Source organism: Chryseobacterium sp. VAUSW3, from assembly GCF_002205795.1.
Lineage (GTDB): Bacteria > Bacteroidota > Bacteroidia > Flavobacteriales > Weeksellaceae > Kaistella > Kaistella yananensis.
The window spans coordinates 807,402-865,072 of the sequence record NZ_NIUY01000002.1 but is presented as its reverse complement, the minus strand read 5'-3'; the positions used below and the strand labels follow the sequence as shown (position 1 = coordinate 865,072).

Here is a 57,671-nt window from a genome sequence, read left to right as displayed (position 1 = left end):
CTTCGTAGTGAAGATGAGGTCCTGTAGAACGTCCGGAATTACCAGACTTCGCGATTACCTGATTTACTTCTACCGTTTCGTTGGCTTTCACGCTGATGGTTGAAAGGTGTCCGTATAGCGTGGCAAGACCGTTGCCGTGGGAAAGGATCACGCAGTTTCCGTATCCGCCTTTCTGGCCTGCGAAAATCACGGTGCCTCTTGCCGCAGCACGTACATCGGTGCCGTACGCCACCGCAAAATCCATCCCTTTGTGGAACTGAATCTGCTCCGGTTCAGCAGGTGGGTTATTCTTTTCGTTCTTCGCTTCCGGTGCTTTTACCAGTGTTTTTCTAATGATGTTTCCGGCGCTGTCTTTTTCCTCAGTGTACTGCGGTTCAGCGGTGGTTTCTTTTTTCGCGGGCGGTAACGATGCGAGCAGAATATTTCTTACCGGGATCGGGTTGATTCTTTTCCCGAAATTCGAGGAAATATAACCTTCGGTTGGGTTACCCAGCGGCACCTGCTGCAGTTTGTTCTGCAGATCCATCAGGTATTGGCTATAGCGGTTGGTCTGCTTGGCAAGATATACGGCATTCGAGATGCTGTCCTGCGCCAGGGTGGCAATTTTACCGTCGGTAATGTCTTTGGCAGCAAGAAATGAGTTCAGTTCTCTTACCGTATAATCTACCAGGGCGAGGTTGTTCTTCATTTCCAGGTAATCCACACTGTCTTTCTGGGTATTGATCTTTACCAGATTCACTTCATAGGATTTATCATCTTTCTCTGAGTAGAGTTTGCCAATAAACAGTGCCTGTCCAAAAATAATGAGTAAAAATGCGCCTAAAAGCACGTTTACTTTCTTTTTGTTGCTTAAAAAATTCTTCATTCTTTAGAGTTGGGGTACTTTAATTCTTAATTTTTCGGATGCAAAAATAAATAAAAATATTTAATCGCATATAAAGCTTTAGATGTCAATCTATTATTAAAGATTCTGAAGAAAATGTTAATGATTTAATAAAAAATGACCGGTTTTATTTTCGTTGCAAATCTTTTGTTTAGTTCCGCACTTTCGTATCTTTGTAAATCAACTGATCATTATGGCTAAAAAAGAAGAAACGCCTGAACAGGTGGTAGGCGTGGTAGGGAGCGGCAGTTTTGCGACTGCTATTGTGAAGATGCTTACAGAAAACTGCAAAGTGGTGCACTGGTGTGTACGTAACGAATTTGTAAAAGGAGCGATAGAGCTGCGGCACCACAACCCCAATTATCTTACCGCGGTAAGGTTTGATATTAAATCCCTGAAACTTACCACCGATATCAACGAACTGGTCTCAGCCTGTGATATTATAGTGTTGGCAACACCCTCCATTTACCTGTCGGATACCTTAGAGAAAATGACCTGCGATTACAGCGACAAAATCTTCGTTTCCGCCATCAAGGGTATCGTACCGAAAGTAAATGATGTAGTGGCCCATTATCTGCGCGATGAATTCAAGATTGGGTTCCGCAACCAGGCTGTAATTGCAGGGCCGTGTCATGCAGAAGAGGTGGCCATGGAAAGGCTTTCTTACCTTACCATTGCTACGGTAGAGGATCATAAAAAGATGCTTCACAATAAGTTCGCCTCCCATTTTATCAAAGTGAACTGCAGTTGCGATATCCTGGGGAATGAGTACAGCGCGATTCTTAAAAATATTTATGCCATCGGTGCCGGTATCGCGAGCGGACTGGGATATGGCGACAACTTCACCGCGGTTTTTGTATCCAATGCCATCCGCGAAATGGAAGTGTTTCTGGAAGGAATCCATGAGATGCCGCGTGATGTGAATGAAAGTGCCTATCTGGGCGACTTACTGGTAACTGCTTACTCGCTGTTTTCAAGAAACCGAAGTTTGGGGAACCTGATCGGGAAAGGCTATACCGTAAAATCGGCCATCCAGTCGATGAACATGATTGCTGAAGGGTATTACGCAGCAGATTCCATTTACAAAACGGCAAAAGAGAAGAAGATGAAGACGCCGATTATCGATACGATTTACGCCATCCTTTACGAAGGGAAAAACGCCGAGAAACAGTTCCGCAAACTCACGACGAAACTGAACTGACACTGATCACCAATAAACCCCGATTTTTTTATATTTCAACACTTTTTAAAAATTAATCCTTTGCTTTTAAAATAAAAGAATACCGTTATGCCAGATTCTCTTACCAAAAAAACACCCAAGCCCAAATACGATGTAATCCTTATTGGAGGTGGAATTATGAGTGCAACGCTGGCAACCCTGCTTCACGAATTCGAACCGGGGCTTAAAATTGCTATTTTCGAAAGGCTGGGGCGTTTTGCTCAGGAAAGTTCAGCTGCGTGGAACAACGCCGGTACAGGACATTCCGCCTTCTGTGAACTTAATTATACCCCCATAAAAGAAGACGGCAGTATCGATATTTCCAAAGCTGAAGAGATTGCAGAACAGTTTGAAATCTCCAAACAGTTCTGGGCTTATCTGGTAAAGAAAGAATATATCCAGAGTCCGAAACAGTTTATCACATCGTGCCCGCACATGAGTCTCGTATTTGGGCCTTCGGATGTAGAATTCCTGAAGAAACGCCATGAAGCCATAACTAAGTCGCACCTCTTTCAGGGGATGGAGTTTACTGCCAATCACGACCAGCTCCGCGAATGGATTCCTCTGGTGATGCAGAAAAGAAACAGCCACGAAATACTGGCTGCTACCAAAATGGATATGGGCACCGATGTGAATTTCGGCACGCTTACCAGAAAGCTGGGACGTTTTCTGGCAGATGATTCCAATGTGGATGTGTTTCTTTATCATGAAGCCAAAGAACTCGAACTGCGTGATGACGGAAAATGGGCCGTAGAAGTGCGCGACAGGCTTCACCAGCACAGCCAGGAAGTAGTGGCCGATTTTGTATTTATCGGCGCCGGCGGTTATGCATTGCCGCTGCTGGAAAGTTCTGATATTCCTGAAAGTGAAGGCTACGGTGGTTTTCCGGTTTCCGGAGAATGGCTGGTGTCCCATAATCCGGAACTTGTAGAAAAACATCACGCAAAAGTGTACACCCTGGCTTCCGTAGATGCACCGCCAATGAGCGTTCCGCATCTGGACTTACGGGTAATCGACGGCAAGAAAGCCTTGCTCTTCGGGCCTTTCGCTGGCTTTTCAACGAAATTCCTAAAAGAAGGCAGTTACCTAGATCTACCGGAAAGTATTAACTTCAAAAATATCCGCTCGCTGTTTGGCGCGTGGTGGCATAACCTGCCTTTAACCCAGTACCTCGTGAGACAGGTCGCCATGACCAAAGCCCAGCGGGTACAGCATCTGAGGGAATTCATTAAGGATGCCAATGAAAAAGACTGGGAGCTGAAAGTAGCCGGACAACGCGTGCAGATCATCAAGAAAGACGAAGAACTTGGTGGAAAACTCGAGTTCGGTACTGAAGTGGTGGTGAATCATAACGGGACCATTGCATCACTTTTGGGCGCATCACCCGGTGCATCCACTGCAGCACATGCTATGATTCAGGTGCTGGAGAAATGTTTTCCCGACAAGCTGCAGAATGAATGGAGAGAGAAGCTGCTCGAAATCATTCCCACTTACGGACAGAAACTGACCGACAATCCGGAACTTACCGCGCAGGTACGCAGTTACACCAAAGAAAAACTGGAGCTTGATTATTAAGTTTAACCACTAATTTAACTGTCGTCTGCTCATCACTCATCAATTTCACCAATGCCCACCATCACCAAACCCGAAATCTGCCAGGAAATACTGGAAGCCCTTCAGACCGAAGTGCAGGAAGAGAAGCAGGTGATTGTGCACTGCTGTTATCCCGCAACTTTTTATGTTGGCAATTTAATCCGCATCTGGCAGTCGACTTTTCTGGTTGATGAGCGCTTACATCACAAGAGCCACCTTATTCATCAGGAAAACATCAGCCTCTTCCCGTACTGGACTCCCGTGCCACCTTTGAAAGATTTCTGGTTCACCCTTATCTTTTCCGGACTTCCGAAAGAATGCAGAAGCTTCGATTTAAGAGAAGAGATTCCTGAAGAAGGCGGTTTCCTGGTGAAAAACATCAAGAGAAACGCGACCGATGTGTACCGTGTAAAGATTTCGTGAAGACTAAAATTTAAAAAACCTAACGCCATATTCCATCTCCTGTGCTGAATGCCAAACCCTCGCTTATTATGAAAAAACTTACGGTAATCCTGCTGCTGATATCCACCTTCGCCTTTTCCCAATCCGAAAAGAAACAGATTGCGGAGATCAGAAAATTCCAGAAAGAACTCAACGATGGGTATACGAATAAAAAAGAGACTCCTTTGCGGGGCGATAATTACACCAAATTCACTAAACATCCGTTCTTTCCGATCGATTTAAAATACAGGATTAACGCGCAGTTTGCGAAAACAGAAAATGCTGTTCCTTTCGATCTGCCGACGTCTTCCGGAAAAACAATGCCGTACAAAGAATATGGGAAAGCAACTTTTGCACTGAACGGCGCTACTTACATTTTGAGTATTTACCAAAGTCTGGATCTGGTGAAGACGCCCGGCTATGAGGATTATCTCTTCCTGCCGTTCCGCGATGAAACCAACGGGACCGATACCTATGGCGGCGGAAAATATCTTGATTTAAGAATCCCGAAAGGGAAGGAGATCGTTATTGATTTTAACCAGTCGTACCAACCTTACTGTGCTTACAATGCCTACGATTACAGTTGCCCGATTGTTCCTGAAGAGAATTTTTTACCTGTGAAAATTGAGGCTGGGGTGAAATATGAAGATGTTTACCATCACTAAGGATTTTTCATGGCATAGAAATGGCTTTTCCATCCCATAATTAAAAAGAAAATAAACGATGGAACCTAACAAACGAAACAGACCGGCAACACTTATCATCATTGCTGTTGCCGTAATCGCACTGCTGATTATCTTCTATTTTGTACTGCTTGCCATATTCCCGGATCTTTTTCAGGCCCTGCCGACCGGCGAAGTACAGCCGGTTACGAACTAAATTTTAGCGAGAAACTCTTCAAAAACGGGTATTGCAGATACTGTACCGTCGCTCTCAATTTTGTTGAGCTTTAAGGTTTCTATGGTGTTGATAGAATTTTCATCGAAAGGTTTCTGAACCCGGACATAATTTTCTGTAAAGCCATACATCACCCCATTTTTGTTTTCGTGTTCCCAAAGAACGGGTAAGGTTTTGCCTATTTGGGTGCGGTAGAAGGCCATTTTCTTTTTCTCGGAAAGGATTCTGAGCATCTTGCTGCGCTGTTTTCTTTCAGGAATTGGTACCACGCCCTGCATTTCAGCAGCTTCCGTGTTTTCTCTCTCAGAGTAGGTGAAGACGTGCAGATAAGAGATCGGAAGTTCATTCAGGAAATTATAGGTTTCCAAAAACTTCTCTTCGGTTTCCCCCGGAAATCCTACAATTACATCGACGCCAATACACGAGTCCGGCATTACTTCTCGGATTTTTGCAATTCTGTCGGTATACAATTTGGTAAGATAACGTCGTTTCATGAGCTTCAGCAGGTCATCGCTTCCGCTCTGTAACGGAATGTGGAAGTGGGGTACAAAGCTTTTGCTTTTTGCAACCAGTTCAATGCTTTCGTCCTTTAGAAGGTTCGGCTCAATGGAAGAAATCCTTATTCTTTCAATCCCTTCCACCTTATCCAGTTCTGAAATAAGGTCAAGAAACGTATGTTCGTGTTTTTTATTCCCGAATTCACCTTTACCGTAATCGCCGATATTTACACCGGTTAAAACGATTTCCTTAATTCCTTTGCTGGCGATTTCCATAGCATTTTTCACGACATTTTCAATGGTATCGGAACGGGAGATTCCACGCGCCAAAGGAATGGTGCAGTAGGTGCATTTGTAATCGCAGCCATCCTGAACTTTAAGGAAGGCACGGGTACGGTCGCCAATCGAGTAGCTTCCGATGAAGAAATCAGCTTCATCGATTTCGCAGGAGTGAATGAGGCCGTGGCTTTCGGTTTTCTGCAAGTCATCAAGATAACTCAGGATGTTGAATTTCTCTTTGGCTCCCAAGACCAGGTCTACGCCTTCAATCGCAGAAATCTCCTCAGGTTTCAGCTGGGCGTAGCAGCCCAAAATCACCACCAATCCGTCGGGATTAGCTTTCATGGCCCGCTTTACGTGAAATTTACATTCGCGGTCTGCGTTTTCGGTCACCGAACAGGTGTTGATGACATATACACTGGCTTTCTCATCAAAGCTTACCTTTTCATAGCCTGCGCCGGTTAGCTGGCGGGCAATGGTTGAGGTTTCTGCGAAATTTAATTTGCAGCCAAGGGTGTGAAAAGCAGCGGTTTTGGGGGTTGAATGTTCCATAATATGAGGGTGCAAATTTACGATTTTTTTTTAACCCACTTCAGAAGTCGGGATACAGAAAAAACCACAAAGGCTTTGTGGTTTTAACTGAATGAAAAAATTATGAAAAATTATGAAAAAGTTACTTTAAAGTCTATTATACCTGAATGATTTTGGTATACGCCTCGGCTTCTAAACCCCATGCACACGATTTTGCTTCGTGGGACAGATAAGCGATTTTGCGGTGTTCTGTATCGAAAATCCTTACGCCTTCCAGATTAAGTTGGTCGCTTCTGTAGAGGTGAAGGCTTACCGAAGTATCGTCTTCATTGTTAATAATGGAGTGGATGCCCGCGAGTTCCTCCGTAAAAATGTCGCCTTCGCCGCCTACCGACAGGGAATTGAATTCGATGAAATTTGAGTTTTCCCGGTAGTTAACAACCCCGAGGCTGCCCTTGAGGATTTTTATTCTGCCGTCGTAGTTTCCGTGATCGTGAATCGCAGTACAGCTGTCGCTTCCCCAAACGGTAAGTACAGCAAACGGGTCATCTTCGAAAACAGGGATTCTGATAAAAATTTCTTCGCTAACTTTTCTTTCGGAAAGGTGAAAAACTGAATCAAAATCGCTGTAGGAAAACGTAAAGAGCAGATCACAGATTTCGTTAAAATTCAGCCGCTTCTTGATCCTTAGATCATCGAGAACATGGCTTAAACCGGGATCATCGAATGGAGTTTTCATCACTTAAAATTTGATACCGTAAAGTTACGTACCCAAAATCTTAAGCGCTGAAAATCAGATGTGATTTATATCAACGCTGACTTTTATCACTCGTTTAATTTTTATATTCATCGCGCACTTCCGGATCCTTTGCGTAACACACCGGAGATGAATTCTGAGGGATTTCTTCAGGTTCTTGTTTCTTCAGCATTTCACTATGATGTTTACCTGATTTGGATTTCGGGATAAAGCGGTTTTTCCAGTCGTCGTTTTTAAGGATTTTAGCCGCGTAAATAATCTGCCCGATATGATACGTATAATGTGCCAGCTGCTGGAGAACCGCATCCAACACGGTATGTTTCTCTCCGCGGATTGAAATGCTGTTGTGAATATTCCCTTCGGTGATTTGATTTAAAGCTTCCAAAAGTACCGCCCAGCCATTTTCCCAACATTTGAGCATTTCTTCTCTGGACTGTAGTTCAATGAGGAATTCCGCATCGCGGTTGCGCCAGGATTTATCGCCGTCTTCGGTAAGAAAATCTGTCCAGCGCGAAATTATGTTTTCCGAAATATGCTTTACGATTACCGCAATGGAATTGCTCTCCTGATTCGGCTGCCAAAACAGCTGTTCATCACTCAGCTGTGCAAAGGTTTCATCGCCCAGAGCTTTGTAGTAAAGAAAACGTTTGATAAATAATTCTTTCATGGGGTGTCTTTTTGAACGGCCCTGAATCAAAATTACGGAATATTTCCAAACCAAAAGCATGATGAGCTTAATCCGTACGGGAAATCTGTTTCCGTTCCCGTAATATTCAAAGAAATATGATAAGAATTATGATTAAGAAAATTTAAACCTGAATAATTTTCAGCAGCAATTTAAATATTTACCTTTGTAGCTTAATTTTTATGAAAAGAGATATTATGGATTTTAAAAATTTTACAATGCCCTTCAGCATTAACCCTGAATATTCTAAAAAAGTAGCTTATTTCTCCATGGAATTTGCGATTGATCAGGCGCTGAAAATATACTCCGGCGGACTTGGGTTTTTAGCAGGCTCGCACATGAGAAGTGCCTATAATCTGAAACAGAATCTTGTGGGGATCGGAATTTTATGGAAGTTCGGTTATTATGATCAGGCCAGAAACCACGACCAAACTTTACAGCCTACATGGACTAAAAAAATGTATTCGTTTCTTCAGGATACCGGAATCAAATTCCAGATTGAGATTCACTCTGCGCCGGTTTGGGTAAAAGTTTGGTATCTGGATCCCGAAACTTTCCATACGGCACCCATGTTTTTACTTTCCACAGATGTTCCGGAAAACGATCACGTTTCAAAAACTATTTGCCACAGACTTTACGATGCCAACGAATCTACAAAATTGGCGCAGTATATTCTTTTGGGTAAAGGCGGCGCGAAGTTGCTCGATATGATGAATTTTGAAAGAGATGTTTACCATCTGAATGAAGCACACGGGCTTCCGGCAGCATTCTATCTGCTGAAAAAATTTGGCGGCGATTTAGAGAAAGTAAGAGAAAAACTGGTATTCACCACCCACACCCCGGAAGAAGCCGGAAACGAAAAACACAACCTTCATTTATGCCACGATATGTCGTATTTCTCTGGTCTTACGACGGAAGAAGTGAAATCTATTGAAGGAGTGGAAGATGACCGTTTTAACCATTCACTTTGCGCTTTAAGAATGGCAAGAGTGGCCAACGGTGTTTCGCAGCTGCACGGTGTTGTTTCGAGAGAAATGTGGAGCAAGTATTCTAAAATTTGTGAAATCAAAGCCATTACCAACGCACAGGAATTTAAATACTGGGCAGATAAACCGCTTTACGACGCCAAAGACGAGAATGATGATATGCTTTTCGATTTCAGAAAAAAACATCTGAAGAAAAGAATGTTCAGAATTGTAGCCGACCAAACCGGAAATCTCTTCGATCCCAATGTTTTCACCATCGTGTGGGCCAGAAGATTTGCAGGTTATAAAAGAGCCGATTTGCTTCTTCACGACAAAGAACGTTTCGAAAGGCTTCTGAACAACCCGAAATATCCGGTTCAGATTATCTGGGCAGGGAAACCATATCCAATGGATTACAGTGCGATTTCAACCTTCAATACCCTGGTTGAAGAAAGCAAATACTATAAAAATATGGCGGTACTTACCGGCTACGAACTGGCTTTGAGTAAATCACTGAAGCAGGGTTCTGATCTGTGGCTGAATAATCCAAGAGTTCCGCGGGAAGCTTCGGGAACTTCGGGAATGACGGCTTCGATGAACGGATCAGTGAACCTTTCTACCGATGACGGCTGGATTCCGGAGTTTGCTAAAAACGGCGTAAACGGGTTCGTAGTTCCGCAGGCAGATTACAAAAATGCCAGCGTGTACGATCAGGATAACTTCGATCTGGAAAACCTGTATAATGTTCTGGAAAATGAAATCCTGCCGATGTATTACGACCGACCTGATGAATGGAGAAAAATTCAGCACAACGCGATGGAAGATGTTAAAAGAGATTTCAACAGCGACCGTATGGCAGACGAATATTACAAACAGATTTACGCATAACCGCTGAGGTTATCCAAAAATTCAATATTAAAATCCGGGAAAAACTTCCCGGATTTTGTTTGTTGGGTAGCTAAATAAAATCTGAATGTCCGCCATCCAGCGGAATGGTGGCTCCGGTAAGATAGCCTGCAAGGTCTGAAGCCAGAAAAGCAGCAAGATAACCATATTCTTCGGGTTTTCCCGCGCGTTTCATCGGAGTCTGGCCCAGCATTCTTTTTTTGGTTTCCTCGGTAGTAATATTTAGTGTTTCGGCATTTCCGCTGTATAGGCTTTTCATTCTTTCGGTATCAAAAAGTCCGGTAAGCACTGTATTGACGGTAATATTTTCTTCAGCAACCATTTTCGAAAGCGTTTTCATCCAGCTTACTACCGCAATCCGCATCGTGTTGCTCAAAACCAAATGATCTGAAGGTTGTTTCACATATTTTGAGGCCACATTGATGATTCTTCCAAACTTATTTTTCTGCATTTCCGGAAGGGCTGCCTGTGTTAGATAAACCGTGTTCTGAAAGAGCAAATCGAACGCCTGCTGAAAATCTTCAGTGGAATTTTGGAGTGAATTTCCGGTTTTGGGCCCGTTGGTATTGTTAACCAGAATGTCGATGGAGTTTAGTTTGAAATAATCATCATAAACCTTTTTTGTTCCTTCAAAATCCATGTAATCTGTCACGAGATACTGATGTTTCTGGCCGTTAGAGGAATCCAGTTCTTCAAGAACGTTTTTAAGTTTATTTTCATTTCGGGAAACAATGGTCACTTCAGCACCCAGTTGTGCGAACTGCAGTGCAACTGCTTTTCCTATTCCGTCTGAAGCTGCGCCGACCAAAGCTTTTTTTCCGGCCAAATCAATAATCATATCAAAAATTTTCTGTCATAAAAGTAGTCATTCCGAACAGTTTTAAAAAAGTTTTTAAGATTTTTAACAATCAATTTTGCGCATCAAAATCTTATATTTGCATCATGATTAACAGCGACCAGGTTAAAGACATCAAATCCAGAATCGAGGATTTGTATAAATATCTTCAGATCGAAAAAAAGAAGATCGAAATCTTCAATGATGAAGAAAAAACTGTTTCACCGGAATTTTGGGACAACCCGAAAGAAGCCGAAGCGTTTATGAAACAGCTTCGCTCCAAGAAAAAATGGGTGAGTGATTATGAAGAAATCTTCACACGGTATGAAGATTTGCAGGTTCTGATGGATTTTGCGAAAGAAGACCCCGATTCCGAAAAGGAACTGGAGGAAGCTTTCCCGCTTTTGGTTCAAAAAGTTGAAGACCTGGAATTCAGAAATATGCTTTCCAATGAAGGTGACGAGCTTTCGGCGGTGCTGCAGATTACCGCCGGCGCAGGCGGAACAGAATCCTGCGACTGGGCATCGATGTTGATGAGAATGTACACGATGTGGGCTGAAAAGCAGGGTTACAAGATCCGGGAGCTGAATTATCAGGAAGGTGATGTTGCCGGTGTGAAAACGGTAACGCTGGAAATCGACGGTGAATTTGCTTTCGGTTATCTGCGCGGTGAAAATGGGGTTCACCGTTTGGTAAGGATTTCACCTTTCGATTCCAACGCAAAAAGACACACCAGTTTTGTCTCTGTGTATGTTTATCCTTTGGTTGACGATACGATAGAAATCAACATCAATCCGGCGGATATTTCCTTTGAAACCATGCGTTCGAGTGGGGCAGGAGGGCAGAACGTAAACAAGGTGGAAACAGCAGTACGTCTGCGTCACGCGCCTACAGGCATTATCATCGAAAACTCCGAAAGTCGCTCCCAGCTTCAGAATAAAGAAAAGGCGATGCAGCTTTTACGCTCAAGACTTTATGAGATGGAACTTGAAGAACGGATGAAAGCGCGAAACGAAATTGAAGCCGGGAAAATGAAAATCGAGTGGGGCAGCCAAATCCGAAATTACGTGATGCACCCTTACAAACTCGTGAAAGATGTGCGCTCCGGTTACGAAACTTCGGATGTAGACGGTGTGATGAACGGAGACCTGACTCCATTCCTTAAAGCCTTCCTGATGGCCGACGGAACCGCTGCGGGAGCCGATGATTTCGACCTGTAAGTTTTGGGAAACTTTAACAAATTATTAATCTTATAAAAACCCCTCTTTTATTATCTTTGCGAATATGGAACATTTTGAGAGTTGGAAGGATTTACTTAATCCTGAATTTTATATAAAAATGGGCGGTTTCTGGCTCATTTTGTTTATTATTTTCGCGGAGACAGGGTTGTTTGTGGGTTTTTTTCTTCCAGGTGACAGTTTGCTCTTTGTATCAGGAATTTATGCAGTAGAGATTGTAGATCAGGCGATCGGCTCCACCGGAAGTGATTTTTTAGATACTACGATACTGGCTACGGCCATTGCGATTGCTGCGGTGATAGGAAATGAAGTGGGCTACTGGTTTGGCAGAAAAACGGGGCCTGCGCTTTATAAAAAAGAGGATACATTCCTCTTCAAGAAAAAATATCTGTTTCAGGCTCACGATTTCTTCGAAGAACATGGCGCTCTTGCTGTAATTATGGCGAGATTTCTGCCTGTGGTGAGAACATTTACCCCGATTGTTGCAGGGATTGTAAAGATGGACAAAACCCGCTTTTTGATCGATAATATCATCGGGGCGTTCCTTTGGTCTTTTTCGCTGATTTTTGCAGGACATTATCTCGACCGGCTTTTCATGGACCAGTTCGGGATTGATCTGAAATCGCATCTGGAGATGATCATCATAATTATCGTACTGATCACTACAGTTCCCATTATCATGAAATTTTTCTTCGGAAAGAAAAAAGAAGAAGAGCAAATCGAAGAGTAAAATCTAAATCATCAATATAAAAAGCAATCTGAAAACAGGTTGCTTTTTTTTCTTATTCAGATAGAATTATTGCTTTATAAAGTCCAGTATGTTTGGATAAATGAGACTGTCTCTCTTTTTCTTCGAAAATCTTGGGGCGTGACCAGTTTTTTTCATCAGAACAAATCTGTGCTCAATATTTTTACTGGTCAATGCCGAATCGAGTGCTAGGCCCTGGTTAACATCGACTAAAAAATCCCTGTTGCCCTGAAAGTGCAGCGTAGGGACATTTGAAGCCTGATACATCGGGCTGGCTTGTTTAAATGCTTCTGCGGTTGCTGAATTATATTTCTCGCCCACTACCTTTTGAAAAATACGGTGTGATCTTTTGAAATATTTTGAATTCCTGTAACGCTGAGAATAAAAGTCGGCAGGACCGCTCAAAGAGATTATTTTCTGAACCTGGTCTTCATTTTTGTATCCATAGAGTAGGGCCAAATGCCCACCCGCACTTTCGCCCAGAAGGATTATTTTGTCAGAAGCTAGATTCCAGTCTTTACCAGAATTGCCGGTGTACTGAACAGCTTTAGAAATGTCTTCTAAAGCAGCCTTGTAGGTTGTCGTTTTGTTTACCAGCCGGTAATTGATGTTTACGGTGGGAAAATTATTCCGGTAAAGGAATTTCTGCACTTTTCGAAGATGTAGTTTGCTGCCAAAAATCCAGGCTCCGCCATGAACCATCATGATTAATGGCGTATCGGGTCTGTATTCTGCAGGCAGAAAAACATCCATCACATTCCTTTTGTTTTCGCCGTATTTTACATTGTAAATTTTCTTTCCAAAATTTCCGTCGTTTTTTATCCTGTAGCGTGTGGAACAGGAATTCAACAAAGCAAAAAGCAAAGCGGTAAAGATAAGCTGAAGAATTACAGATTTTCTCATTGCCGGTGAGTGTGAAAATTTCGAGCCATCATGAATATTTGAATGTCTTTCCGTTATGTATCAAATAAAAAAAAGAGATTTAAAAAAATCTCTTATGTATTCAATTGAACAAGTCCCGCACTTTATCAAAAAAAGTTTTTTCTTTTCCTGAAGGTTCTGCGATCATGTCCCCGTTTTTAATTTGCTTTTCGAAAAATTCCCGCTGTTCTGCTGACAAATGTTGCGGTGTCCAAACATTGATATGAACAAACATATCCCCTTTGCCATAACTGTCGATGCTTGGTAATCCTTTGCCGCTTAATCTGAGGATTTTTCCTGACTGTGTGCCTGCATCAACTTTTATTTTTACTTTTCCGCCCACGGTTGGGATTTCTTTCTGTGTTCCCAAGGCAGCTTCAGCGAAAGAAATGTAGAGTTCCTGGTGCAGATTATCGCCTTCACGCTTAATCGCAGCATCCACTTCTTCTTCCACCACAACCAACAGATCACCAGGATTTCCTCCAAACGGTGCATCGTTACCTTTGCCCCGTACATTCAGCTGAATTCCTTCTCTTGCGCCTGCCGGAATGTTGATGGTGACTTCTTCATCTTCTTTGATCAATCCCTGGGCATTTGCGCCTGCAGGAATTTTATCTGCAATTCTGCCAATTCCCTGACAGGTAGAACAGTGCGTCTGCGTCTGCATCTGGCCGAACATGGTGTTCATTACTTTTACCTGAACACCGCTTCCATTACATGTTGGGCAGGTTTTGGAAGTAGCGCCCGGCGCCATTTTCATTTTCTTGACCTTAATGGTTTTCTGGGTTCCGTTCACCATTTCCTCAAGATTGAGTTTTATTCTTACGCGAAGGTTGCTGCCACGCTGCTGCTGTCTCTGCGCGCCGCCGCCGCCGAAATGTCCGCCGAAAATATCACCAAACTGGCTGAAGATATCTTCCATATTCATTCCGCCACCGAAACCGCCGCCAAAACCTCCACCTCCATTCATTCCGGCATGTCCGAACTGGTCGTAACGTGCTTTTTTATTATCGTCGCTTAAAACTTCGTACGCTTCTGCCGCTTCCTTAAATTTTTCTTCAGCACTTTTATCCCCCGGATTTTTGTCGGGATGATATTTCAGCGCCATTTTTCGGTACGCTTTTTTTATTTCGTCGGCCGAAGCATTTTTAGCAACTCCCAGTACTTCGTAGTAATCTCTTTTTGACATTTTATAGTATGATTAATAAAGATAAAAAGATAACTGAGTGTTTTCAATTACCTTTTTTTTATGAATGTTTTAGTTTCCAGTAACCACTTTTGCGAAACGGATTACCTTGTCGTGCAGTGTGTATCCGGTTTCGATGACATCTACAATTTTGCCTTTCAGGTCTTCTGAAGGTGCAGGAATCTGTGTAATGGCTTCATGAAAATCTACATCGAAACTGTCACCTGGCTTTACCTCCATGGCTTTCAAACCTTTTTCGGTGAGCTTTCCTTTGAATTTCTGATAAATAAGTTCTACCCCCTGTAAATCTGCTTCGTTGCCGGTTTTCGCGATTTCTTTCAAAGCTCTTTCGAAATCATCCAGGATAGCCAGCATGGAAATCATCATGTCCTGATTGGCATACTGGAAGAACTCCATCTTCTCTTTGGTGGTTCTTTTTTTATAGTTTTCGAATTCTGCGAAAAGACGTACGTAACGGTCTCTTTCTTCTGCCAAAAGTTCCTCTGCAGAGGGAGCGGCTGTCACATTCTCGTTAGATTCAGTTTCAGGGTTTTGAATGTTTTCTTCCTGAAGATTTGCATTTTCTTCGTGTATATCTTGATTTTCCGACATAATACTACATTTTAGTACTCATCAATTCACAAAGATTTTGCCAAATAGGGTTTTAGGACAATTAGTCAGTTTCTTACTTTGTACTGAAGCGGTATGAGACACCTGCAGATACAAAATAGTCTGGTGAGATTTCAGAAATTCCTACCCCGGCAGAGGTATCTACCTGAAAATTGTTGCTGATGAGATAAGTGAAGCCCGCATCGAAACGGTGGTCAGCTTTTTCAAATTTATTCAGGTATCCATAAAATTCAGCAAACATGCCCATCTTTTCATCAAATGAATATGAAGTTGAAGCTGTGTAAACTCCTTTAACATCTGGTGTAACACCATTCCATTCCGCACCTAAGTTGTAGCCAAGATTCACTTTATCCGATAGTGTGTGATTAAAAAGTAACCTGAAAGATGGTGCAGTATATGGAGTTTTAAAATTTCTAGAAGCCAGTCTGTTCAATGTCAGTTGCCCCAGAAAAGCGATTGCCGGCATAAATTTTTTTTCCTCCATGATTTTCGCTTTAAATCCTAACGTAACGGGTGAAATTCCGGAATTTCTCTCATGGTATACTGTTTCTGAATTATAATCGGTGCCTACCCTAAGTTCTAAATTTTTATTCACCCCATATTTTATCAATAAAGTGGGTTGAGAAATATTTCTTGATTCAGTATCAGTTTTTTCATAAAAAAATCCTGATTCCAGCTGAAGATTGCTTTTAGGTGTGATTGATGTTGATTCTGTTTGATCGGGTCTGTCGGTCTGGATGGTTTCCTGAGCATATAGAACCTGAGTAACGATTAGAAGCAGTGATGAATATCGTTTTTTCATGATCCAAAAAATGTTTCTACGAGTAAATACAAATTCAATGCAATAATGATGGCGGCAATGATCCAAACTGAGATTTGCAGCCAGGGTTTGTTTACAAATTCGCCCATTTTTAATTTAGATCCTGTAAACATTACCAAAGGAACAACCGCAAAACTCAGCTGCATTGACAGAATTACCTGACTGAGAACCAAGAGATCTGTGGTGCCCTGTTCGCCGTAAATTATTGTAACAATAAGGGCAGGAATAACAGCAATCAACCTCGTAATCAGTCTTCGTAACCAAGGGTTGAGGCGGATATTCAGGAATCCTTCCATCACAATCTGACCAGCCAGCGTTCCTGTTAAAGTTGAATTCTGTCCAGATGCCAGCAGCGCAACTGCAAAGAAAATACTCGCAAATGTGGTTCCTAAAATTGGCGCGAGCATTTTATGGGCATCATGAATATCTGCTACATCCTGGTTTCCGGTGGTATGAAAAGTCGCCGCCGCTACGATTAAAATTGCTGCATTGATGAAAAATGCCAGGAATAGCGACGCTGTACTGTCGATGGTGGCGAATTTTATTGCTTCTTTTTTTCCGAAAGACGTGCGTTCGTAATTCCGGGTCTGGATGATGCTGCTGTGCAAATACAAGTTATGAGGCATAACCGTTGCACCCAAAATTCCAATGGCAATATAAAGCATCGAGGGATTGGTAACGATCTCTTTTTGCGGAACAAGGCTGCTCAGAATCGGGAAAATATCCGGTTTACTTAAAATGATTTCATAAATAAAACAGCCGAGAATAACGAATATTAATCCTGCCACAATGCTTTCCAGATACCGGAATCCTTTTGCCTGGAGAAATAATATCAGAAATACATCAATTACTGTAATTACAACACCCCAGGTGAGCGGAATGCCGAAAAGCAGATTCAGTGCGATTGCGGAGCCAATGACTTCTGCAAGATCACACGCAGCGATGGCTATTTCACAAAACACCCACAGTATAAAATTGGTAGTAGGATTAAAATGATCCCGGCACGCTTGTGCGAGGTCCCGCTCCGCAACAATTCCCAACTTCAAAGAAAGATGCTGAAGAACGATGGCAAATAAATTGGAAATAAGGATCACTGATAATAAAGTGTAACCAAACTGAGCACCTCCGGCGATATCGGTCGCCCAGTTTCCCGGATCCATATAGCCTACTGCGACCATAAGTCCCGGCCCTGCAAAGGCGAAAAGCTTACGCCAAAAACCGGCATCTTTTGGAATATTTATACTTGAAAATACTTCTGGGAGCGAGTTTGAGTATTTTTCTCTTTGCCAGCCTTTATTGATGTTTTTCACAAATGTTAGATTAGGCTAACAAAATTACATAAATATATCTAATTTCCAAACCTGGAATAAAAAAGATCCCGACAAGTTGCCGGGATTTGGTATAATTTGAGGAAGATTATTTCGCAAATCTCACCGCCATTTTTCTGTCGATTGCTCTTTCAGCGTCAGATGCAGTAGCTGCAACGGTAGCGAATTTACTTCCGTAACCTTCAGCACCAATCACCTGAGCGCCAACACCAGCTTTCTCCAGAGCAGATTTTATATAATTTGCTCTTGCAGTAGAAAGTTTTACATTATTTGCTTCGTCGCCAACTTTATCTGTATACCCGCCCACTTTAATTTTTGCATCGGGATACGCTTTCAAAATTGCTACAAGGTTATCCAGCTGAACCTGCGAGCCCGCTTCAAGTTCTGTAGAAGAGCCCATTTTGAAATTTACTTTGTCGAAAGTATACCACGTGTCTTTCAGTACAGCATCATCTGCGGCATTGGTGTATCCGCCGGATTTAAGGAAAGAAATCATTGAATCTTCCATCCCGCCTCTGTATCCTTTCAGTGCAACACCATTCAGATCAATATCTTCATCAACTTTGTTTGTGCTAACCATTGCGGAATCTGTAGGCATCATCGTGGAAACAGAATCTGTTACAACAGCTGTTGAATCTGTCGTTGCGGTTGTCTGTTCTGCAGGTTTGTTGCACTGTTTCCAAAGGAACCACGCGGCAAGTGCCAGCAGCAATAAAGGCAGAAGCCATTTCCAGATAGATCCCGCTTCGTTATCATCTTTACGGTCAACATTTACGTGGGTGTTGCCTCCTCTGTTTACCTCCACTTTCGGTTCATCATAAGAAGTTACCTTCACTTTTTCAGTGGCAACATCGGGAGTACCTCCCCAGTTTCCTAAACCAAGTGAAGCTAACGACAGTCCAGCCGGAAGTAAAGAAGACACTATTCCTTTCTGATCCGAAAGCAGGCCTGACAAGCTGTTTCTGTCGAGATTATGATCTGCAGCATATTTGCCCAATGAGCCTAAGGCAGCACCAGCAACCATATTCAATAATGAACTGGAAGTTGAATTGCTTACCCCTGAATAGCCTGATACCGCATTAATCAGTCCATTGATTTTATCTCCAAAAATTGCAGACAGTACACTGCTAACCAATGAATTATTAGAAGAGCCTCCTAAAAGGTTTCCCAACAAGCCTGTGGATTGCGACCCAGTAATTGCATCCAGCAAGGCTGGCTGATTAGCATTATTGGCCATTCCGCCTACAACCGCCGGCAACAAACCGCTTATTGCTTTGGAAATACCAGATTCGCTTTCTCCGTACTGCGTGGCAGCCTGAGAAACTAATGCCGGACCCAATTGTCCCTTAATAAGATCGATAACGTTTAGTGACATAATAGTTTATTTTTAAATTTAACTTTAACAACAGAAGCAAATATCAATCCAAAGGAGTTGTATTTTATTTTGTTTATATTAAAATTAACATTCTATTACATCATTATTAAAAATAAACCGAAGAACTAGTATGATTTTGCAAATATTACCCGCTGATTTGATGGTTTTCCCGAAATCATTGAAATACCTTCTTCCATTTGATTGTCTAAAGGAATACATCTGATGGTCGCTTTGGTTTCATTTTTAATCTGCTCTTCTTCTTCCGCAGTACCGTCCCAATGAGCAGAAATAAATCCACCTTTTTTCTCCAGAACCTGCTTGAACTCTTCGTAAGAATCTACTTTTGTAATATGTTCGTCGCGGTAGGTTGCTGCCTTTGTATAGATATCTTCCTGAATGATTTTCAGCAGATTTTCGATATAGATATCAAGATTTTCAAGCGGTTTAGTTTCCTTAGTTAAATTATCTCGTCGGGCAATCTCCACCGTTTTGTTTTCCAGATCACGGGCGCCTAACGCGATGCGAACGGGTACACCTTTCAGTTCGTACTCGGCAAATTTCCAGCCTGGTTTGTTCTCTGTACGGTTATCATATTTTACTGAGATTCCTTTAGCTTTCAGTTTAGCCTGAATTTCATAAGCAACTTCGTCAATTTGCTGTAGCTGTTCTTCTCCTTTGAAAATCGGTACAATTACTACCTGAATCGGTGCTAGAGTTGGTGGTAAAACCAAACCTAAATCATCGGAATGCGTCATGATCAATGCCCCCATTAATCTGGTAGAAGTTCCCCAGGAAGTTCCCCAGGCGTGTTCGATTTTCCCTTCTCTGTTGGTGAATTTCACATCGAAAGCTTTCCCGAAATTCTGGCCAAGGAAGTGAGATGTTCCTGCCTGAAGGGCTTTCCCATCCTGCATTAGGGCTTCGATACAGTAGGTTTCATCGGCACCGGCAAATCTTTCTGATTCAGTTTTTATTCCCTTGATTACTGGGATTGCCATGAAATTTTCAGCAAAGTCCGCATATACATGGAGCATTTTTTCGGTCTCTTCAATTGCCTCATCTTTGGTGGCGTGCGCAGTATGGCCTTCCTGCCAGAGGAATTCTGCAGTTCTTAAAAACAGACGCGTTCTCATTTCCCAACGCACAACATTCGCCCACTGATTGATGAGAATAGGCAGATCACGGTAGGACTGGATCCAATTTTTATAAGTATTCCAGATGATGGCTTCGGAAGTTGGCCGTACGATAAGCTCTTCCTCGAGTTTAGCTTCGGGATCAACGATGAGTTTTTTAGGATCTTCAGGATCGGTTTTCAGTCTGTAGTGGGTAACTACAGCGCATTCTTTTGCGAAACCTTCGGCATTTTTTTCTTCAGCTTCAAATAAACTTTTCGGGATAAAGATAGGGAAGTAAGCATTTTCGTGACCTGTTTCCTTGAATTTACGGTCCATCTCGTCGCGCATTTTTTCCCAGATTGCATAGCCATAAGGTTTAATTACCATGCAGCCGCGAACTCCGGAATTTTCTGCCAGATCAGCTTTCACGACCAATTCATTATACCATTTACTGTAATCTTCGGCTCTTGAAGTTAATTTTGCCATTATATTATATCTTTGATTTAACTTTTGTGTAGTACTTGTATCTAATTCTAAAAAGTGTATTTTTACTCAAAAATTTACCACTGTTAATGGTATAATTTTGGTATAAAGTGCAAATATAATTCAAATTAAAACTTTTCACCTTATCATGGAAAAAATTACTTATAAAAATTTACCTCAGATCCTGAAATCTAAAGTGGTTTTAGCGCTTGCCGGAGGTTTAATTTTAATGTCCTGCGGTTCGCAGATGGGTGGTTACAGCGAAACCGACGGAGTATATTACGACCCAAACAGAGATACACTGCCTGAAGGTACTGTGATGAACAGTGGCAACAGGGTAGGTGAATATTATGATTATCAGTCAACAGATGATCAGAATAAATACCTCAATTCTGAAAACAGAAATGAAAGCTGGAAAGACCAGAATTCCGATTGGGGCAATTATGCAGGTACCGATGTTTTTTATAATGATACATGGGGCTATCCGTACGGAATGTATTCAGGTTGGGGACTGAATTTCGGTTTCGGACCTTACTGGGGTTACGGAGGTTATTACAGTCCATGGGGCATGGGATATAATCCGTGGTACGGTTATTACAGCCCATGGTATGGATACTACAGTCCTTATTACGGGTATTATAATCCTTATTACGGTTACAGTCCTTACGGATATTATTCCCCTTACGGATATGGTTACGGAATGGGATATAACAGCTATAATGGAGGATTTACCTATAAGAGAAGCGGTGCAGACGGTGGTTTCAGGAATTCTTTGAGAAACTCCACGCCAAATTCTACCATCAGAAATAATAATTATAATTCCGGCTTCAGAAACGATACGCCAAGAATGAATTCTACACAACCCAACAATCCGAGATACAACCAGCCTGAAAATAGTACTCAGCCACGATTGAGAGCAACTCCAAGGCCTGATTCAACTCCAAGACAGACTACTCCGAGACAAAGCTCTCCGAGCTATAGTGAGCCGAGAATTAGAAGCAATTCAAATGACGGGGGCTTCCGTTCAGGAAGCAGCGGTGGCGGATTCAACAGCGGTTCATCCAATACAAGTTCAGGATCAACCCGGTCAGGCGGCGGTTTCAGAAGATAACTTAAAAAAAACTCATATTTTAAAATGATTAAAAATTCTTTAATAGTTTTAAGCCTTTCTGCTGCATATTTTGCAAAAGCGCAGGATGTTTCAACCCTTAGAAACACAGTTGAAGTGTATTCAAACAGCTCACTGAACGGTTCATCAAAATACAATGCTATGGCAGGTTCTATGGGAGCATTGGGAGGAGATTTTTCGACACTTGCTTCTAACCCTGCGGGTATTGGTGTGAGTATCGCCAGTGAATTTTCGGGAACATTAGGGATAGAAGCCAATAAAAATACCACTACATATGCAGGCAAATCTGCAGATTACAAGGTCAATAATACTGATTTAGGAAATGTTGGAGGTGTGGCCGTTTTTCCTGTGAGCGGCTCTACGCCATGGAAATTTGTGAATGTAGGTGTAAGCTATTCGAATCAGTCGATTGAGAATTACTCCGAAACTCCCGGAAACAGCAATCTCATATATGAAATCAGAGATGCGGACAATGTGCTCGTTGATGAGCTTGCATTTGCCGGTCATGCGTATAACCGATATGGCAACCTCTCCAAAACAAGCATTGGTGTAGGTGGGAATTACGACAACAGAATTTATGTAGGTGCCGGATTGAATTTCCACAACTCGGTTCTCGATCAGTATGATTCTGCAGCTTTTACAGGTAATGACAATGTTACTGATGTTTACGACAAACAGTATACGCCTTTTTCAGAGTCTGCCAACGGTTTCTCGGCTTCTGTCGGAGTAATCGGTAAGATTAATCCACAGTTCAGATTAGGGGCGTCACTGGAAACGCCAACCTGGTGGAGCATTGCAAGAATTTACAGCGAATATGAAAATCCAGTAGACGGAACGTATACCGAAGACCGCAGACTTTCTTCACCTATGAAAGCAACTTTGAGTGCAGCGTACGTACCCAACAAAAATTTTGCTATCAACTTAGATTACTCTTTGGGACTTACAAAACCTAAATATAAAGTGTATGGCGATGCTGAAACGGAATTAAACAGCTTTTTTGATCAAAACTCTAAAAATCTGTCAGAGGTAAAAGTTGGTGCAGAATACCGAATTGCTGCTTTCAGACTTAGAGGAGGTTACGGATTTGCGTCAAGTCCGTTTGATTCGATGTCGATCAGTACATTATCGGATACCGGAACATCAGCAAATACATCTTACGACAATTTGATTTTAGGAAAAAGAAATACTGTGGGTGCTGGGATTGGTTATGATTTCAAATCATTCTTTATCGATGCGGCTTACCAGAATGTAAATTCAGAATACAGCAGCCCGTTTTTGCGGGGTTCTGGAGCAACTAATACGGGATATTTTTCAAACAATTATATTGTTGAATCTGATGCATCAGTAGTTTCAAACGTAAAAAATACTAAAGATAATTTCTTTATAACACTAGGCTGGAAATTCTAAATTTCCGGAATTAAGTGAAATAATGATGGGAGGCTTCGGAGAAATCCGGAGCCTTTTTATTTATTAATGATCATGGAACAAATGTCCCACCAGCGCTAAAATTACACCGCAAATCACCATGAGGATTTTCCACCAGTCAATATTGTGATTTTTGTTGCTTTCGAAGATTATAACCGAGGAAATGTGAAGAAAGATTCCACCTACCAGGGCCAGAAAATAGACTTTAAAATCGGGGTTAAAATAATTTCCGGTAATTAATCCCAGAGGTGACGCAATTGCAAAAAAGGCAATGATCAGCCAGGAAGTCGTAAATTTCTGTTTCTGAATCAGAAATGCGCCCAAAACAAAGGAAATCGGAAGGTTGTGAAAAAGAATTCCCATTAAATAAGGATTGAAAACATCGGTTTCGTTTGCCAGAGGAATTCCTTCCAAAAAGGCATGAATAAACATCCCGATCATAAGTGCTACCGGTAAAATGTTTTTCTCTTCGTGATGATGGTGAAAATGGCCGTGCTCGAATCCTTTTGTGAGATTTTCAAGCAGCATTTGCAAAAGCACTCCGGCGATTACAAAAATACCGATGTTGGAATTTCCTTCGGCATACACTTCCGGGAAAACATCATTAAGACAGATGGTAATTAGAAAACCGGCACTTAAAATCAGGAGATTTTTTGCAAATTTCTGTTTCCCACCAAAATATTTTCCGAGAAATACTCCGGCCAGAACACTTAATATTAAAAGAAAAATAATCATGAATCTTTCTGATTGTGGTTTGTGATAAAATTACCGCTAAAAATTTTTAGTCCGAAATCTTTTTAAAGTTTTCTGAAAACGTTAATACAACGCGGAGAAGTATCCCGATCGAAAGTTCCGAGATTATAATCTCCGTAAGTTTTTACCCTTTCAAATCCAAATTCCGCGGCATAAGAACCAATCTCTTCCAAGGTGTGAAGTTTCACCTTTTCGTAGAAGTGGAAATCCTCGCCCTGATCTTTAAAAACAATATCTTTAATAACATGTTGGTCTTCGATTCTTTTGGAAATATGAAAATCGATGTTGCCTTTTGTGGTTACCGCTTCCGCGACCAAAGTATTTTTCACCCACTTCTCGTTCAGGAAATCAAGAACGAAAAATCCGTTATCTTCCAGCACATCAGCAACAGATCTAAAGACTTTTTTGTCATCATCTTCACTTTCGAAATATCCGAAGCTTGTAAAAAGATTACAAACTGCGTCAACTTTCATCTTCGAGATTTCCGGATATATGGGGTGCCGCATATCATGAACCTTAAACTTTAAAGTTTCGTTTTCGAAAATTTTGTTCTGTGAAATACTTTCTTCAGAAAGATCGAGTCCTAAAACTTCAAAACCCATTTTATTCAGAAAAACAGAATGCCGGCCTTTTCCACAGGCTAAATCAATAATTTTTGAATGTTTCGGGATCTGCAAATCGTTGATTAGCAGCGATATGAAATTTTCTGCTTCTTCGAAATTTCTGTCCTTGTAAAGAATATGATAATAAGGGGTATTAAACCACGTTTCAAACCATGCCATTGTGCAAAAATAACTAAATTTGCATTTCTTAAACTACAAATCACAAAAGATTTCTTATTAAATGACAAAGGCGAATAGAGTTTTGCATGAGAATCACACCAATAAATTATTAAGGTTGAATACCTAAACTCATATGAATACAGAGAACTTACAGATACAGATTAAAACTTTTTTCGGACTCGAAGAAGTATTGGCAGAAGAAATTAAAAAACTGGGCGGTAAGAAGGTTGAGATCAAAAACCGCGCGGTAAACTGCGAAGGCGATCTAGGTTTTCTTTACAAGATTAATTATTCCTCCAGAACTGCGCTCAAAATAATGATTCCGGTGCTCACTTTCAAAGCCTGGGACGAAAGCCGCTTCTACGATAAGCTTTTTGCGTTCCCGTGGGACGAATATATGGATGTTGACCAAACCTTTGCCATCGATGCCACGGTATATTCGGACCGGTTCCGCCATTCGCAGTTCATGTCCCAGAAAATGAAGGACGCGATTGTAGATTATTTCAAATTTCATCACCGCAAAAGACCGAATGTAGATGTTCAGGATCCGGATATTAAATTCCACCTGCATATCGACAGGGAATTGGTAACGATTTCATTGGATTCCTGTGGAGATCCGCTTTTTAAAAGAGGTTACCGTAAAGAACAAGGCGAAGCGCCGATTAATGAAGTGTTGGCCAGTGGAATGCTACAGCTTGCAGGCTGGGACGGAAAAGGTAATTTTCTGGACCCCATGTGCGGATCGGGAACGATTCTTATTGAAGCTGCCATGATTGCCATGGATTTGCCGGCACAGATTTTCCGTAAAAAATTCGCTTTTCAAAACTGGAAAAATTATGATGCAGAACTTTTCCAGAAAATAAAAGAAGTAAGAATCAACCGAATCAAAGAATTCACAGGAAAAATTGTAGGTTACGATTTAGATAATCAAATGTTGAACGCGGCTCATCTCAACATAGAAGCAGCAGAAATGGAAGATGTAATTGAAGTGAGAAGGCAGGATTTCTTCGAATCGAAAAAAGATATGTTCCCGCTGATGATGGTTTTCAATCCGCCTTATGACGAGAGAATTGAAATTCAGGATGATGAATTTTACAAAAAAATCGGCGACACTTTCAAGAAAAATTATCCAAATACTTTGGCGTGGTTTATTTCTTCAGACCTCGATGCAGCGAAGAAAGTTGGATTAAGACCTTCCCGAAGAATCAAACTTTTCAACGGAAAATTAGAATGCCGTTTCCTACAGTTTGAAATGTATGAAGGCACAAAGAAAATTCATAAACTCGAAAATCAGTAAAAGTTTCTCGCTAAATCATTCAGAAATCGGTCCATTGAATTCCATCTCGCTCATCATCGCTATTTATAACCGGAAAGACGAACTTTTCGAGTTGCTCAATTCATTGTCTCATCAAACCGATAAAGATTTTGAAATCATCATTGTTGATGATGGTTCCAAGATTGATCTGCGACCGACGACAGCACTTTTTAAGGAAAGTTTAGATATTCAGTTTTACCGAAAAGACAATTCCGGACCAGGTTTGAGCAGGAATTATGGTGCCAGAAGAGCCAAGAACGACTGGCTTGTCTTTGTAGATTCCGATGTGATTGTCGAAAAAGATTACATCGAAAACATCAAAAAAAATATTACGGAAATTCCCTGCGACGCTTTTGGCGGGGCCGATAAAGCCCACAAAGGTTTCAACCTGATGCAGAAGGCGATTTCCTATTCGATGACCTCAGTTTTCACTACAGGCGGAATTCGCGGAAACAAGAAAGCGGTCACCAAATTTCAGCCCCGCAGTTTTAACATGGGCGTGAGAAAATCAGCGTTCCAGGCCGTTGGCGGATTTTCAGAAATGCGGATTGGCGAAGATCCGGATCTCTCGATGACGCTTTGGGAAAACGGTTTTACAACGGCCTTTTTTGATGATATTGGGGTTTACCATAAGCGGCGCGTCGATTTCGGGAAATTCTCAAAACAGGTCTACCAATTCGGTTGCGCGAGACCTATTCTTAACCAGCGTCACCCGAAATATGTGAAGATTTCGTTTGCATTTCCCTCAGTTTTTCTCATCGGTTACATTTTGGGTTTTATTGAATACTTTCTCTTTCAGAAAGGACTTTTCCTTACGATGTACGGGTTGTATACTGTGCTTGTGTTTTTTCATGCGCTGTATAAGACCAAAAATATCAGCATCGCTTCATTTGCGGTAATTTCCACCTATATCCAGATGTTTTCTTACGGTTATGGCTTTCTGAAATCGTGGATTCTGCTCAATATTTTCCGTCAGAAACCGGAGGACGCATTTCCTTCTCATTTTCACAGGAATTAATTTGGGCGCACATTTCCGGCTTTCACTACTCGCTTTTTTCCGGCGGCGGCGAAGCCGCCGCTGGAAAAAGAGCTCAAACATGCCGTTCAATCCGGGGCGCAGTTCCCTTATCAATAGAAAAATAGTTATTTTTACAAAAAATTCATCATGAACAATTATTTAGAATTCAACTTCACGATATCGCCGCTTCAGCCTTGGAACGAAATCCTGATGGCAGAACTCATCGAAATCGGTTTCGACAGTTTTACGGAGGAACACGAGGGAATTCTGGCCTATATTCAGAAAAACCTTTTTGATGAAAAGCAACTTCAGGAAATCAGTATGTTTTCAAATGAAGCTGTAGAAATTTTCTACACTTACCGCGAAATGCCCAATATCAACTGGAATGAAGAGTGGGAGAAGAATTTCGAGCCGATTAATGTAGAAAATCAGGTGTCGATCCGGGCAGAATTTCACGAAAACCAAAATCTTCCGCACGAAATCATCATTCAGCCGAAAATGTCCTTTGGAACTGGTCATCACGCAACGACCTATCTCATGATTCAGCAGATGCTCGACATGGATTTTGAAAACAAAACCGTGCTCGATATGGGCTGCGGAACTTCGGTTCTTGCCATTTTCGCGAAACAAAAAGGAGCCGGAAAAACCGTTGCCATCGATATCGACGAATGGTCGGTAGAAAATTCAAAAGAAAATGCAGCAAGAAACAATGTAGAACTTGAGATTTCGCAGGGAACCGCCGATAACTTAGGCAACGAAAATTTCGATATTATTCTGGCGAATATCAACCGGAATATTCTAATTTCAGACATTCCGACTTATGTTTCCGTTTTAAATAACGGCGGACAGCTCGTGCTTTCCGGATTATGTTTCTTTGATTTTGATGATATCCTGGAGGTTTGTAATGAGCAGAAACTCACGTTAAAAAGAAAACTGCAGCGCGAAGAATGGGTTTCCCTGCTTCTGGAAAAATAAAAAACCCTGCGCAATGCAGGGTTTCTGTGACCTCGACAGGATTCAAACCTGTAACCTTCTGAGCCGTAATCAGATGCGCTATTCAGTTGCGCCACGAGGCCTTTTTTTAGGTCTGCAAATATAACACTTTTTTATTCCTTTCAAAAAATGAAACGTACTTTTTTTGCATTTTTATTTGTATTTCTGCTTTTTTCGTGTAAAAAGGAGGAAAAATATACGCTTAACGACTGGCAAAAAATTTCGGAAAATGTCGCATTCAAAAGTGTCGGCGATTTTGTAAAGTTAAAATCGGGTAAATTTAATTACAATATTCCTGTTTCGAAACTGCCTTTTAAAAAAGTAATGTTGCTTAATGCAAGTCTGGTAGGGTACTTTACAGAATTGAGTTTAGAAGATAAAATCATCGGAATCTCCAGTCCGGAATATGTTTATTCGGAGAAAATTCATAGTCTCATTTCAGAGGGAAAAATTCAGAACATCGGAAACGAGCAGAAATATGATATCGAAAAAATTATCGCATTAAAACCCGACGCGGTCTTTACGAATTATATTGCAAGTTTCGATAATACCTACGATCTCATTAGAAAAAACGGAATCGAAATTATTTTTCTAGATGAATATTTGGAGCAGAATCCTTTGGAAAAATCCAAATATCTTATGGTTTTCGGAAGACTTTTAGGGCCCGAAGAAGCTTCAGTTGTGCGTTTTAACGAGATTCAGAGTTCCTATGATTCACTGAAAGCTTTGGCACAAAAAGGACAGTACAAACCTGTTGTTCTTGCCAATGAAATGTACGGAAACCAATGGTTCTTACCCGGCGGAAAAACAAATTTAGCAACTTTGATTGCAGATGCAAATGCAAAATATATTAACGCTGCAAACTCCGATTCCAAAGCAGTTCCTTTAAGTTTTGAAGAAGTTTTTGCAAAATCTCAGAATGCTGAATTTTGGGTGAATGTGGGAAACCATAAGACAAAGAAAGAACTATTGCAGATCAACCCGAATTACACGAAAATGAATGTATACCATCACGGAAAACTCTACACCGTGAGCGGGAGAGAGAAGGGAAGTGCGAATGATTTTTTCGAAAGCGGAGTAGTCCGTTCTGATTTAATTCTGAAAGATTACATCAAAATTTTTCATCCCGAATTGCTGCCCAATTATAATTTAACATACCTGAAGCCCCTTAAATAATTAATATTTCTATTTTTGCAGCCTATTATCTCTAATAAAATATGTGGAAGAAAATCAAAAAACTCATCTTTATACTCATTCTCGCGAATATACTTTTCATCGTATGGGGAAAATTCTTTAATCCGCCCGTAACGATTACACAGATTGGCGGTTTGATGCAGTACGGCAAGCTCAAAAGAAATTATGTGTCGTATGAGGAAATGGGTAGCAATGTGAAAAAGGCGGTGATAGCATCTGAAGACCAGGCATTTTTCAGTCATAACGGTTTCGATTATAAGGCGATTGAAAAAGCCATGAAACATAACGAACAGGGCAAAAAACTGCGAGGCGGAAGCACCATTTCCCAACAAACCGCTAAAAATGTGTTTCTCTGGCAGGGCCGAAGCTGGATCCGTAAAGGGCTGGAAGCTGTTTACACTTTCATCATCGAACTTGTTTGGGGTAAAGATGTAATCCTGGAAAGATACCTGAATTCCATTGAAATGGGCCGCGGCGTTTTCGGAGTAGAGGCTGCTTCTGAGTATTATTTCAATAAAAATGCAAAAAACTTAACCAAAAGTGAAGCCGCGTGGATTGCCGCCATTCTACCTAATCCAAAAAAATATGATCCTAAAAATCCATCTTCTTACCTCAAGCGGAAACACAGCTGGATCATGCGGCAGATGAACAATGTCAATTTAAAATAAATTATCTTTGCAGGGAATATGCCTTTGTACAAAAGAAATAAGACAGGTTTTAACACCGTACTTTCCAAATATTTCAGTTTCCGGAACGAAACGAAATCTTTGGAACCTCTTTCTGAGCTGCTGATGAATCTTCGGGAATCAGATTTTGAGGAAATTCTTGATTTTTTGCGTACTAATCCTGATGTGACAGAAAATTTCGGGTACTATATCAACCATCTTTTCGAAGGTAAACCCTTTAATCTTTCGCTTACAGAAGCTAATATTTTATCTGAAAACGCTTTTTTTCCGGAATTCAAAAAAAGACTCCTGAACAAAATTCTGCCTGCAGTAGAACACGAAAATACGGTATGGTTTCTGGTCGATGCGATTTCAGTAAGAACGGGCAAAGACCTACAGTACTTCCAAAGTATCCCGGAGGAACAGCTCACCGAATTTTTCCAGCTGCTAAGGATCGATGATATAATCATCCGTCCTAAGGTGAAAAATGAGCTGCTTTTTTCCATGAATATTCTTGCCTGGCGCGTCATCGGAAATGCAATGGACGTGGAAGTGGTAAATATGGCGCCGGAATACCGCAAATTCGATAATCCTTTTCTGGCCCTACAGAATGAACTCGACCGCCTGAATGAAAATTTCGCTGAAAATCCTGATTTTATCCTGAATTCCAAAGACGTACATTATAAGCAGATTAAAGTGTATCTCGAGCAATGTCTTGATTTTGTGACTTTAGCCTTTAAAAACTCAGCGAAATACGGAATATCGAGTAAAATTAACCAGTCGCTGCTCAAGATCAGGCAGCAGCTGAACCGGATGAGCGATATTCATCAGGTGATGGTGATTGATGAGGAAGATGATGTGGTGCGTAAATCTAAACAGCTGTTTTTCAATATCCTGAATTATAAATCTCACAAGAATAACCTGCTGGATTTGGTTTCTGACAGCACCCGGCTGATGTCGCACCTAATTACCAACCATACGGCAGAAACAGGAACGCATTATATCACCAATTCCCGTCGGGATTATATGAGCATGTTCCTGAAAGCCAGTGGCGGCGGAATTATCGTGGGCTGTCTGGTGGTATTAAAGCTTTTTTACGGATCACTTCCGGGCAGCGATTTTTCTCACGGAATCTTATACGCCTTTAATTACGCGATGGGATTCATTATGATTTATCTGATGAGTTTTACTTTAGCCACAAAACAGCCGGCAATGACGGCCGCAACCATGGCCAAAGTACTTTCTGAAGGCGAAAATACCCAGAAAAATTATGTGGATTTTGCGCATCTGGTTTCTAAAGTTTTCCGCTCTCAGTTTATCGCATTTATGGGAAATGTAGCGCTGGCTTTTCCTGTAGCGCTTGCCATTATTTACGGTCTTGATGTGCTTTTTCAGCAAAATTTTGCGGCAGAAAAAGCCTCCAACATACTTCAGGATCACGATCCTTTCAAATCAAAAGCCATCTTCCATGCGTGTATTGCAGGCTTTTTCCTTTTCATTTCGGGAATTATTTCGGGAAATATCGGAAACAGTTCGGTGTTTTACCATATTCCGAAAAGAATTGCCAAAAATCCTTTTCTGAATTATTTTCTTGGCAAAAAATCAGCGCAAAATATTTCAGACTATTACGCAAAAAACGCCGCCGGAATTATTTCGAACTTCTGGTTTGGGGTGTTCCTTGGAATTACCGGTCCTGTTGGCCTTTTTCTGGGTCTGGATCTGGACATCCGACACATTACATTTGCCGCCGGGAATATCGCACTGGGCTTTTATGGAAAAGGATTTGAGGTGGATACCTACACCGTAGTGATTTCTGTAATCACCGTATTTTTGATTGGATTCTTTAATTTTGCGGTGAGTTTCGGACTTTCTATGGTTCTGGCTTTCCGGTCCCGAAAAGTAAATTTTGGGGAAGTGACTGAAATTTACAAAGAAATTTTCAGGTATTTTATGAAAAATCCTTTACAGTTTTTCCTGCCCATCCGTTCAGAACTCGACAGCAGCGCAAAGGAAATGGTAGAAAATACGGTAGCTACGAAATCTGAAGATCGCTGATATTTTCTTCGCCGAATTTCTCTTTAAATTTATTCAGGAAGAAGGTTTTACGCATCCGGAAATCATTTTTAAGCAGTGGCGATTTAATGCGGATTTCTAAAATTTTCCTATTCAGATTTACCGATTCAATTTCGCTGAACAAGGCGTCATTAAGATATTCATGCAGAAAATCCTTGATCTCAAAAGCCAGCAGCTTATCCTCAAAACCATAAATTCGGGCAAATGATTTCACCAGTTCTGATGACTGAAATTCGCGTTTTTTCTTTCTCATGGTTCAATTTCAAAAATTCTGCTTTCTTCATTAATTTTTTTCACCACTTTTTCCGTACGTTCCCTGTTCGTGTCGGTGATAAAAATCTGGCCGAAATGCTCCTGGTTAACAAGTTCTATTAATTGTGAAACCCGCGTGTCATCGAGTTTATCAAAAATATCATCCAGCAGAAGAACCGGTGTTTTTCCCGTAAGTTCTTTAATTCTGTTCATCTGTGATAGTTTCAGTGCGATTAAAAAAGATTTCTGCTGTCCTTGGCTTCCGGTTTTTTTTAGCGAATTACCATTCATTTCAAAAATAAGATCATCTTTATGAATGCCTTTCGACGTATATGTAAGCATCCGGTCTTTTTCGCTATTGTGGTGCAGAAGATTATCGAAACTGTCTTCCTGTAAATCTGAGTGGTAATGTACCGATACTTTTTCATTCCCGTTCGAAATTATTTCGTAATAATTCTGAATCAGCGGCACGATGGAGTCTGTAAACTGTTGTCTTTTTTCAAAAATCCGCGTTCCGAATTTAATTAAAGGTTCATTGTAAATCTCCAGATTTTCGGCATCAAAATACCTGTTTTTAGCAAAGTTTTTCAATAAGGCATTTCGCTGCTGCACGGTTTTTTGGTACTGAATCAGATTAAAAAGATAATCGGCATCCGTCTGAGAAATCATGGCATCCAGAAATCTTCTCCTGCTTTCACCCGAATCGGAAATTAAATTGGAATCGTAAGGAGAAATAATGACACTCGGCAAAAAACCGATGTGATCCGCCAGCCTGTCGTAAGACTTGTCATTCTTTTTGATGATTTTCTTCGCCTCTTTCGGCATCTGGATTTTAATGATATTTTGCTTTTCACCATCAGAAATTTCACCTTCGATTGTGAAAAAATCTTCCCCGGTTTTTATGTTATTGAGATCAGTATTTCCCAGAAAACTTTTGGCCACCGAAAGATAATGCAGCGCATCTACCACATTTGTTTTCCCCACGCCGTTGTTGCCTACAAAACAGTTGATTTGTGGTGAAAATTCAAAGGTTTTTTCCGGATGGTTTTTGAAATTGATTAAATGAAGTTTCTGGATAATCATTTGTCAAAAATACTTCATTAAAATCAGAAATAAAAGCGGAAGCCCAGAACAGCTTTCTACCCATAAAGAAAAGTATGTGTCTCTGTTGCTTTTCTCAGAAGAATAAATGAAAATAAAAGTTACCAATGAAGTCAGGAAAAAGGAAACCGAAAAATCTGTTTTTAAAACAAATGTTGCAATTACAACACTTGCAAACACCATGAGATAGGCGAGGTATTTAGTTTTCTGAACGCCAATTAATTTGGGAAATGTCACGATTTTATCATTTTTCATATCGCGGATATCGAAAGGGAGAACCAAAGCGGTAACAAATAAAAGACTGATGGTAAAAATCTCCGGATGAAATTCAGGTACAATCAGCCACGAATTGATCAGTGCCCAGGTGAAACCCACGTAAAAAGCTTTTAAAAGCGGAATTTTCCGGATTTGATTTTCTAAAAATGATGAATTATAGAGCAATCCCAAAAATACGATGACTGCCCATTTTACAAGCCGGATTTCGTTATGATTCGCCAAAATCAGCAAGGCAGAAAAAATTCCGCAAAGTACATTGAAGACAAAAATTTTCCAGAAAAACCTATGCTGTTGGTATTTGGTGTAAAGATAGCCGCTGAAATAAGTGATGAAAATTAAAATCACCGTAGGCAAGCGGAACAAGTTTTGCTCGAGCATAAAAAACACTGCCAAAAGCGTTCCCATCAATGAAACAAAAGTTTGGCTGTCGATGATATATTTTTTCAGTAAATTTAGAATCTGCATCTGCGCAAATTTAACCAATAAATTGTTTCGCCATCCTAAAGCTAATTTAGCACCAATTTTTTATGAAAAATCTCACCAAAATCTTCAGTTTTTTTCTTTTGATAATGTTCTTTGCGCCGCTTCTTGGTCAAAAATATTATGATGACCAGTGGAAAAAAGTCAGCGATAATTACAAAACCGGAAAGTACAAATCCAATCTTCCCATTATTTTAGAAATCCAAAAACAAGCTATGAAAGATGAAAATATTAACCAATTGATTCGCTCGCTGAAGGCGGAATTCAGTATTTCCAACCAAACGTATGATGATGGTGACAATGATGCTACGAGCCGTTTTTTCAAGAAACTTTCAGCATTCGGCGAAACACTGAAAGGTGATCAGAAATTGGTTTTTCAGGTTTTATTGGGAGAGTTTTTTTGGGATTATTACCAGAATAATTCTTGGGAAATCAACCAACGAACGAATTTTGATAACCAAGATTTTGCACAAATCGAAACCTGGAGCAAATTGGATTTTAAAAATTTTTTAACTAAAAATTTTTCGATTTTAAATGCAGAAAAAGATCATTTAAAAAAAATAAAAACTTCGGATATTAAAGGAATTTTCGAAAATAAAAATGATTTGGAATATTTTCCGACAGTATTGGATTGGAGTTTTTCTAATGAAATTGAATTTTTAAAAAGCAATGATCTTTTCACACCGAACGAATTAAAGCAAAATCAAGCCAGAATTTTATCAACTTATGAGGAATTGATTTCTAAAAATTCCGGGAATTCAAAACTCTATTTTCAGCATAAAAAACTGAATGATCAATGCGGATTTACGAATTGCAAAAACCAACTTTTGCAGCTGCAAAACCTTGCGAAATCCAATATTGAAGGGGATTACAAGTTAATGATTATTGCGGATATTGTGGATCTTTTAACGGCAGATAAAAAATTCGCAGAAGCGCTGCAATGGATTGAAGATGGGAAAAAACAATATTCAAAATCGCAGTTTTATAACAATTTGGAAAACAGAAAGAATCAGATTCTCAATCCAACTTTAACCATAAAATATGAGAAACATACGCAGGCAAATTTGCCGATTCATTTGCTTGCTGCAGGGAAAAATGTAAATCAGTTTTCGTTGAATATTTATGAAGTGAAAGATGATGTAACCAACTTCCTGAAATACGTTTCAAACTCTTATGATAAAAATAATTTTTCAGCAATTAAAAAATCGTTGGCTAGAAAGGAGATTTTCAAACTTCCGAACTTGAATGATTTTCAAAATCACCAAACTTCATTAGAAATAAAGCCACTTCCGTCGGGAATTTATTTGGTGGAATATGTTGTAGAGAACGGAATTCAAGACCATTTTTATTTTATTGCAACTTCTTCTAGATTGATTTATGACCAAAAAGATGAGAGAAAATCCATTGAAGATCGCCTAAAATTAGTCCAACGAGAAAACGGAAAACCGATTTCTAATGAAGGTTTGAAAATCTTCGAATATTCTCGTGGAAAAACCGTCAATACCTATGACATCACTTCCGATAATGCTGCGAATTTCAAATTTCCTCTTTCTAAAGATAAAGAGTATTACCGCTATTTTTTGGTACAACAACCGAAGACCAATGATTTCAATTTGATTCAAGCTTATGGAAATCAATACTACGGAGAAAATAAAATTGAAGACAGAGAACAGGCACAAATTTTCCTAGATAGAGCGATTTACAGACCTGGACAAACCGTTTATTTTAAAGTAGTTGCCACTGCTTTCAACGGAGAATCCAAAAAAGAAAATGTGGTTTCCCAATCTAAACTCAATATTATTTTAAATGATGCTAACGGTGAAGAATTGAGTAAACAGCAATTGGTTACCAATGAATTTGGCTCTGTTAATGGAAGTTTCACCTTGCCTCAAGGTAAACTGAATGGTGAATTCAGCATTGAGGTGGATAATGATGATGAAGATTCGGACTACATAATCGATGGAATGAAATATTTCAGAGTTGAAGAATACAAAAGGCCGAAATTTGAAGTTACTTTCGAGCCAGTTAAAGATGAATATAAGTACGGGCAAACCATTGAGCTGAAAGGAAAAGCAATGATGTTTTCCGGAGTTGCATTGATTAATGCAACCGTAAATTATGAAATTAAAAAACAAAATATTCGTTGGAGATATTTCTGGTGGTATCCTCGTGGAAATGACAATGAAAACTCAATTCTCGGCGAAGTAAAAACGAATGAAAAAGGTGAATTCACCATAAAAATTGACTTTAAAAAAGATGAAACTTTAGAAGGAATTCAGATTGATAATTATCAAATTAATGCTTCGGTTACCGATATTAACGGAGAAACACAATCCGATCAAACCAATTTGAAAGTGGCTTCGGTTTCTCATTATATTAAGACCGACGATATCAAAGATACTTTTACCGATGAAAATCTTAAAATTAAAGTCGAAACCAAAAATTACAACGACCAGAATTTAAAGAAGCCTTACACCGTAAAACTTTTCAAATTGACCCCTGATGAAAGGATTTTCAGGGATAATTTTAAAGGTGAAATTCAGGACTTACCTAAGTTTACGAAGGCGGAATTCATTCAGAAATTCCCGCATGATTATTTTTCAAAGGAAGAGAAAGAGAATAGAGTTGAAAAAGTAATTTTTGAAAAAAATCAAGAACCGAAAACCGATGCTTCGGAATCAAAAAATCTTGATTCTAGTGTCTTGAATCTTGGCTCTTTATCAGCAGGAAAGTATAAACTTGAACTCTTTAATATCGAAGGAAAAGACACTATAAAAACCGAAAAAACTTTCGAGGTTTTCGATAAAAGATTCCTCACCGATTTTCAAAAACCTTTCCTGAAAATCATTCAACCAAAATTGGAATTTCACCGAAATGAAAAGGCGACCATCTATGCTTATTCGGCAATTCCGAATGCGTTGGTCAACATTTATGTGCAGAATGGAAATGGAAAGACGGTAACCGAACAGAAAACTTTCAAAAATGGAGTTTTACAGTACGAAGTATCGTTCCCGAAAGACGAAAACATCGACCAGATCAATGTTCAGTTTCAGTTGGTAGCTTTCAACGATGTGCAAACCGAATCGGTGAATCTAAAAATTATCTCTGATAAAAAACCTTTGAGAATTGAAACGGTGACTTTCCGCGATAAACTGCAACCTGGTTCAAAAGAAAAATGGACGGTAAAAATTCTCGGGGAAGATAAAGAGAAAATCAATGCTGAAGTTTTGGCCAATATGTACGACAAATCTTTGGATCAGTTTGCGGCCAATTCTTATTCGTGGCAACAGTTGTATCAGCGATATTTTCTTATGAATTCTTACGGAATCAATGAAAATCTCGCTCAGGAATTTTACAACAGGCGAGTTCCGTATTTAGAGCAGAAAAGTGTGAATTTCCCAAATTTTAATTGGTTTGACGGTGGAATTTATGGAAGAATTGTTCGTGAGCAAATGGTTACGGCTTATGCTGAAGAAGCGAAAATGGAAAAAAGTAATGTAGTTATCAGAGGAGTGAGATCACTTTCGGATTCTGCAATGAAAGTTGTTCAAAATATAGTTCCTGAACCTGTTAAAGCGCCAAAAGTTGAAACACCTCCGCCTCCAAATAGTAAGGAAAATTTAGACGATATTCAGGTTCGTCAAAATCTCAATGAAACCGCGTTTTTCTATCCAAATTTAATGACAGATAAAGAAGGAAATGTCACATTTGAATTTACTTCTCCGGAAGCTTTAACCCAATGGAAATTGATGTTTCTAGCGCATACCAAAGATGCGAGAGCGGCGCTTTTGGAGAAAGAAGTGGTTACTCAGAAAGAATTTTCGGTAACACCTAATTATCCTAGATTTTTGCGTGAAGGCGATGAACTGGTTTTCAAATCTAAATTGAGCAATTTAACAAATCAACAACTCAACGGTTTTGCGAATTTGCAAATATTAGATGCTTTTACCAACGAAGATATTTCTTCTCAATTTGATTTAAAAGAGATTCAAAAATCATTTACATTAAAAGAAAACGGAAGCACAACTGTACAATGGAAGGTAAAAGTTCCGAATGGAGTTTCTTCTATCATCATTAAAAACGTAGCTAAAGCTGGTCAATTTTCAGATGGCGAACAAAAAGCAATTGCGGTTCTTCCAAACAGAATGTTGGTGACTGATGCCGTTCCGGTTTTTGTGAAGGAAGGTCAAACCAAAACTTTTGTTTTAGAAAATCTGAAAAATAATTCTTCTAAAACAGCGACCAATGTTTCCAATAAATTAGAACTCACTACCAATCCAATTTGGGAAGTGATTTTTGCGTTGCCAAGTCTTAAGAATGATAACAATCTTTCTGCGGATGTGGTTTTCAATAAGTGGTTTGCCGATGTTTTGGCGTCTGAAATTTTCAAAGCCAATCCGAAAATGAAAACCGTTTTTGATGAATATCAATCTAAAGGTTTACTCAATTCAAATTTGGAAAAAAACCAGGAATTGAAACAGTTGTTGTTGGAAGAAACACCTTGGGTTTTGGATTCTAAAAACGAAACAGAACAAATGGCAAAATTGGCAAGATTGTTCGATGCGAATACCATGCGAAATTCAATCAACGATGATTGGAGCGAACTGAAAAAACTGCAAAATCCTGATGGTGGTTTCTCTTGGTACGCTGGTTACCCAAGTTCTTACTACAACTCGCTTTATATTTTGAAAAATTTAGGTAGAATTAATGAATGGTTGAAAGGAAATTTAGCAGATTATCAATCTACCGAACAAAAAGAAATGGTTTCTCAGTTGGTGAGATATGTGGACAAGGAAGTGAGCAGATATTTTGAAGTGAAAAAAGAAAATGTCTGGAGCAATTATGTGTTAGATTATTTGGATACCCGTCATTATTGGGAAAAAGAATATCCATTGAAAGGTGATGGAAAGAAAATGAAAGATTTAGTGATTTCAAAAGCTAAAACTGCAAAAATTACTGATTTTACTTTCTTTGGTTTGCATAGAGCAGCGTTGCTTTTTGATGCTTACAATTTGAAAGATATTTCTAAAAAATTGATGACTTATTTGAAAGAAACTTCCGTCCAAAGCGAAACGCAAGGGGTGTATTGGAAACAAAATCTCAATGATTGGGGTTGGTATTCTTCTAAAACCGTAAATCATGCTGGTGCTTTGGAAGCCTTCAATAAATTGACAACTGATCAAAATTTTGTAGAAGAAATGAAAATTTGGCTCATCACCCAAAAAGAAGTATCTAATTGGGATACTTCCAGAAGTACAGCCGAAGTGATTTACACGATTCTCAATTCTGGAAAATCCTGGACTTCAGCGGAAAGCGATAAAGCCACAATAATATGGGGCGGAAAAGATTTGGTAAATCCTGATACAAAAGCAACGGGTTATGTGAAGTCAGCGGTGAATTCAGATAAAATAGATAAAAATTTAGCCACAGTAACCATTACAAAACCAGGAGCTGGAATTGTACAAGGTGGTTTATTCTGGCAATATTATGAGGATCTAGACAAAATTAAATCTTCTGAAAGTTATATTTCCATCACCAAAGAATTGTACAAAAAAGTAAAAACCGTAAATGGTGAAGAATTGCAGAAAATTACAGAAAATTCACCTTTAAAAATCGGCGATAAAGTAACGGTAAGAATGATTCTGAACACCGACAGAAATATGGAATTTATTCACCTTAAAGATATGAGAGCAGCAGGTTTTGAACCGGTTGATGTGCTTTCTGGTTATCAATGGAAAAATAGTTTGGGCTATTATCAAGTCACCAAAGATGCTTCTACCAATTTCTACATCGAATACATGCCGAAAGGAAAATACGTTTTTGAGTATGATTATATTTGTAATGCTGCGGGAACTTTCAGCAACGGAATTACCACTTTGCAGAATTATTACGCGCCGCAAATGAACGCTCATACACAGGGAACAAAAGTTTCCATAAATGAATAATTTATAATTCTAAAATATCAATAGAGTCGGGCTTTAGCCCGACTTTTTTAGTCGGAAATGTCAAGGCTTTAGCCAAAACATAAATATATAGCTCGTCCAGAAAAATTTGTGGGCGATTTTATTTTTTGACAAATGTCAAAGGAATAGTTTTTCAATCGTAGCAACTTTGCATCTGTAAACAAACATCAAAAATGAAAAACTATAAAACATTAATTTTTACAGCAATGATGGGCTTTCCTTTGTCCTTCTCAGCGCAAACTGCTCCTTCCTTCCAGGAATTAGTAGACGCTGCGATGACTAAAGATGCGGCCATAGAACAACAAAATTTAGAGTCTAAAGCAAATGAATTAGATCAAGAAAAACTTAAAGATATTTTCTTGCCAACTGTGGAGATTTCTGGTAAAGCTGGATACTTAAACGCTACGGCAAAGGTAGTCTCACCAGAAATTGCCATACCTGCAATTACCCCTCTTTTTCCCGGTGCAGTTTTCCCGGAAGGAACTTTTAACAATAATTTTAATTTGTCAGGTTTTGATGCCGCGGCAAAAATCGAAGCAACCGCGGTTCTGTATTCTGGCGGAAAAGTAAAGTATCTGAAGCAAGCTTTGATTGAAAAAGACAATGCCAACAAAGCTTTGCAGGTTAAAAATGAAGACGAAGTGATTACGCAGATCTCTAAAGCGTATGATCAGTTTGCACTGGTAGCAGAATCAAAAAAGGTGTTGGATGAAAGCAAAAAACGTCTGGATGCCAATAAAAAAACAGCTGAAAAAGCTCTTGGTTATGGATTAATCACCCCTTACGACTACAAAAAAATAGAGTTGGCACAAGCTACTTTGGATTCTAAAATGGTAGAATACGAAGGCAAAAAAGAGTTGCTGATAACGCAATTGCATCTTTTAACAGGAATTGATAAAGAGCGAATAGCCTTAATCAACCCGAATCTAGAAAAAATTGAGTATTTGGTAACCGATGAAACCATCGACAACAGAGCGGAACTGAAAGCTTTGGATTTTGGTATGAAAGCGATTGATGCGAAAATTAAAGCAGAAAAAACGTGGTGGATTCCGAAAGTTCAAGCGATGACGTCGCTTTCCTACATGGGATTTTATAACACCAATATTTCTTCCTCTAAAGTATTAATGCCGGGAACTGGTGCAAAGTTAGATAATGACTTGACAAATCTTAATTTACTGCCCATTTTTCAAGCGGGAATTGGTTTTAAATGGGATGTTTTTGATGGAAATGAAGGAAAACATGAAGTAGAAAAAGCAAAAATTGACAGAGAAATTTTAGAAAGTAAAAAATCTGATGCCGAAAGAAAATTGCAACTCAATTTAGCGAATAACCAAACCAATTATAACATCGCAAATGCCCAGGTTGATCTAAAAGCGACTGCGAAAAAAATTGCTAAAAATGCATTGACACAAGCCGAAAAAGAATTCAGATATGGTTTGATTAAAGCAACCCAATTAATTGAAGCTGAAAACGATTTGGAAGTTGCAGAATTAGACTATCAAACCGCTATTTTCAACCAAAGAAGGGCAGCGATTGAACTGATGAAGTCTACACAAAAATTAAACGCAGAAAAACTATAAAACGATAAACATTAAACAAATAAATATATTAATCCGATGAAAAACTATATTGCAATATCTTTATTTTTAGTAACCCTACTTTCTCTGGGAGCTTGTAAAAATGAAACTCCGCAAAAGTTAACCGAAGGTAAAACCAAAAAGGAAATTGTTTCTTTCGCACCTAAAGTTACCGGTAGAATTTTAAAAATTTATGTAGAAGAAGGACAAACCGTAAAAGCAGGAGATACCCTCGCAATGTTAGACGTTCCCGAAGTTACAGCGAAAATTGCTCAAGCAAGGGGAGCAACTGCTGCTGCCGCCGCACAAGCCCAAATGGCGAAAAATGGTGCAACTGCAGACCAACTTCGTCAGTTACGAGCCAAACAAAAGGGTTTAGCAGAACAATATCAGTACGCCCAAAAATCCTTTAGAAGAGCCCAAAATATGTATAAAGACAGTTTGCTTTCTCCACAAAATTACGATGAGGCGTTCGCAAAATTACAAGGTGCAAAAGCCCAATACGACGCTGTGAATGCAGAACTCCACGATGTAGAGGTTGGTACAAGATTAGAAAAAATAGAAATGGCAATTGGCCAGGAAAATCAAGCGAGAGGAGTTCTCCAGGAAGCTAATGTTGCCTATTCTGAAAGATATATCATCGCAACCAATGATATGGAAATTGAAACCATCTCTCTAAATGTAGGTGAATTGGCAACTGCCGGTTATGCTCTTTTCAACGGTTATATTCCGAATACTACTTATTTTAGATTTACCATTCCGGAAAGTAAAATATCTAAATACCAAAAGGGAATGACCGTCGATATGAAATCTATTTACGGTAATCAGGAGTTTGCGGGGAAGGTAGTTTCCATCAAACAATTGACAAAATATGCAGATATTACCACGGCATTCCCAGATTATCAACCTGAAGATGCAGTGTATGAAATTAAAGTAATTCCTACAGATCGAGCAAAAGTGAATAATATTTTGGTGAATTCCAGCGTAACTTTAAAATAGTCTTGACTTAAAAATTTATAAAAATGAAACAGTTAAGATACCTTTTAAAAAGAGAGTTTCACTTGTTCTTCACGAACAGAACCATGCTTTCTGTATTTTTTATGGCGCCCATCTTCTACGCGCTGCTCTTGGGTTTTACTTACGAAAAGGGAAAAGTAACGGATATTCCTGTGATTGTAATTAATCATGACCAAACTCCTTTGTCTAACCAAATTGTAGACATGTTAGGAGATAATAATACCCTGAAGGTGCTGAATTATGTAGAAGAACCAGCGATATTGAAAGATGAGGTCATCAAAACAGAAGCAGGAGCAGTAGTGATTATTCCAGAGCGTTTCGAAGCCAATATGTTGCAAAAGAAATATCCCGAAATCAACGTCTATGTCAATACGTCGAATGTGTTGACGGCTAATTTCGCGTCAAAAGCAATTCAGCTTACCTTAGGAACTTTTTCTGCAGGTGCCGAAATGAAAGCTTTGCAAAAAAAAGGAATGAATGCCGACCAAGCCAAAGCCAATATCGAGCCCTTTAAAGCGAATTATATAACGCTTTTTAATACCACCAGTAATTACCTGATTTTTATGTGGCCGGCAATGATGGCGGTGGTTTTACAGCAAGTGATTCTGTTGGCAATGGCGGTTACGTTTTCGGAAGAATTTAAGCGGGATTCTTTCATTAAAGATTTCGCAGGGAAACACAAATATGCAATTTTGGTAATGGCGATTAAATGTTTACCTGTTTGGATTTTATCCAATTTACACATTTTATTCTTTTACTTGTGCAGCTTGTATTTTAAAATTCCAGCTCCCGAAAATGTACTGAATTTCTTTTTGGTAACTTCAATTTTTGTAGTAGCAGCAACCAATTTAGGCGTTTTGGTAAGTATTTTAGTTCCAGATGCATTGAAGGCCACTCAGATTTTAATGGTAATTGCTTCGCCTGCGTTCATCATCAGTGGATTTACATGGCCTAGTTATGCCATGCCGGATTTCATTACCTACTTTACCAAAATTATTCCTTTAACTCCATATTTGGAAGCGCTGAAAATAATGGTGGTAGAAAAAGGTTCCGATTATTTAACTCAAAAATATTTCTGGCACTTATTTATTCTCGGTTGGGTTTATTTTCTTTTAGGTTGGATAGCTTTGAAAATCAAAATTAAAATGCTGTTCAAAGAATATAATCTGCCCGAAGATTATGAAGAGGAAAATTTCGATAAATCAATATAGTTTTTTTTTTAATGTTTAGGAGAAGGCGTTTCAGTTTACTGAGGCGCCTTTTTTTGTTTACTTTTGTAGGAAATCCAGTCTTCATGAAACTAATTCAAGAACTTAATAAGCACATTAAGGTAGATGCCGAAATAGAGCGTTTTCTAAATGAAGAATGTGAAACAAAAGTCTTTGAAAAAGGAGAAATATTGAGCAAGCAAAATCAATACAACCATACTGTTTTCTTTGTAGATGATGGTTTGCTGAGAATGTTTTACTACGAAAACGGAAAAGATATCACCACCAATTTTTATTCGGAAGGCAAGATTACGGCCAATATTGATACGCTTTTTAAAAACCAACCTACTCGAAATAACATTGAAACATTAGAAAAATCGGTCATTACCACTTGTAATTTTAAAAAATTAGAAGAATTATGTTCGCTTTCGCTTACTGCGGCAAATTTCAGCAGATATATTTTAGGAAATTTAATGATCGAGATGTCACGCAGAATTTCGTCGCTGCAATTTATGACGGCAAAAGAAAAGTACATCCAACTTTTAGAAGAAAACCCTAATATTATTCTCAGAGCTCCACTCGGAATGATTGCTTCATATTTGGGTATTTCCCAAGAAACTTTAAGCCGAATTAGAAGTGATATTTAAATTTAAACGATGTTCACATCTTCCCAATTTTATTATATTTTTTTATCCTGTTTTGGCTGAGGTTTTAGAAATTTCATTTAATTTTATATTCCTCTTAAAATAAAATCAATGCAAAATATATTTGATGCAAAAGTTGCGCAAGAATACATCAACAGAATCAATAATTTAACACCAGAAACCCAAAGAAAATGGGGCAAAATGAGCGTTGATCAGGTTTTGGCGCACCTTAATGTGGCCTACGAAACGATTTACGAACCCGAAAAACATCCGAAACCGGGGTTCATCGCAGGATTTTTACTGAAAAATTTCGTGAAAGCAAAAACCGTGAACGAGCTACCGTATAAACAGAATCTACCGACCGGTCCAATGTTCATCATTAAGGGAAATAAAAACTTTGATGAAGAAAAAAAACGATTGATTGGTTTCATACAGAAAACCCAGCAGCTTGGTAAAGAAGCTTTCGACGGTAAAATGTCGCATTCTTTCGGTAAACTTACGGCTCAGGAATGGAACAATATGTTGGCGAAACACCTCAATCATCACCTTGATCAGTTTGGCGTTTAACCTTAAAAATACACATGATGAAAAAATTTCTTCTCTTATTTCTTTTTATGTCGGGTTTCGCATTTCCCCAAATGCCGAATATCGAACAGGTGTGGATGAATAAATCGCAGCCTTACACAGGAGTGATTGGCAACGGGAAACAGGAAATAAAAGTGAAAGTTAATATTTCCGAGCAGAACAAAAAGAATGATCAGGAATATTTTCTTTCCGGCTATTCTGTGGTGGAAAATACAAATTCAAAATTTGAAGGTAAACTTAAAATAAACCAATACCGGGACGGTAAAAAGCGCAGCACCGTTTTCGGTGAATATGAATTGGCAGAAGAACCGAAAGGACAGCATTCTGGCATCTTCACCGGTAAATTTATTTACACTTTTATGTGGAATAAAAAGACCCAGAAAATCGAAAACCAGTTCATCGAATTCATAGGGAACTGGAAAAGCTACGATGGAACTTTAACTTATAAAACCAACTGGAAAAATTGATTTTTAACTTCGAAAATTAAACAAATGGCACAGGTAAATGCGTACTTAACCTTCAATGGAAACTGCGAAGAAGCTTTCAATTTTTACAAATCCGTATTCGGCGGAGAATTTCCTTATATGGGGCGTTTCGGAGATATGCCGCCCGCGGATGGTAAAGACGTTCCGGAAGCCGACAAAAATAAAATCATGCACGTAACGCTTCCTATTTCTCAGGAAACCGTGCTTATGGGCAGCGATACCGCCGGCGAATGGGCTTCCCAATTCAATGCGGGCAACAACATTTCCCTCTCCATCAACACCGATTCCAGGGAAGAAGCCGACCGGCTTTTCAGCGGACTTTCCGAAGGTGGAGTAGTCACCATGCCTCTTGCTGAAACCTTTTGGGGCGCTTATTTCGGGATGTGGACCGACAAATTTGGCATCAATTGGATGGTGAATTACGACGACCCGGCAAAGCAACAGCACTAATTTTTTTCGGAGCAAGAAAACTCGTAGCTCTTCCGAAAACCCGTCCCGCTTTCCGCACTCGCTTTTTCGGCGGCGGCGAAGCCGCCGCCGAAAAGAGCTCAAACAATCGCTCCAATCGGGGCTAAAATAGCATTCCAGGTGTTTATCATAGATTTCAAAAATCAGCAGCGATTATAAAAAAATAAAAACCTTTTCAACTGAAAGGGTTTTTATTTTTAGGCCTCTAATTATTCGCAAATCATTAAATATTTACATTTTCCAAAATCACCGCATAGCCTTGTCCGACGCCAACACACATCGTTGCCAATGCATATTTTTTGCCGGTTTTATGCAGTTCCAACGCTGCGGAATAGGTTATTCGTGATCCACTCATTCCCAGTGGATGCCCCAATGCGATAGCGCCACCGTTTACATTCACTCTTGTATCGTCGTTCGCAATTCCGAGTTCTTTCAAGCACGCTATACTTTGTGCGGCAAAGGCTTCATTAAGTTCAATGATATCAATTTGATCCAATGTTAAGCCCGCTCTTTTTAAAGCTAATTTTGTTGCATCAACCGGACCAATTCCCATAATTCTCGGTTCTACACCGACTACAGCAGAACAAACAATTTTCGCCAAGGGTTTTAAACCATAATTTTTCACTGCATCCCCCGAAGCGATGATCATTGCAGCAGCTCCGTCGTTCAGTCCGGAAGCATTTCCTGCCGTTACCGTTCCATTTTCTTTCACGAATGCAGGTTTAAGTTTCCCTAAAATTTCTAAGCTACTGTTCGGTTTGATGAATTCATCTTTGTTTACCAGAATCGGGTCGCCTTTTCTTTGTGGAATTTGGATGTCGGAAATTTCCTCCGCCAATCTCCCGGATTCCTGTGCTTTTGTGGCTTTCATTTGAGAATTCAAGGCAAATTCATCCTGTTCCTTTCTCGTGATTTTATACATTTCAGCGAGGTTTTCAGCGGTTTTTCCCATCGCTTCTACGCCGTATGTTTTTTCCATTTCCGGATTTACAAAACGCCATCCGAAGCTGGAATCGTACATTTTCTGATCGGTCGCGAACCCGCTCTCCGCCTTAGAAATCACAAACGGACCTCTGGACATTCCTTCCACGCCTCCCGCGATGAAGAGATCGCCTTCACCGGATTTTATCGCCCGCATTGCCTGTGCCACCGCACTCATCCCCGAGGCGCAAAGTCGGTTTACCGTTTCTCCCGGGACATTTTGCGGCAGTCCGGCCAAAAGCAAAGCCATTCTTGCGATATTTCGGTTGTCTTCCCCGGCTTGGTTGGCGCATCCTATGATCACATCATCTATTCTGTCCAAAGGCAATTCCGGATTTTTTGCGGTAAGATTTTTGATGACGGAAGCTATTAAATCGTCAGTTCTCACGGCGGCGAGGCTACCTTTAAAGTTTCCGATTGCACTGCGAGTTCCATCTATAATGTATGCTTCTTTACTCATTTTAAGTTCATTTTTTTATGGGTAAAAAGATACGCTTTTTATTTATTTTTGATAAACGTCCTCCTGTTTTTGTGGAATTTCAGTATTACCATTTTAAGATTTGCTTTTTGAAAAACTTAATGAAGGACAAAGAAATGATGGTAACCAATATCGCAATGAAGCGTCCGTCCGCTGAAACAGTAACAAAGCATTCTATAGGTTCAATATTACCATCTTCGGACTTTTCAATCAAGATCAATCGCTAAAAACTGAAAATTTAGGAATAGGGAAATTATTTTCTTTCAAAAGATATTAGAATTTTAATGAACAAATTCGAGCAAAGGAACAATGAACCGATCAAAAACCTCGATATGGGGCGAATGTCCCACGTTTTCAAGTTCCACCAATTTTGAATTTTTGATTTTCTTTTGGGTTTCTTTACCTAAATTTTGGTAAAGTCCCATCAAAGGTTGTAATTCTGTCGGTGCATTTGGCTTTCCAATTGCTGTTCTGTCGCGCGTTCCTATGATAAGTAGAGTGGGAGCAATGATGTTTTCAAAGTCGTAAACTACGGGTTGTGTATATACCATATCGGTCGTAAGTGCTGCATTCCAAGCGGTTTTCGCGAAATCCGGATGAATCGTCCACCCTGCGAGCAAATTCAGCCATTTGTCATATTCAGGTTTCCATTTTCCGTCGTAGTAAAATTTTAACTGATATTCTTTGTAGGACTGATAGGTGTTTTTCAGTTCGGAAGCGTAGAGTTTATCGATGTTTTGATAAGGTGAAAATTTCCGGTAATCTTCCAGACCTATTGGGTTTTCCAAAATCAGCTTTTCGATGCTGTTGGGATACATAACGGCCATTTTCGTGGCGAGCATTCCACCCATCGAATGTCCTAAAAGAATGAATTTTTCTATTTTTAAATCATCCACAATAGCCTTAGTATTCTCTGCCAATTGCTGAAAACTGAACTGATACTGCTGAGGTTTTGATGATTTTCCGAAACCGATCTGATCCGGCATAATCACCCTGAAACCTTCTTTTAAAAGGACTTTTGCAGTTTGCTCGAAATAGTATCCGTTAAAATTTTTGCCATGAAGCAAAACGATGGTCTTACCGTTCGGTTTCGCAGGTTTGGCATCCATGAAAGCCATTTTCAAATCCTGTCCTTGTGTTTTCAATTTTTTAAAAGCAACCGGAAAAGGATATTGCACTGTAGATAGTTCTGAATCCAAAGCCTCAATTTTTGGCTGAATTTGTGCGTTGAAAAATGTACTGAAAATCAAGAAAATGGAAGAAAAAATGGATGCTAATTTCATTTCGAAAACGTTTTTTACAAAAATACATAATTAAAAAGAGTCGCGAACGACCCTTTTTTTATCAGTCTGTTAATAGGATTTCCACCATTGTTCATAGTTTTCATCATCATTCAGATAATCTGTTTTTTCGCCAATTTTCGGAATGAGGATTCTCTTATTTTCGGTATTAAGTTCCATTATTTTTTCAAGTGGTTCCTTCCATGGATGTGTTGCCAGAGCGAATTTCGAGTTGTGGACCGGAATCATTCTTTTGGCATTGAGATCTTCCATCGCCTTGATGTGGTCTCCGGGCATCATGTGGATGTACCGCCAATCTTTGTTGTATTGTCCGTTTTCAAGAATTGCCAAATCAAAACTTCCGTATTTCTCACCAATCTTTTTAAAATGATTATCGTAACCGCTGTCGCCACCGATGTACACTCTTTGGTTTGGTGTTTCAAATACAAAACTTGCCCAAATCGCCTGATCACGCTTTAAACCACGCCCGGAAAAATGCCTTGCCGGTTCTGCAGTAACTTTAAATCCTTCACCTAAATTTGAACTTTCAAACCAGTCGAGTTCAACGATGTTTTTCGGATTGTATCCCCAATACTCTAGGTGTTCACCGGTACCAAGGCCGGTAATAATCTTTTTGGTTTTCGGAAAAAGCTTAAGAACAGTTTCGTAATCCAGATGGTCCCAATGATCGTGAGTGATAATCAAATAATCCAATTCCGAAAAGTCATCTGTGGTATAAAGGTCTGTTCCCTTAAAAGCCTTTGTTGTAAAAGAGAAGGGCGACGCATTACCGCTGAAAACGGGATCCACGAGGATTTTTTTACCGTCAATTTGTAGGAAATAGGACGAGTGCCCCATCCAGATGAATACATTTTCGTTGGGATCCAAAGATTTCAAATCTGTCTTTTCAAAGTTAAAAGGTCTTTGCGGAATTTTATTGGGAAATTTTCCAAAAAGAAAGCGGAACATTACTTCCGGCATCGAGGTATCTTCTGCCAATTGCGGAGTAGCATTTAAGTTGTCGAAGCGTCCATTTTTATAATGAGGAGATTTTAAAATTCTTTCCAGTCGTTCACCGGAAGGAGCTTTACCAAATTTTGCCTGTCTTAAGACAATATAAGCTGTCACCATTACAGCAACCGCCAGCATAAGAATTATAATCATAAGTTTCTTTAGAATCTTCATTTTTATTCGGGTTTCACTGGTGTTAAGTCGAGTAACCAGTATGGAATTTATTTTACAAACGCCTGCAAATGTAAATTAAAATTAAAGGAATGCTTAAAATCATGGGAATAATTTTATCTATCATTGAAATAAGTGTTAACTTTAATACAATCAAAAAAATTAAAAATTATGCACGAAAATGTAGTCATTAAACAAAGAGTGAACGCGCCTGTAGAAAAGGTTTGGAACGCTTTGACCGATAAAGCGCAGATGAAGGAATGGTATTTTGATATCCCTGATTTCGAGCTGGGACTTCATAATGAGTTCAATTTTTTTGAACCCGGAGGGGAAAACAGGTTCCATCATCATGGTGAAATTCTGGAAGTTATTCCGAATCAGAAATTTAAACATACCTGGTCTTATCCGGAGTTTTCGAAAGAGAAAACTATTGTGAGATGGGAGCTGGAAGAAGACAACGGAGGTACTTTAGTAACTCTCACCCACAAGGGTCTTGAAAATTTTAACCATTTGGGTAAAGATTTCCAGAAAGAAAATTTCGAAAACGGATGGAACGAAATTTTAGGGCAGAGCTTGAAAGAATTTATAGAAAAATAGATTAATATTGATTGAGGGAAACACGCCGAGAGGCGTGTTTTTGTTTTTTTAAACAATGTTTGCAGATGTTTAATTTAAATTTAATGAAAAATAAAAAAAAGCTTTTTGGTGTCGTTTGATTTTAAAGTCTATCATTGCTGGTTCGCACGCTGCTCCACTTTTTTGTAGGTGTAAGCGCTCATCATAATACTGAATTCATACAGCAGAAGAAGTGGGAACGCTGCCATCAACATACTCAGTACATCAGCCGGAGTAATAATTGCCGCAACAACCATAATTAAAACAATCGCATGTCGGCGGTAAGTTCGCATGAACTGTGGCGTTAAAATCCCTATTGAAGTCAGGAAATAAACGATCACCGGAAAGAGGAACACAAGCCCCATCCCAAGCACAACCTGCATAAAAAGGGTAGTATAGTCACTGAGATCAAATAGCTGAGTGATTGAATCTGAAATCGTAAACAATAACCCGAAATTAATCGCAAACGGAAGGATGAGGAAATATCCGCATAGAATTCCTACGACAAAAAGAATCCACACAAAATTAATCAGGAAAACTGAGTTTTTGCGCTCGTTTGGATGTAGTGCGGGCGAAATAAATCTCCAAAGTTCCCATATGATATAAGGAAAAGCCGCAACAATTCCACCGAAAATAGAAACCGACATCATTACATTAAACTGCTGGAAAAGTTTCTTCTGCTGCACCGCGAAATGTTCTGGCAGGGTAATACTGTCTTGGCCGATAAGTTCGCGGGAAAAATGATTTACCACTCTAAAGGTAAAGAAATCGTTGCGTGTAGGCCCGAAAAAAATATGGTCCATGATCCAGTTTACATTCAGTCCCACTACAATGGCGCCTATAATAATGGCAATGATGGAGCGGATCAGGTGTCCTCTCAATTCGCCGATGTGTCCCCAGAATGACATTTCTTTTCCCTCACTCATTTTAAAAATTCAAGATTTAAAATTCAAGATTGCGAAATTACTGAATTATTGCGTAAAACGGGAAACCGGGCGAAAACTATTTCGTCTTCAAATCTCAGCATTTCTGTGGATGCGATGCACCAAATTTTCCCGGATTTTAGTTAATTCCTTCATCCAGTAGTCGGTGGATGTCAATAATTCCGTGGTATTTGCCCTGTTCGGTCACAATGAGCTGGCCGATGTTTTTGTCTTTCAGAATCTGCATGGCTTCTTTGGCCAGTGCATTTTTATCAATACTTTTTGGATGAGCGCTCATGATATCTTTTGCGATAATTTTAGAAAGATCCTGTTCGCTGAGCAGCATTCTGCGAAGATCGCCATCGGTAATTACTCCAGTAATTTTTTCGTTATCTGTTACTACCGTAATTCCGTGCGAAGAACCGCTTACCGAAATAATAATCTCCCGGATATTGGCATTTTCAGAAACCTGCGGCTTTTGAGAGGAAAGAAACTGCTCTACCTTTGCCGTAAGGTTTTTGCCTAAACTGCCCCCCGGATGGAATTTTGCAAAATCATTTTCTTTAAAGCCGTTCAGTTCCATAAGGCAAACTGCCAAAGCGTCGCCCAAAGCCATTTGTACTGTTGTGGAACTGGTTGGCGCCAGTTTTATCGGGCAGGCTTCTTTTTCTACCGAAGAATTTAAAATAACATCCGAAAACTCTGCCAGTTTCGAGTTCATATTTCCCGTCATTCCTATTAATGCGGAAGAATAGTCTTTCAGAAAGGGAAGTAGGTTTACAATTTCCGGCGAATTTCCCGAATTGGAAATGCAAAGCACCACATCAGTTTTCTGAATAACGCCCAAATCTCCGTGAATCGCTTCAGAAGCATGAAGAAACTGTGATGGAGTTCCGGTAGAATTCAGCGTTGCGACGATTTTGTTGCCTACATGGGCAGATTTTCCGATCCCGACAATAATGAGTTTTCCCGCCGCCGAGTTGATGAGTTCTGTCGCTTTAAGAAAGTTTTCATCCAGGCGGTTTTTCAGATTTTCAAGTTCTTTAATTTCAATGGAAATTGCATTTTTCGCTATTTGTAGAATTTCAGGATGATTCATCGGTGCTGATTTGAAAAAGGGAAATTTTTAATCCTATTAATATATGGAAATATTTTATTTTTCTGATGCTCAAAATTAAAGGTGTATTTTTTAATTTTGATTTTTATTTTCTAACTTTGGGTAAAATGCAAATTTAGTAAAGAATTTAAGACAGACTGCCAGAGATAAAGAATTTTCAAATAATAAAATAAAGTTCTTTCTTTAGCGATACAATGAATAATAAAAGATGAAAACAAAAAACGCCGATTTATCAAAAGAACTCAAAAAATATTTCGGCTTCTCAACATTTAAAGGTCAGCAGGAAGCGATTATAAAAAATTTACTCGACGGGAAAGATATTTTTGTACTTATGCCTACAGGGGGCGGAAAATCGTTGTGTTACCAGTTGCCGGCGCTTATTTCCGAAGGAACTGCCATTGTGGTTTCGCCATTAATTGCGCTGATGAAAAACCAGGTAGATGCTGTTAACGGGCTTTCTTCCGATCTGGGCGTTGCCCATGTTTTGAACTCTTCTCTCAATAAAACCCAGACCAAACAGGTTTTCGATGATATCAAAGCCGGACGCACCAAGCTGCTATATGTTGCCCCGGAATCACTGATTAAGGAAGAGTATCTGGATTTTCTGCGGGATGTGAAAATCTCTTTTGTAGCCATTGATGAAGCGCACTGTATTTCGGAATGGGGGCACGATTTCCGCCCGGAATACAGAAACCTGAAGCTTATTATCGATAAAATTGCAGATGTTCCGGTGATTGCTTTAACTGCAACCGCAACGCCAAAAGTTCAGGATGACATCCAGAAAACGCTGGGAATGACGAATGCGTTGGTTTTTAAAGAAAGCTTTAACCGCCCGAACCTCTTTTACGAAGTTCGCCCGAAAGTTAATATCGACAAAGAAATTGTAAAATTCATCAATCAGCATAAAGGAAAATCGGGCATTGTTTACTGTCTCAGCAGGCGGAAAGTTGAAGAGTTTGCGCAACTTCTGCAGGTGAACGGAATCAATGCGCTGCCGTATCACGCAGGTCTTGACCAAAAAACCCGTGTTGCAAACCAGGATAAATTCCTGATGGAAGAATGTGATGTAATTGTCGCTACCATTGCTTTCGGAATGGGAATCGATAAGCCGGATGTAAGGTTTGTGATTCATTACGATATTCCAAAATCTCTCGAAAGCTATTATCAGGAAACCGGAAGGGCCGGAAGAGATGGCGGAGAAGGTTACTGTCTCGCATTTTATGATCCAAAAGACATCGAGAAACTTGAAAAATTTCTTGCACAGAAACCCGTTTCTGAGCGCGAAATCGGCCTTCAGCTCCTGAATGAAGTGGTGGGTTATGCCGAAACTTCCATGAGCCGCCGCCAGTATATTCTTTATTATTTCGGGGAACAGTTCGATCCGATAAACGGCGCTGGTGCACAAATGTGCGATAATTCTGTAAATCCACCTACGCTGAAAGATGCGACCAAAGAACTAAATCAGGTATTGAATCTGGTAAAAGATCTCGAAGAGAAATTCAAGACTAAAGATTTGATTTCGGTTATTGTCGGAAAAGAAAATTCGGTTACAAAATCTTATAAACTTGAAACGAGCAAGTATTTCGGTTTCGGAAAAAATGAAGCTGAAAATTTCTGGAAATCGATTATTCGCCAGGCCACCGTACAGGATTATCTTCAGAAAGATATCGAAACGTACGGTGTGCTGAAAGTAACAGAAAAAGGCAGAAAAGTTATTGACGGAAAAGATAAAACTCCATTTCTCATCGCTGAAGACCGCGAATACGATCTTGCCCAAACCAAAGCAGATTCGCAGCAGGTACAGGTGCAGCAAAACAGTGGTTTAGACGAAAATCTTTTTGTTCAGCTGAAAGAATTGCGCAAGTCGGTAGCCAAAAAACATGGCATTCCGCCTTATACGGTTTTCATGGATCCAAGTTTGGAAGATATGACCGTTCAGTATCCGGTCACCATTGAAGAAATCGGAAAAACCTACGGAGTTGGCGAAGGAAAAGCGAAAAAATACGGAAAGGAATTTGCCGAGTTCATTAAAAAATACGTTGAAGAAAACGGTATAGAGCGAACCCAGGACATGGTCATCAAACAGGTGGCAAATAAATCCAGTCACAAAGTTTTCATCATTCAGAGTACGGATAAAAAAATTGATCTCGAGGATATTGCAAAAGCTAAAAACCTTTCCATGGAGGATTTGCTGAAAGAAATGGAAAGTATTGTTTATCAGGGAACGAAGCTTAATATTGATTATTATATCGATGAGAATTTTGATGAAGACATTGTAGATGATTTCATGGAATTTATGCGCGGTTCCGACAGTGACAGCATGAAAGTCCTTCTGGCCGAATTTGGCGATGATTTAAGTGATGAAGAAGTTCGGATGTTGAGGATTAAATTCATCTCTGATGTTGCAAATTAACGGTCAAAATATCCTGGTTTGACAGCTGTTCACAAAAAAAAATCGATTATTTTCATCCTTCCAGACCTTGAAACCGGCGGAGCGGAGCGAATTGTTACAACCATCGCCAATCATCTTCCACGTAACTTATTTTTGCCCAAAATAATGCTGTTGAGAAAAGAAGGCGGCTATCTCGATCTCTTAAAAGATGATATAGAAGTAATCGACCTGAAAACTCCACGGATCCGACATTCTTTAAAGCCGATTTTGCTCGAAATAAAGAAAAGAAAACCAGATATCGTGTTCTGCGGTTTTGGGGAAATCAACGCCTATCTTTCATTATTTATTCCGCTTTTTCCGAAAACGAAATTCATTGCCAGAGAAACCAATGTTGTTTCCCAGCATGTAAAGCGTAAGGAAATTCGGTTTTTCTACAGATTTTACAGCAATTATCACCGGATTATTTGCCAGAGCGACGACATGGCGAATGATATTATCGATAATTTTAAAATAAAACCTCATAAGATCATTAAAATCAACAATCCTGTCGATTTCGGTTTTATTGAAAAACAGTTGGAACTTTCGGTACGGCCGGAAAGTTTTAAATCTGATTTTAAAAATGTCGTTGCGATTGGAAATCTCTCTTACAGAAAAGGTTTCGATCATCTTTTAAAAGTATTCGGGCATTTAAAAAACGAAAAAATTCTGCTGCATATTCTCGGAGATGGCAGAGACAAGGTTTTGCTGCATCAGAAAAAGGAGCAATTTGGCTTGGAAAACGTAATTTTTCACGGTCAGCAGAAAAATCCTTATCAGTTCCTGAAATTCGCCGATTTATTTGTACTCTCATCACGTTATGAAGGATTTCCGAATGTACTACTGGAAGCCGGAGCATGCGGAATTTATTCACTCGCCAATAATTGTCCGGGTGGCATTAACGAAATTATTCAGCCTCAAGTTAACGGTGAAATATTCACCATCGAAAACCATGAAGCGTTTGGCGAAAAGATGATCCAGATTTTAAAGGAACAACATCCAACTGAGTTAATTCGTGATTCGATCCGTTCTCGTTTTTCAAAAGATAAAATTCTTAGCCATTACGAAAAAATTTTAAATAACTTATGATCTTAATCATAAGTTAATTTTAATAATTTGTAAACTTTTTACCTCTTGTAAATATTTTTAATATTGAATGTCAGTATTTTAAAGGATTTAATTTGTAAACTTTTTTTTATTTAGATTATCTTCTGTAAATTTATTTCGAAAATAATAATATTTATGGAGGCTGAAAAAATTACTAAGAAACAAAAGGTTTATTCTTATAAAGATGCGTATGAAAGTACGTTACAATACTTCGAAGGTGATGATCTCGCCGCTAAAGTTTGGGTGAGTAAATACGCACTGAAAGATTCGGATGGCAATATTTACGAGAAAACTCCCGATGATATGCATTACAGAATCGCTTCGGAAATCTCCAGAATCGAATCGAAGTATCCAAATCCACTTTCTGCCGAAGAAGTTTTTGATCTTATTAAAAAATTTAAGTATATCATTCCGCAGGGAAGCCCGATGACGGGGATTGGTAATAACTTTCAAATCGCTTCACTTTCCAACTGTTTCGTAATCGGCAGCGGTACCGACAGTGATTCCTACGGAAGTATTATGAAAATTGACGAAGAGCAGGTGCAGCTGATGAAAAGGCGCGGCGGCGTTGGTCATGATTTGTCACACATTCGCCCGAAAGGTTCTCCCGTGAAAAATTCTGCGCTTACTTCAACCGGTTTGGTGCCGTTTATGGAAAGGTATTCCAATTCCACGCGTGAAGTGGCTCAGGATGGCAGAAGAGGAGCGCTCATGCTTTCTGTTTCTGTAAATCACCCCGATTCTGAAGATTTCGTAAATGCCAAACTTGAGCAGGGAAAAATCACCGGCGCCAATATTTCGGTACGTATTGATGATGAATTTATGCAAGCCGTGGTAGGGAAGGAAGATTACGTTCAGAAATATCCGATTCACAGCAAAAATCCTAAAGTCAGCAAAGAGATTAAAGCGACCGATCTTTGGAATAAAATCATTCATAACGCCTGGAAATCCGCGGAACCGGGGGTACTTTTCTGGGATACCATTATCCGAGAATCGTTGCCCGACTGTTATGCAGATTTAGGTTATGAAACGGTTTCCACCAATCCGTGTGGCGAAATTCCGCTGTGTCCGTATGATTCCTGCAGACTTTTGGCGGTGAATTTATTCTCTTACGTTGAAAATCCTTTTACCAAAAAGGCGAAATTCAATTTTGAGCTTTTCAAAGAACATGTAGGGTTTGCCCAAAGAATGATGGATGATATCATCGACCTTGAAATTGAAAAAATCGATGCGATTATTCATAAGATAGACTCAGATCCTGAAAGCAATGAAATTAAAGCCACTGAAAAAAATCTCTGGATCAAAATCCGCAAAAAAACCATTGAAGGCCGCAGAACCGGCGTAGGAATTACCGCCGAAGGCGATATGTTGGCCGCTTTGAATATTCAGTACGGAAGCAAAGAAGGTAACGAATTTTCTACTTTGGTTCATAAAACTTTAGCACTTGCAGCTTACCGCTCGTCTGTTGAAATGGCGAAGGAAAGAGGTGCTTTCGCGATTTACGATGCGAAAAGAGAAGAGAAAAATCCTTTTATTTTAAGAATCAAAGAAGCGGATCCCGCACTGTATGAAGATTTAAAAAAATATGGTAGAAGAAATATAGCTTTGCTAACTATTGCCCCAACGGGAAGTACCTCGCTGATGTCGCAAACAACCTCTGGTATTGAGCCTGTGTTTCTTCCGGTTTACAAGCGAAGAAGAAAAGTGAATCCCAATGACAAAGATGTACGGGTAGATTTTGTAGATGAGGTTGGAGATTCCTGGGAAGAATATCTTGTTTTTCACCACCGTTTCAGACAGTGGATGGAAATTAACGGAATCGATA

The 57,671-nt window shown here is 39.6% G+C and carries 50 protein-coding genes and 1 tRNA gene (2 of these 51 cut by a window edge); 28 read left to right on the top strand and 23 right to left on the bottom strand.

Annotated features, from left to right (window positions below; translation table 11 throughout):
* Nucleotides 1–865, bottom strand: the 5' portion of a protein-coding gene (locus tag CDW55_RS09245) for a M23 family metallopeptidase (protein WP_088469444.1). It extends 50 nt beyond the left edge of the window; the window shows 865 of its 915 coding nt (coding positions 1–865); it begins with the start codon at nt 863–865; the stop codon falls past the left edge of the window.
* A gap of 211 nt (nt 866–1,076) precedes the next feature.
* Here CDW55_RS09245 and CDW55_RS09240 point away from each other — a divergent pair, with 211 nt between their 5' ends.
* From CDW55_RS09240 to CDW55_RS12500, 5 genes are all read left to right on the top strand, one after another.
* Nucleotides 1,077–2,084 carry an NAD(P)H-dependent glycerol-3-phosphate dehydrogenase gene (locus CDW55_RS09240; protein WP_088469443.1) on the top strand — a complete coding sequence of 336 codons (1,008 nt, stop codon included), beginning with the start codon at nt 1,077–1,079 and terminating at the stop codon, nt 2,082–2,084.
* A gap of 87 nt (nt 2,085–2,171) precedes the next feature.
* Nucleotides 2,172–3,677 (top strand): malate dehydrogenase (quinone), encoded by a 1,506-nt coding sequence (gene mqo, locus CDW55_RS09235; RefSeq protein ID WP_088469442.1) that lies wholly within the window; start codon nt 2,172–2,174, stop codon nt 3,675–3,677.
* A 51-nt stretch (nt 3,678–3,728) separates the two neighbouring features.
* Entirely contained in the window at nt 3,729–4,118 is a 390-nt protein-coding gene (locus CDW55_RS09230) for a hypothetical protein (protein ID WP_088469441.1), read from the top strand.
* 68 nt (nt 4,119–4,186) lie between these two features.
* Nucleotides 4,187–4,801 (top strand): DUF1684 domain-containing protein, encoded by a 615-nt coding sequence (locus tag CDW55_RS09225; RefSeq protein ID WP_088469574.1) that lies wholly within the window; start codon nt 4,187–4,189, stop codon nt 4,799–4,801.
* 58 nt (nt 4,802–4,859) lie between these two features.
* Nucleotides 4,860–5,015 (top strand): hypothetical protein, encoded by a 156-nt coding sequence (locus CDW55_RS12500; RefSeq protein WP_179285929.1) that lies wholly within the window; start codon nt 4,860–4,862, stop codon nt 5,013–5,015.
* Here CDW55_RS12500 and mtaB read toward each other — a convergent pair.
* From mtaB to CDW55_RS09210, 3 genes are all read right to left on the bottom strand, one after another.
* Complete coding sequence (mtaB, locus tag CDW55_RS09220) at nt 5,012–6,361, bottom strand: tRNA (N(6)-L-threonylcarbamoyladenosine(37)-C(2))-methylthiotransferase MtaB (RefSeq protein ID WP_088469440.1); 1,350 nt, start codon at nt 6,359–6,361, stop codon at nt 5,012–5,014. The two genes, CDW55_RS12500 and mtaB, sit on opposite strands and share 4 nt — an antisense overlap.
* A gap of 136 nt (nt 6,362–6,497) precedes the next feature.
* Nucleotides 6,498–7,079: a cysteine dioxygenase gene (locus tag CDW55_RS09215; RefSeq protein WP_088469439.1), complete on the bottom strand. Its 582-nt coding sequence runs from the start codon at nt 7,077–7,079 to the stop codon at nt 6,498–6,500.
* 94 nt (nt 7,080–7,173) lie between these two features.
* A complete protein-coding gene (locus CDW55_RS09210) occupies nt 7,174–7,764 on the bottom strand; it encodes a DUF1572 family protein (protein ID WP_088469573.1) in 591 nt (196 codons plus the stop codon).
* Nucleotides 7,765–7,979: 215 nt separating this feature from the next.
* Between CDW55_RS09210 and glgP the strand changes: the two genes are divergently transcribed.
* On the top strand, nt 7,980–9,635 hold the full coding sequence (gene glgP, locus CDW55_RS09205; protein ID WP_179285932.1) for an alpha-glucan family phosphorylase: 1,656 nt from the start codon (nt 7,980–7,982) through the stop codon (nt 9,633–9,635).
* Nucleotides 9,636–9,705: 70 nt separating this feature from the next.
* Here the strand turns inward: glgP and CDW55_RS09200 are convergent, their stop codons facing one another.
* Nucleotides 9,706–10,491, bottom strand: coding sequence for an SDR family oxidoreductase (locus CDW55_RS09200; RefSeq protein WP_088469437.1), 786 nt, complete (start codon nt 10,489–10,491; stop codon nt 9,706–9,708).
* 104 nt (nt 10,492–10,595) lie between these two features.
* On the opposite strand from CDW55_RS09200, the gene prfB reads away from it, so the two are divergent.
* Nucleotides 10,596–11,708, top strand: a complete 1,113-nt coding sequence (gene prfB, locus CDW55_RS09195; protein WP_088469436.1) for a peptide chain release factor 2 — start codon at nt 10,596–10,598, stop codon at nt 11,706–11,708.
* A 64-nt stretch (nt 11,709–11,772) separates the two neighbouring features.
* A complete protein-coding gene (locus tag CDW55_RS09190; protein ID WP_088469435.1) occupies nt 11,773–12,456 on the top strand; it encodes a DedA family protein in 684 nt (227 codons plus the stop codon).
* Nucleotides 12,457–12,522: 66 nt separating this feature from the next.
* Here the strand turns inward: CDW55_RS09190 and CDW55_RS09185 are convergent, their stop codons facing one another.
* From CDW55_RS09185 to proS, 7 genes are all read right to left on the bottom strand, one after another.
* Entirely contained in the window at nt 12,523–13,377 is an 855-nt protein-coding gene (locus CDW55_RS09185; RefSeq protein ID WP_088469434.1) for an alpha/beta hydrolase, read from the bottom strand.
* 100 nt (nt 13,378–13,477) lie between these two features.
* Nucleotides 13,478–14,584, bottom strand: a complete 1,107-nt coding sequence (gene dnaJ / locus CDW55_RS09180; protein ID WP_088469433.1) for a molecular chaperone DnaJ — start codon at nt 14,582–14,584, stop codon at nt 13,478–13,480.
* Nucleotides 14,585–14,653: 69 nt separating this feature from the next.
* On the bottom strand, nt 14,654–15,193 hold the full coding sequence (locus CDW55_RS09175; RefSeq protein WP_088469432.1) for a nucleotide exchange factor GrpE: 540 nt from the start codon (nt 15,191–15,193) through the stop codon (nt 14,654–14,656).
* 73 nt (nt 15,194–15,266) lie between these two features.
* The gene (locus tag CDW55_RS09170) at nt 15,267–16,013 is read right to left on the bottom strand and encodes a transporter (RefSeq protein WP_088469431.1); all 747 of its coding nucleotides are present in this window, start codon (nt 16,011–16,013) and stop codon (nt 15,267–15,269) included.
* Nucleotides 16,010–17,341 (bottom strand): Nramp family divalent metal transporter, encoded by a 1,332-nt coding sequence (locus tag CDW55_RS09165; protein WP_088469430.1) that lies wholly within the window; start codon nt 17,339–17,341, stop codon nt 16,010–16,012. Before CDW55_RS09165 ends, CDW55_RS09170 begins: the two co-directional genes overlap by 4 nt.
* Before the next feature lie 106 nt (nt 17,342–17,447).
* Nucleotides 17,448–18,734, bottom strand: a complete 1,287-nt coding sequence (locus CDW55_RS09160) for an OmpA family protein (protein WP_088469429.1) — start codon at nt 18,732–18,734, stop codon at nt 17,448–17,450.
* Nucleotides 18,735–18,859: 125 nt separating this feature from the next.
* Nucleotides 18,860–20,335 carry a proline--tRNA ligase gene (gene proS / locus CDW55_RS09155; protein WP_088469428.1) on the bottom strand — a complete coding sequence of 492 codons (1,476 nt, stop codon included), beginning with the start codon at nt 20,333–20,335 and terminating at the stop codon, nt 18,860–18,862.
* Between the two features lie 145 nt (nt 20,336–20,480).
* Here proS and CDW55_RS09150 point away from each other — a divergent pair, with 145 nt between their 5' ends.
* Complete coding sequence (locus tag CDW55_RS09150; RefSeq protein WP_228399631.1) at nt 20,481–21,443, top strand: prolyl-tRNA synthetase; 963 nt, start codon at nt 20,481–20,483, stop codon at nt 21,441–21,443.
* A gap of 24 nt (nt 21,444–21,467) precedes the next feature.
* A complete protein-coding gene (locus CDW55_RS09145) occupies nt 21,468–22,868 on the top strand; it encodes an OmpP1/FadL family transporter (protein WP_088469427.1) in 1,401 nt (466 codons plus the stop codon).
* A gap of 63 nt (nt 22,869–22,931) precedes the next feature.
* Here CDW55_RS09145 and CDW55_RS09140 read toward each other — a convergent pair whose 3' ends face one another.
* The gene (locus tag CDW55_RS09140; protein ID WP_088469426.1) at nt 22,932–23,621 is read right to left on the bottom strand and encodes a ZIP family metal transporter; all 690 of its coding nucleotides are present in this window, start codon (nt 23,619–23,621) and stop codon (nt 22,932–22,934) included.
* A 62-nt stretch (nt 23,622–23,683) separates the two neighbouring features.
* Entirely contained in the window at nt 23,684–24,421 is a 738-nt protein-coding gene (locus CDW55_RS09135; protein WP_088469425.1) for a class I SAM-dependent methyltransferase, read from the bottom strand.
* Between the two features lie 133 nt (nt 24,422–24,554).
* Here CDW55_RS09135 and CDW55_RS09130 point away from each other — a divergent pair, with 133 nt between their 5' ends.
* The 3 genes from CDW55_RS09130 (at nt 24,555) to prmA (ending at nt 27,729) form a co-directional block, all read left to right on the top strand.
* Nucleotides 24,555–25,718, top strand: a complete 1,164-nt coding sequence (locus tag CDW55_RS09130; protein ID WP_088469424.1) for a class I SAM-dependent RNA methyltransferase — start codon at nt 24,555–24,557, stop codon at nt 25,716–25,718.
* Between the two features lie 34 nt (nt 25,719–25,752).
* Entirely contained in the window at nt 25,753–26,754 is a 1,002-nt protein-coding gene (locus CDW55_RS09125) for a glycosyltransferase (RefSeq protein ID WP_088469571.1), read from the top strand.
* Nucleotides 26,755–26,901: 147 nt separating this feature from the next.
* Nucleotides 26,902–27,729, top strand: coding sequence for a 50S ribosomal protein L11 methyltransferase (gene prmA / locus CDW55_RS09120; RefSeq protein ID WP_088469423.1), 828 nt, complete (start codon nt 26,902–26,904; stop codon nt 27,727–27,729).
* A 27-nt stretch (nt 27,730–27,756) separates the two neighbouring features.
* On the opposite strand, the gene CDW55_RS09115 is transcribed toward prmA, so the two are convergent.
* Nucleotides 27,757–27,830 (bottom strand) — tRNA-Arg (locus CDW55_RS09115).
* 46 nt (nt 27,831–27,876) lie between these two features.
* Between CDW55_RS09115 and CDW55_RS09110 the strand changes: the two genes are divergently transcribed.
* Genes CDW55_RS09110 through CDW55_RS09100 form a run of 3 tightly spaced genes read left to right on the top strand, consistent with a single transcriptional unit; the run spans nt 27,877 to nt 31,661 of the window.
* Nucleotides 27,877–28,923 (top strand): ABC transporter substrate-binding protein, encoded by a 1,047-nt coding sequence (locus CDW55_RS09110; protein ID WP_088469422.1) that lies wholly within the window; start codon nt 27,877–27,879, stop codon nt 28,921–28,923.
* A gap of 41 nt (nt 28,924–28,964) precedes the next feature.
* Nucleotides 28,965–29,609: a monofunctional biosynthetic peptidoglycan transglycosylase gene (gene mtgA, locus CDW55_RS09105; RefSeq protein ID WP_088469421.1), complete on the top strand. Its 645-nt coding sequence runs from the start codon at nt 28,965–28,967 to the stop codon at nt 29,607–29,609.
* An 18-nt stretch (nt 29,610–29,627) separates the two neighbouring features.
* A complete protein-coding gene (locus CDW55_RS09100; protein WP_088469420.1) occupies nt 29,628–31,661 on the top strand; it encodes a recombinase in 2,034 nt (677 codons plus the stop codon).
* On the opposite strand, the gene CDW55_RS09095 is transcribed toward CDW55_RS09100, so the two are convergent.
* The 3 genes from CDW55_RS09095 to CDW55_RS09085 are packed head-to-tail and all read right to left on the bottom strand — an operon-like array spanning nt 31,639 to nt 33,773.
* Entirely contained in the window at nt 31,639–31,932 is a 294-nt protein-coding gene (locus CDW55_RS09095; RefSeq protein WP_088469419.1) for a hypothetical protein, read from the bottom strand. The two genes, CDW55_RS09100 and CDW55_RS09095, sit on opposite strands and share 23 nt — an antisense overlap.
* The gene (gene recF, locus CDW55_RS09090; protein ID WP_088469418.1) at nt 31,929–33,014 is read right to left on the bottom strand and encodes a DNA replication/repair protein RecF; all 1,086 of its coding nucleotides are present in this window, start codon (nt 33,012–33,014) and stop codon (nt 31,929–31,931) included. Before recF ends, CDW55_RS09095 begins: the two co-directional genes overlap by 4 nt.
* Before the next feature lie 3 nt (nt 33,015–33,017).
* Nucleotides 33,018–33,773, bottom strand: a complete 756-nt coding sequence (locus CDW55_RS09085; protein WP_088469417.1) for a hypothetical protein — start codon at nt 33,771–33,773, stop codon at nt 33,018–33,020.
* A 62-nt stretch (nt 33,774–33,835) separates the two neighbouring features.
* Between CDW55_RS09085 and CDW55_RS09080 the strand changes: the two genes are divergently transcribed.
* The 8 genes from CDW55_RS09080 (at nt 33,836) to CDW55_RS09045 (ending at nt 45,717) form a co-directional block, all read left to right on the top strand.
* A complete protein-coding gene (locus CDW55_RS09080) occupies nt 33,836–39,733 on the top strand; it encodes an alpha-2-macroglobulin family protein (RefSeq protein ID WP_088469416.1) in 5,898 nt (1,965 codons plus the stop codon).
* A gap of 191 nt (nt 39,734–39,924) precedes the next feature.
* Nucleotides 39,925–41,331, top strand: a complete 1,407-nt coding sequence (locus CDW55_RS09075) for a TolC family protein (RefSeq protein ID WP_088469415.1) — start codon at nt 39,925–39,927, stop codon at nt 41,329–41,331.
* A gap of 36 nt (nt 41,332–41,367) precedes the next feature.
* Nucleotides 41,368–42,327: an HlyD family secretion protein gene (locus CDW55_RS09070; RefSeq protein WP_088469414.1), complete on the top strand. Its 960-nt coding sequence runs from the start codon at nt 41,368–41,370 to the stop codon at nt 42,325–42,327.
* 23 nt (nt 42,328–42,350) lie between these two features.
* A complete protein-coding gene (locus tag CDW55_RS09065) occupies nt 42,351–43,556 on the top strand; it encodes an ABC transporter permease (RefSeq protein WP_088469413.1) in 1,206 nt (401 codons plus the stop codon).
* 83 nt (nt 43,557–43,639) lie between these two features.
* Entirely contained in the window at nt 43,640–44,200 is a 561-nt protein-coding gene (locus CDW55_RS09060) for a Crp/Fnr family transcriptional regulator (RefSeq protein ID WP_179285928.1), read from the top strand.
* 108 nt (nt 44,201–44,308) lie between these two features.
* Entirely contained in the window at nt 44,309–44,764 is a 456-nt protein-coding gene (locus CDW55_RS09055) for a DUF1569 domain-containing protein (RefSeq protein ID WP_088469411.1), read from the top strand.
* A 14-nt stretch (nt 44,765–44,778) separates the two neighbouring features.
* Entirely contained in the window at nt 44,779–45,249 is a 471-nt protein-coding gene (locus CDW55_RS09050) for a hypothetical protein (protein WP_228399630.1), read from the top strand.
* A gap of 24 nt (nt 45,250–45,273) precedes the next feature.
* Complete coding sequence (locus tag CDW55_RS09045; protein ID WP_088469410.1) at nt 45,274–45,717, top strand: VOC family protein; 444 nt, start codon at nt 45,274–45,276, stop codon at nt 45,715–45,717.
* 241 nt (nt 45,718–45,958) lie between these two features.
* Here the strand turns inward: CDW55_RS09045 and pcaF are convergent, their stop codons facing one another.
* The 3 genes from pcaF to CDW55_RS09025 form a co-directional block, all read right to left on the bottom strand.
* Nucleotides 45,959–47,176, bottom strand: a complete 1,218-nt coding sequence (pcaF, locus tag CDW55_RS09040) for a 3-oxoadipyl-CoA thiolase (RefSeq protein ID WP_088469409.1) — start codon at nt 47,174–47,176, stop codon at nt 45,959–45,961.
* Nucleotides 47,177–47,475: 299 nt separating this feature from the next.
* The gene (locus CDW55_RS09030) at nt 47,476–48,477 is read right to left on the bottom strand and encodes an alpha/beta fold hydrolase (RefSeq protein WP_088469407.1); all 1,002 of its coding nucleotides are present in this window, start codon (nt 48,475–48,477) and stop codon (nt 47,476–47,478) included.
* Between the two features lie 69 nt (nt 48,478–48,546).
* Nucleotides 48,547–49,638: an MBL fold metallo-hydrolase gene (locus tag CDW55_RS09025; protein ID WP_179285927.1), complete on the bottom strand. Its 1,092-nt coding sequence runs from the start codon at nt 49,636–49,638 to the stop codon at nt 48,547–48,549.
* Between the two features lie 189 nt (nt 49,639–49,827).
* Here CDW55_RS09025 and CDW55_RS09020 point away from each other — a divergent pair, with 189 nt between their 5' ends.
* On the top strand, nt 49,828–50,253 hold the full coding sequence (locus tag CDW55_RS09020; RefSeq protein WP_088469405.1) for an SRPBCC domain-containing protein: 426 nt from the start codon (nt 49,828–49,830) through the stop codon (nt 50,251–50,253).
* A 131-nt stretch (nt 50,254–50,384) separates the two neighbouring features.
* Here CDW55_RS09020 and tatC read toward each other — a convergent pair whose 3' ends face one another.
* Together tatC and CDW55_RS09010 are read right to left on the bottom strand one after the other, a co-directional pair.
* Nucleotides 50,385–51,197, bottom strand: coding sequence for a twin-arginine translocase subunit TatC (tatC, locus tag CDW55_RS09015; protein ID WP_088469404.1), 813 nt, complete (start codon nt 51,195–51,197; stop codon nt 50,385–50,387).
* A gap of 136 nt (nt 51,198–51,333) precedes the next feature.
* Nucleotides 51,334–52,293, bottom strand: a complete 960-nt coding sequence (locus tag CDW55_RS09010; protein ID WP_088469403.1) for an SIS domain-containing protein — start codon at nt 52,291–52,293, stop codon at nt 51,334–51,336.
* A gap of 226 nt (nt 52,294–52,519) precedes the next feature.
* On the opposite strand from CDW55_RS09010, the gene recQ reads away from it, so the two are divergent.
* The 3 genes from recQ to CDW55_RS08995 form a co-directional block, all read left to right on the top strand.
* Nucleotides 52,520–54,724 (top strand): DNA helicase RecQ, encoded by a 2,205-nt coding sequence (recQ, locus tag CDW55_RS09005; protein ID WP_088469402.1) that lies wholly within the window; start codon nt 52,520–52,522, stop codon nt 54,722–54,724.
* 18 nt (nt 54,725–54,742) lie between these two features.
* Nucleotides 54,743–55,828, top strand: coding sequence for a glycosyltransferase (locus tag CDW55_RS09000; protein ID WP_088469401.1), 1,086 nt, complete (start codon nt 54,743–54,745; stop codon nt 55,826–55,828).
* A gap of 153 nt (nt 55,829–55,981) precedes the next feature.
* Nucleotides 55,982–57,671 carry the 5' portion of an adenosylcobalamin-dependent ribonucleoside-diphosphate reductase gene (locus CDW55_RS08995; protein ID WP_088469400.1) on the top strand. It continues 863 nt past the right edge of the window, so 1,690 of the gene's 2,553 nt are visible here — the first part of the coding sequence; it begins with the start codon at nt 55,982–55,984; its stop codon lies beyond the right edge, outside the window.

What these genes read in the sequence shown, in the direction of transcription:
- dnaJ (WP_088469433.1), bottom strand. Translation starts at nt 14,584, where the DNA reads ATGTCAAAAAGAGATTACTACGAAGTACTGGGAGTTGCTAAAAATGCT.
- CDW55_RS09025 (WP_179285927.1), bottom strand. Translation starts at nt 49,638, where the DNA reads ATGATTATAATTCTTATGCTGGCGGTTGCTGTAATGGTGACAGCTTAT.
- CDW55_RS09045 (WP_088469410.1), top strand. Translation starts at nt 45,274, where the DNA reads ATGGCACAGGTAAATGCGTACTTAACCTTCAATGGAAACTGCGAAGAA.
- tatC (WP_088469404.1), bottom strand. Translation starts at nt 51,197, where the DNA reads ATGAGTGAGGGAAAAGAAATGTCATTCTGGGGACACATCGGCGAATTG.
- pcaF (WP_088469409.1), bottom strand. Translation starts at nt 47,176, where the DNA reads ATGAGTAAAGAAGCATACATTATAGATGGAACTCGCAGTGCAATCGGA.
- CDW55_RS09190 (WP_088469435.1), top strand. Translation starts at nt 11,773, where the DNA reads ATGGAACATTTTGAGAGTTGGAAGGATTTACTTAATCCTGAATTTTAT.
- CDW55_RS09075 (WP_088469415.1), top strand. Translation starts at nt 39,925, where the DNA reads ATGAAAAACTATAAAACATTAATTTTTACAGCAATGATGGGCTTTCCT.
- mtgA (WP_088469421.1), top strand. Translation starts at nt 28,965, where the DNA reads ATGTGGAAGAAAATCAAAAAACTCATCTTTATACTCATTCTCGCGAAT.
- recQ (WP_088469402.1), top strand. Translation starts at nt 52,520, where the DNA reads ATGAAAACAAAAAACGCCGATTTATCAAAAGAACTCAAAAAATATTTC.
- CDW55_RS09160 (WP_088469429.1), bottom strand. Translation starts at nt 18,734, where the DNA reads ATGTCACTAAACGTTATCGATCTTATTAAGGGACAATTGGGTCCGGCA.
- CDW55_RS09080 (WP_088469416.1), top strand. Translation starts at nt 33,836, where the DNA reads ATGAAAAATCTCACCAAAATCTTCAGTTTTTTTCTTTTGATAATGTTC.
- CDW55_RS09065 (WP_088469413.1), top strand. Translation starts at nt 42,351, where the DNA reads ATGAAACAGTTAAGATACCTTTTAAAAAGAGAGTTTCACTTGTTCTTC.
- CDW55_RS09230 (WP_088469441.1), top strand. Translation starts at nt 3,729, where the DNA reads ATGCCCACCATCACCAAACCCGAAATCTGCCAGGAAATACTGGAAGCC.
- CDW55_RS09145 (WP_088469427.1), top strand. Translation starts at nt 21,468, where the DNA reads ATGATTAAAAATTCTTTAATAGTTTTAAGCCTTTCTGCTGCATATTTT.
- CDW55_RS09200 (WP_088469437.1), bottom strand. Translation starts at nt 10,491, where the DNA reads ATGATTATTGATTTGGCCGGAAAAAAAGCTTTGGTCGGCGCAGCTTCA.
- CDW55_RS09210 (WP_088469573.1), bottom strand. Translation starts at nt 7,764, where the DNA reads ATGAAAGAATTATTTATCAAACGTTTTCTTTACTACAAAGCTCTGGGC.
- prmA (WP_088469423.1), top strand. Translation starts at nt 26,902, where the DNA reads ATGAACAATTATTTAGAATTCAACTTCACGATATCGCCGCTTCAGCCT.
- proS (WP_088469428.1), bottom strand. Translation starts at nt 20,335, where the DNA reads ATGGCAAAATTAACTTCAAGAGCCGAAGATTACAGTAAATGGTATAAT.
- CDW55_RS09215 (WP_088469439.1), bottom strand. Translation starts at nt 7,079, where the DNA reads ATGAAAACTCCATTCGATGATCCCGGTTTAAGCCATGTTCTCGATGAT.
- CDW55_RS09185 (WP_088469434.1), bottom strand. Translation starts at nt 13,377, where the DNA reads ATGAGAAAATCTGTAATTCTTCAGCTTATCTTTACCGCTTTGCTTTTT.
- CDW55_RS09130 (WP_088469424.1), top strand. Translation starts at nt 24,555, where the DNA reads ATGAATACAGAGAACTTACAGATACAGATTAAAACTTTTTTCGGACTC.
- CDW55_RS09010 (WP_088469403.1), bottom strand. Translation starts at nt 52,293, where the DNA reads ATGAATCATCCTGAAATTCTACAAATAGCGAAAAATGCAATTTCCATT.
- CDW55_RS09110 (WP_088469422.1), top strand. Translation starts at nt 27,877, where the DNA reads ATGAAACGTACTTTTTTTGCATTTTTATTTGTATTTCTGCTTTTTTCG.
- CDW55_RS09020 (WP_088469405.1), top strand. Translation starts at nt 49,828, where the DNA reads ATGCACGAAAATGTAGTCATTAAACAAAGAGTGAACGCGCCTGTAGAA.
- glgP (WP_179285932.1), top strand. Translation starts at nt 7,980, where the DNA reads ATGGATTTTAAAAATTTTACAATGCCCTTCAGCATTAACCCTGAATAT.
- CDW55_RS09140 (WP_088469426.1), bottom strand. Translation starts at nt 23,621, where the DNA reads ATGATTATTTTTCTTTTAATATTAAGTGTTCTGGCCGGAGTATTTCTC.
- mtaB (WP_088469440.1), bottom strand. Translation starts at nt 6,361, where the DNA reads ATGGAACATTCAACCCCCAAAACCGCTGCTTTTCACACCCTTGGCTGC.
- CDW55_RS09050 (WP_228399630.1), top strand. Translation starts at nt 44,779, where the DNA reads ATGATGAAAAAATTTCTTCTCTTATTTCTTTTTATGTCGGGTTTCGCA.
- CDW55_RS09100 (WP_088469420.1), top strand. Translation starts at nt 29,628, where the DNA reads ATGCCTTTGTACAAAAGAAATAAGACAGGTTTTAACACCGTACTTTCC.
- CDW55_RS09150 (WP_228399631.1), top strand. Translation starts at nt 20,481, where the DNA reads ATGGAAAAAATTACTTATAAAAATTTACCTCAGATCCTGAAATCTAAA.
- CDW55_RS12500 (WP_179285929.1), top strand. Translation starts at nt 4,860, where the DNA reads ATGGAACCTAACAAACGAAACAGACCGGCAACACTTATCATCATTGCT.
- CDW55_RS09095 (WP_088469419.1), bottom strand. Translation starts at nt 31,932, where the DNA reads ATGAGAAAGAAAAAACGCGAATTTCAGTCATCAGAACTGGTGAAATCA.
- CDW55_RS09070 (WP_088469414.1), top strand. Translation starts at nt 41,368, where the DNA reads ATGAAAAACTATATTGCAATATCTTTATTTTTAGTAACCCTACTTTCT.
- CDW55_RS09060 (WP_179285928.1), top strand. Translation starts at nt 43,640, where the DNA reads ATGAAACTAATTCAAGAACTTAATAAGCACATTAAGGTAGATGCCGAA.
- CDW55_RS09030 (WP_088469407.1), bottom strand. Translation starts at nt 48,477, where the DNA reads ATGAAATTAGCATCCATTTTTTCTTCCATTTTCTTGATTTTCAGTACA.
- mqo (WP_088469442.1), top strand. Translation starts at nt 2,172, where the DNA reads ATGCCAGATTCTCTTACCAAAAAAACACCCAAGCCCAAATACGATGTA.
- CDW55_RS09085 (WP_088469417.1), bottom strand. Translation starts at nt 33,773, where the DNA reads ATGCAGATTCTAAATTTACTGAAAAAATATATCATCGACAGCCAAACT.
- CDW55_RS09055 (WP_088469411.1), top strand. Translation starts at nt 44,309, where the DNA reads ATGCAAAATATATTTGATGCAAAAGTTGCGCAAGAATACATCAACAGA.
- CDW55_RS09170 (WP_088469431.1), bottom strand. Translation starts at nt 16,013, where the DNA reads ATGAAAAAACGATATTCATCACTGCTTCTAATCGTTACTCAGGTTCTA.
- CDW55_RS09225 (WP_088469574.1), top strand. Translation starts at nt 4,187, where the DNA reads ATGAAAAAACTTACGGTAATCCTGCTGCTGATATCCACCTTCGCCTTT.
- CDW55_RS09240 (WP_088469443.1), top strand. Translation starts at nt 1,077, where the DNA reads ATGGCTAAAAAAGAAGAAACGCCTGAACAGGTGGTAGGCGTGGTAGGG.
- prfB (WP_088469436.1), top strand. Translation starts at nt 10,596, where the DNA reads ATGATTAACAGCGACCAGGTTAAAGACATCAAATCCAGAATCGAGGAT.
- CDW55_RS09175 (WP_088469432.1), bottom strand. Translation starts at nt 15,193, where the DNA reads ATGTCGGAAAATCAAGATATACACGAAGAAAATGCAAATCTTCAGGAA.
- recF (WP_088469418.1), bottom strand. Translation starts at nt 33,014, where the DNA reads ATGATTATCCAGAAACTTCATTTAATCAATTTCAAAAACCATCCGGAA.
- CDW55_RS09135 (WP_088469425.1), bottom strand. Translation starts at nt 24,421, where the DNA reads ATGGCATGGTTTGAAACGTGGTTTAATACCCCTTATTATCATATTCTT.